This window comes from Novosphingobium sp. 32-60-15 (assembly GCF_002280675.1).
In the GTDB taxonomy this organism is placed as follows: domain Bacteria; phylum Pseudomonadota; class Alphaproteobacteria; order Sphingomonadales; family Sphingomonadaceae; genus Novosphingobium.
Map to the genome: position 1 here is coordinate 9,119 of NZ_NCEN01000031.1, position 48,034 is coordinate 57,152.

Sequence of the window (48,034 nt, forward strand, 5' to 3'; positions counted from 1 at the left end):
GTGCTATTGGCGCTGATGGCGCTCCAGTTTCGCCGCTATGCCCGGTCGCAGATCTTTGCCTTCGACTTCGGCGGCTCAATCCGGGCAGCCGCGCTGGCGATGAGTGGTGACTGGCACGACCTTGGCGGCTCACTCGCCGAAGACGCGAGCGAACCGGTCGCCTTGCAGCCGCTGGCCGGGATCGATGCCGAAGAGGAACGCGCATGGGCGGCCGAATGGGTTGCCGCCATCCTGGCCCGCGAGAAGGTCGAGATCACGCCCGACGTAAAGGAGCATGTCTGGTCGGCGCTCAACAATCTGGCGTCGGCCCCCAAGTCCGAACGCACCCTCACGGGCCTATCGGTCTTGCTCCAGAGCCAAGCGCTCAAACAAGCGCTCAAGCCCTATTGCGTCGGCGGGCCTTGGGGTCGTCTGCTCGATGCCGAGACCGAGCGTGTCGCGTCAGCCGACGTGCTCGCCTTCGAAACCGAAGGCCTGATCGGCACGGGCGCCGCCGCAGCCGTGCTTGCCTACCTCTTTCACCGGATCGAACATCGTCTGGATGGTCGTCCGACGCTGTTGATCGTCGACGAAGGCTGGCTTGCCCTCGATGACGAAGGCTTTGCCAGCCAGCTCCGCGAATGGCTGAAGACGCTGCGGAAAAAGAACGCGAGCGTGATTTTCGCCACCCAATCGCTCGCCGACATCGACGGTTCGGCGATTGCGCCGGCCATTATCGAAAGCTGCCCGACGCGGCTCTTCCTGCCTAACGAGCGCGCGCTCGAGCCCCAGATCGCGACAATCTACGAACGCTTCGGACTCAACGATCGTCAGATCGAGATCCTCAGCCGCGCCACCCCGAAGCGTGACTATTACTGCCAGTCACGCCGCGGAAATCGTCTGTTCGAGCTGGGTCTGGGCGAGGTGGCGCTCGCCTTCACAGCGGCGTCCAGCAAGGGCGATCAAATCCTCATTGCTCGGCTGATGGCCGAACATGGTCCGACCGGCTTTGCCAAGGCCTGGCTTGAGGCCCGCGGCGTCGCTTGGGCGACCGACCTCATTATCACCCCGCAAAAGGAGAAACTGCCATGAAGCTTCGATTTCGTCCGGCATGGACTGCCGGTCTCGCCGCCCTGACATTGGCCACGTTGCCGATGCCATCTCAGGCCCAGATCACGGTCTGGGACCCGACCAACTATACCCAAAACGTCCTGCAGGCCGCGCGCTCGCTCCAGCAGGTCACCAACCAGATCACCTCGCTGCAAAACGAGGCGCAAAGCCTCATCAATCAGGCCCGCAATCTGGCGAGCCTGCCCTACTCCTCGTTGCAAGAACTCCAGCAGTCGGTCGCTAGGACCCAGCAACTGCTGGGGCAGGCGCAGAGCATTGCCTATGACGTGCAGCAGATCGATCGCGCTTTCCAGACCAGCTACGCGCCAGCCAGCGCCTCCAGTTCCGATCAGGCGCTCTTCGCATCGGCCCGCCAGCGTTGGCAGACATCGGTCGGCGCGCTTCAGGATGCGATGCGTGTGCAGGCCGGCGTCGTCGGCAATATCGAAACCAACCGCACGCAGATGGCGGCATTAGTGGGCTCCAGCCAGTCCGCCACCGGCGCGCTGCAGGCGACCCAAGCCGGCAATCAGCTTCTGGCGCTCCAGGCCCAGCAACTGTCCGATCTGACTGCCGCCGTCGCGGCGCAGGGGCGTGCGCAAAACCTTGAAGCGGCGCAGCGCGCGGCGGCTGCGGACCAAGGTCGCGAGCAGCTTCGCCGTTTTCTGACTCCAGGTCAGGGCTACCAGCCCACCGAGGTCACCATGTTCCACGATCGCTGAGCGGGCCGATGCGCTGGCCTGGATTGCTCGCCGACAGGCTCCAGCGACCAAAGCCTGGTCGGATCCTCGTCGTCGGCACTGTCGCGGCGGTGATCGTCGCGATCGCGGTGTGGTTCACGACGGCGGCACGCTCCGACAGGCCGGCCGAAAGAAGCCCCGCCACGACGATCGCGCGCGATCCGCTCGAAGCCGAACTGGTCCGCTGCAACGACCTGGGTTCGCCCGCGATCGATGACCCAGGCTGCAAACGGGCGTGGTCTGAAAATCGCCGCCGGTTTCTCGGCGCCCCCAACACGCAGGCGCCAGCCGTCAACGAACATGCCGGCGCTCCGATTAGCCGACAGGAGCAACGCTGATGCAGGGCACCGGGGTCATCGACCGCTTCATCGACCGCTTCCTGGAAGTCTTTACCCGCTACATCGACAGCGGCTTTGGCTTGCTACAGGGCGAAGTCGCGTGGTTGGCCTCGACGCTGATCGTCATCGACATCACGCTCGCCGCGCTGTTTTGGGCCTGGGGTGCGGACGACGATATCCTCGCCCGCTTGGTCAAGAAGACCCTCTTCGTTGGTGCGTTCGCCTTCATCATCGGCAACTGGAACACGCTGGCCCGCATCGTCTTTGAGAGCTTTGCCGGGCTCGGGCTGAAGGCATCGGGCACAGGGCTGACGGCTGCGGAATTTCTTCGCCCCGGTCGCGTTGCCCAAGTTGGCTTCGATGCCGGCAGGCCCATCCTGGAGTCCATCTCCGGGCTGATGGGCTACATCAGCTTCTTCGAGAATTTCATCCAGATCGTCGTCCTGCTGCTGGCCTGGGCAATCGTGCTGCTGTCTTTCTTCATCCTCGCCATCCAGCTCTTCATCAGCTTGATCGAGTTCAAGCTCGCGACCTTATGCGGCTTCGTGCTCGTGCCCTTTGGCCTGTTCATTCACGCAAGGTTTTCAGGCCCAGCCCACAATCGAAGACGCGATGGCGCTGGTGCTTGCTGCGCTGTCGCTGCTCGGCCTTGGCATTTTTGGCCCCTCGATCGCCAATGGCATCGTCTCGGGCGGACCGCAGCTTGGCGCCGGGGCAGCCGTTGGCACTGGACTGGCTGCCGGCGGCGCGCTCCTTGCTGGCGCAGCCGGCGCGCGCATGGCGGGCGGTGCGGCGATGGCGGCCGTGCGGGGCGGAGCCAGTGTCGCTGGCGGCGCTTCGACGGCCTATCAACTTGGAAGCGCCGCCAAAGGGGGCAGCGTTGCGGGCGGACTATCCGGCGTCGCGCAAGCCGGGGCTTCCGCAGCGGCCTCGCCGCTCCGCAGAGCAGCCGCTGAGATGGGGCAGCGCTACCAAGCCGGTGGCCGGGCGGCGTTCGAAGCCATGGGCGGCAAAGTCACCGGAGGGACCGACGCCAGCCCGGCCAACGATGCGGGCTCCGCCTCCGGGGAGCCCGCCTGGGCCAAATCGATGCGTCGACGCCAATCAGCCGCGCACGGCATCCAGACCGCCATCCATGCCGTCCGTGCCGGCGATGGAGGCGGCGCAGGCTCTTCTGTCAGCATTCGAGAGGGTGAATGATGTTCTTCAAACGACCGTCCAGCCGTTACGGCCGGACGCCCGAACCCGAGACCCCTTATCAACGTGCCGCTCAGGCTTGGGATGACCGCATCGGGTCTGCGCGCATCCAGGCTCGCAACTGGCGACTGATGGCGTTCGGCTCGCTATTCCTGTCTGCCGGCCTGTCCGCTGCCGTCGTTTGGCAAGCCATGTCTGGAACGGTCGTGCCGTGGGTCGTGCAGGTTGACCGGCTCGGGCAAGCCCAAGCGATCTCGCCAGCAGAGACCGGCTATCGGCCGACCGATCCTCAGATCGCTTGGCATCTCGCCCGCTTTATCGAGGAAACCCGCTCAATCCCGGCGGACCCGATCGTGCTGCGCCAGAACTGGCTACGCGCCTACGACTATACGACCGACCAAGGCGCGCTGGCGCTTAACGACTATGCCCGGGTCAACGACCCGTTTGCCAAGGTCGGCCGGGAACAGGTCGCGGTCGATGTCTCCAGTGTCATCCGAGCGTCACCGGGGAGCTTTCGCGTTGCTTGGGTCGAGCGGCGATACGTCGATGGGGCGCTCGCGGCCACCGAGCGCTGGACGGCCATCCTGACCATCACAATCCAAACCCCTCGTGACGTCGAGCGCCTGCGCAAGAATCCGCTCGGTGTGTACGTCCATGCCCTCAATTGGTCGAAGGAGCTCGGCTGATGCGACTGATCCCCGTTACAACCATCATGCTTGCGTCGGTATCGCTCGCGGCCTGTTCGCATACCTGGAAGCCGCCGGAGATCACCTATGATCCTATCGCGGCCCCGCAGCCGGCGACGCCCGAGGTCGAGCCGCCCAAGTCGGTCGAAATCGTGCAGATTCCGACGCCCTTGCCTCTGCCAGGCCAACTCCAACGCATTCCACCGCCCCCCTCGCAGACACCGGAGCCGGCCGACCCGCGCGCACGGGTGGAAGCCGCCAATGGCGCGGCCCGCATTCAGCCAAGCCGGTCCGGCTATTTCAACGCGGTTCAGGTCTATCCCTATTCGGATGGCGCGCTGTACCAAGTGTACACAGCGCCGGGGCAGGTGACCGACATCGCCCTCGAAGCGGGTGAGCAACTGGTCGGCACAGGACCTGTGGCCGCCGGCGACACGGTGCGCTGGATCATCGGTGATACGGAAAGCGGCAGCGGTCCGACCCGAAGGATCCATATCCTCGTCAAGCCGACGCGCGCCGATCTTCAGACCAACTTGGTGATCAATACCGATCGCCGGACGTATCATCTCGAACTGCGGGCGGCCGAGCGCACCTACATGGCCAGTGTTTCCTGGTCTTATCCGCAAGACCAGCTCATCGCCCTACGCCGCCAGAACTCACAAGCGCAGGCCGCGGAGACGGCAGCGACCTCGCCGTTGCCGGCGCTGGAGTTGCTGAACTTTCGCTACCGGATCGAAGGCGACAACCCGGCTTGGCGACCGGTTAGGGCCTTCGACGACGGGCGGCAGGTCTTCATCGAGTTTCCAACTGGCATTGCGCAGGGAGAGATGCCCCCGCTCTGGATCATCGGCGCACAGGGCAATGCCGAACTGGTGAACTACCGTGTGCGCGGCCGCTACATGGTCGTTGACCGTCTCTTTGGCGGCGCTGAGCTTCGCCTGGGCGGAGACCGCCAACGGCGCGTCCGTATCGTTCGCATTGACGCGAGGCCGGCATCGTGACCGGCCCCGTTCCTGAGCAAACGCCGGACGATCCTCCTCGGCCGGAGCGCGAAATCGCCGCTGAGCTGCGTCTTCGGCCCGACCGGCCCAAGGTCGTCCGCCTGTCGCGAAAAGTGCTCGGCCTCATCGCGGGCGTTTCCGCCGTCGCCATCGGCGGATCATTGATATGGGCGCTGCAATCCAGCCGACCGACAACGACCGCCGAACTTTATAACACCGACAACAGGACCACGGCCGACGGCCTGTCGCGGCTGCCTACATCCTATGCCGGGGTGCCTCGTGAAGTGCCGCCGCTCGGGCCGCCGCTCCCCGGCGATCTCGGACGCCCCATGCTCAACAACGGCATCCAGCCCGGTCCTATCCCGGGCGCTCCGGCACCCGCGACCGCGCCGGATCCGGAAGCCCAGCGCGTTGCGCAGGAGCGTCAGCGCATCGCTCAAGAACGCGAGGCCGCTCGCGCCAGTCGACTGTTCGCGGGGGAATCCCGCACGCCCGGCAGCGGTCCCTCAGCCGCTGGGCTCGAGATGCCGGGAGCGGCGTCGCCCCAACTCGGCGCCCTCGCGGCCGGAACCGGTCAACCGACACCGCCGCCAAGCGAAGGCGATCGGAGGTCGGCATTCTTGGGCGGTCCCGCTGACAGGCGCACGATCAGTACCGAAACGCTTCAGGCCCCGGCGAGTCCCTATACCGTGCAAGCGGGCGCTGTGATTGCCGCAGCGATGGTGACGGGCCTGCGCTCGGACCTGCCCGGCCAGATCACCGCACAAGTCACCGAGAATGTCTATGATGGCCCCACCGGGCGCATCTTGACATCGGCCAGATAGTCGCTGACGGTCTGGGAGCCGCCGGAACGCTCAAAGCTGGCGATGGCGTCCAGCGTCCGGGTGATGTTGCCACTCAGCGCGCGAAGCGTTAGCCGAAACGCTTCGACCGAACTTTCAAGCCGCTTCAGCAGATTTGTCGTCATGAGCGCCTGCAAGCTGCGCTCGCGATCGGCCTGACGCAGCTTACCCCGCCCACCTTCCACCTGGGTGTCGTAGATCTCTTCGTATTTCCGCAAGCGGCTCGGCAGGATGTAGCCGATGGGTGCGTACACCGCGAGCTTCAGCACCGAGAGGCGACCGAAAATGTCGTTGAGCCCCAGCACGTCGGGACGATGGGTAATCGGGCATTGATATGACAGCGGTTTACGCCGCTGCGGGAACTTGCCGATGTCCTTGGTGTCGTAAAAAGTCTCGATATGCTTGCGCGACCGGGCAATCGTCACTGCATCGAGCAGCTCGAAGAAATCAAAATCCAGCGCCTTGAGGATTGTAGCCGCCGTGCGTTCTTCGGCCGGCAGATCGGTCCAGGCATTGAACGCCTTCTGGGCACGGCGGAAAATCTCCTCGACCCCCGTCTTCGCCTTCAAATTTCGGCTCAGGCTCTCGGACTCCCCCTCATAAGCAAGGGCGAGCTGGTTGCGCAAATCATTGAAGCGATTGTTGACCGGCGTTGCCGACAGCATGAGAACCTTGGTCTTCACGCCATCGCGGATCACCTTGTTCATCAACTTCTGATAGCGGGTCTCCCGGTCCTTATAGACGTCGTTGTTCCGGAAATTATGCGACTCGTCGATGACGACCAGATCATAATTGCCCCAGTTGACCCGGTTCAGTGGAATGCCGAACGATTCTCCTGACGTGCGCGACAGGTCGGTATGGCAAAGGACGTCGTAGTTGAGCCGGTCCTTGGCAAAAATGTTAGTCTTGAGGTTGGTGTTGTAGTTACGCCAGTTGTCCGCCAGCTTCTTGGGGCACAGCACCAGGACGGATCTATTGCGCAGCTCGTAGTATTTTATGACCGCCAATGCGGTGAAGGTTTTGCCCAGACCGACACTATCGGCAAGAATGCAGCCATTGTGCGTTTCCAGCTTGTTGATGATGCCCGTTACCGCATCCCGCTGGTAGTTGAACAGCTTGTTCCAGACCTGGCTGTCCTTGTAACCCGTCAGATCATTGGGCAACGCATCTTGATCGAGGTCCTCCAGAAAATCCTGAAAGATGTTGTACAGGATCTGAAAATACAGGCGTTCCGGCGAGTTTTCCTGGTAGACGGACTCGATATGGTCGCAGATCGCCGCCGTGACATCCTTCACCTTTTCGGCGTCATTCCATATTTGGTTGAAGAGCTGGAGGTAGACATCCGTGTGGCTGGGATCGTCGACACGAGTCACCAGATTCGATACCGCGCTGCCCTTCTGGTAGCCGAGATCAACGGCAGTAAAGCCACTGATCGGCATGTATGCGGCCCCACCAGCATCAGCCGCAACATGCACGAACTGCTGCATGGCTGCATTAGTCGAATTCGACTTGAAGCGAGCCTTCTTGCGTATCCAGTCCGCGCATTCCCGCGCGACGGCGCGCTGCGTCAGCTTGTTGCGCAACTGGATCTCGAATTCCGTCCCGTAGAGGCCGCTCTCGCCACCGGACTTCGGGATGAAAAATTCACGCCGTTCCTTGCGAAGGCGGTCGGTCACATCGGTCGGGACGAATGTCGGAGACGTGAAAATGAATTGCAGGCTTTCCACCTTGGCAAGCTCTGACTTCAGGGCTTCGAACGCATAAATCGAGAAGCAGGATGCGGCGATTTTTAACCGCGCTCCCCGACTAATAGTGCTCTTCAGATCATCTCCGAGGAGCTGTGATGTGTTATCAATAATTTTCATCTCAGCCCCGCTCCTCAAACGAACGTTTCGCTGGATGTTGCGCAAGCTCGTTTGCCCGCTCCCCCGCACTGGAATCCGTACTGCCGGTGTTCGCAAGAGCCGCACAGCGACCAGCGACCAGCGCGATCACCTTATCCTGCGTTGATCGCGCCACTTCGGTTTCGACAGCGAATGCAGGTAGCCTCAAGGTCCTGGTGAAATCTGCGACGCGGCGCGTCAGATCGGCAATCGCCGCTTCCGCCTCACCGACCGTCAAACCGATCGTGCGGGCCAGGGATATGAAGTCCTGACGCGTTAACCGGTCATCCTTGCCGTTGAGCTTGAGCGCCATGCGATCGCCGCTCAAACCCGGGAAGACACGCGTCGTGACCGCATCGTACAGCGGCGCAAAGCGGACCGAGGTAAAGCCCTTCGCGCCAGCGTCTGCGATCTTGAGCATAGCGAGGTTTTTGAGGTGCATATCGCCATCGGCGATGAGCCAGGCGAACACGGCCCGGCGGAACAGGATATCGAGATCGCTGGCCGGATCGGTCGAAAGCGGCCTCAGCCCGCGGGCCATCCGCTCGATCGTTCCGTCGTACTTAGCGGAAGCGGGAACGTCCAGAATGGAGCAGAAATCCTCCATCACCAGACGCCGCTGATCCGCAGGTCCGCGTCGAATATCGAACCGCTCGACGACCAGTGCGGGCGACATGCCATCGGGCATTTCCAGCAGCGCGGCATCAGGCACAGCAAACCCGGCAGAGCGCCCCAGCTCTAAGCAGATCCATTCGACTATCGGCAACATTTCGAAGCCCGCCGCGCCGGCAGGTTTGAGAATATGAGTGAACGGCTCGTCAATGGCTGGGACCAGAGTGCCGTCAGACATCAGGCTCATCGGTGCCTTGATCTGGACGCCCGACAAGCGAGGGGTTTCGGCCCGAGCGAACATGCGCGCCAGATTGTGCTCGAAGGTCTCCTCAATCTCGCCCCGGGCCGGACCGGCGTAGCGGCCCGTGAAGCGGCCGTGGTCGACGAACGCGGCGAGCGGAGTGGTTAGACAGTCGGCGGCCAAAGCCGCCAGTTCAACTCTGTTCTCGACGATAACGATGTTGGACATGTAGCGCCGCCCACGCCGGAGGGCCTCTCGGTCGTCGCGCTCATGGAGCACCTGGGCCAACCAGCCTTCGGGCAACAACGACTCGATAAAGGCCGGCAGCTTACCCGGTGTGGTTTCCCGCACGATGGTCGGCCCGGTGCGCTTTTGCGGCCTCCATCGCCATTCGAAACCATCATGGGTCAGGCGACCGAGTGGATCGCCATGCCAGGCAACAAGTAGGTTGAGCGCGGCTTTGTTAACGGGTGCCTTGCCAGCACCGGGCTGCGCCAACAGAAAACGTTCTGCACCTTCCCCCTCGCGATACCATTCATTTTCACGGGCCAGCGCCCAAACTGCATCTGCGGCCGCCTGAGCATTGCCATATTCATCAATCAGGCGCGCGGCCATTTGGGTACGCATCTCCGCAGTCACAGCACTGGCGTGTTCGCTGCGTAGGCGAAAAGCTTCCAGAAAGCGCTGGCGCGGTGACGAGGCATCGACGCGCAGCTCGCCCAGATCGTCGCCGATTACGGCAATCGCGATCGAAGGATTTGCAGGTGCCTCGTTTTGAATGATTTCAAGCGTCCGTAGTCTGGTGCGCTGGTTACGGCGGCCACTGATAAACAGTCGGCCGTCTGGAGTTGGAGCGAGCAAAACTGCGCTCGCCGACGACAAATAGGCAGTTGGATAAAGATAGTGCGCAATCCGCACAGCATGATCTAGAATCGCTTCTTCGATGTCCGCGTCTTGGTCGACATATACGCCACGCACGACCTGGATCAGCTCGCCACCCTGAGCGCGCTGGTGGGCGCGTCGAGCGTCGATCGTCTCCCCCACAAGCTGGATCGCCATTGGATTTTCCCGCATCTCAGATGCGCGTTAATCCCATCACCCAAACCGTTTTGCAAGCATTATCGCGCATCTGAGATGCGCGATAATCCGGCGCACTCAACCTCTGCGTCCTGGTTTCATGCGACCAAGCCATCCGACGCGTAAGGTCCGAGAGGATTTCTTAGCCGGGCAGAATGCGATCAGAATGCCGATTGAATGCCGTGATTTTTGCAGTTGGTAGGGGCAGTACGCGCTTATAGATCTCTGAACACAAAAACGCCTTTTCCGCCTCAATTTCAGCTTCACGGACGTCGATCCACCATGCTCGCGGTTGCGCGTTGTCGTCGCCGTTCCATCGATACCCGCGCAGCTTCAGCACATCTTTCGATTCGAACGGGGAGTTCTCAGCCCAGCACCTGAGCGTGGTGCCGCGCGCCGAGGCAAGGAGTGCAGCCAGCGCGCGCATCCCGGTAACCGGCAGTGGGCGGGAGAGAAGTTCAATGGCCGCATGACAATCGTTCAGGGCGCGGTGTCGATCGTAGTAGAAGCCGCTGCTCAACGCGAGGTACGCCAGCTTGCTACTTTCAAAGCCCTCGCCGGCCCAACCCACCTCGCTCATCGAACACGCCCACGGGTTTTCCGCCAGTGCCGGACAGAACCGCTCCAGGAATCGGCGATCGAAAGGTGCGTTGTGTGCGATTACCAAGTTGCCGTCGGCGAACGCGGCAACGTCTGCCGGAACGATCGACTTTCCAGCAACCATCGCGCTATCGATGCCGGTCAGCTTCGTCACCTCGGCGGAGATGGGCCGAGATGGCTGCCTTAGCGCGCTAAAGGAATCGCCGATGCCAACAATCTCGTCATTGGCCGAATAGAAGAAAGGAACCATCGCCAACTCGATGATCTCGTCCTTGCTGGGATCCAGACCGGTCGTCTCGACGTCCACAAGCACCGCGCGGCGCGCGCCAGTGGGCACCTCCCGCATGGGCTCAATCGGATGCAATCGGCGCAGCACCCGGAAATTCCCCTGCGCTTCGAGCGCGGCGATCATCTCGTCCGGGGTCGGGCTAGTCATCTTCGATCGCCGGGTCGACAACCGGCATAAGCGGCAGAACCGAAGGCCGTCCCGCTTCATGAAACCACAGATCGACGATCTTCGCGTCGTCGCTTGCCGGAAGCGGGTCGGCACGCCGCACTCTGAAGGTGGTAGGCAAGTTGACCGAGTTTCCGAACACCAAGGCGTGCTGTTTCGGCAGCGACGGAAGTCGACGGAGTACGCTGTCGGAGATGAAGGGGGTCATCTGCCTTATCTGGGAAAGGTCGTCCGGGTTTTGAATCCGATGGACGACGAAATTCGAGCATTGCGACAGTACGGTTTTCGACAGTTCGCTGGGGCGCTGCGAAGCGACCAGCAGGAACAACCCATATTTGCGGCCTTCCTTCGAGATGCGCTCGAAGATCCGGCTAGCATCGACAGCGTGGCGGGAGGGCGTGGATGCGACGTAGCGATGCGCCTCCTCGAGCAAAAGGTGCACGGGAAAGCGGTTGCGGGGATCGGCTTGCCGGAGAAGCCGGAAGATCATACGCGCGATCACCGCGCTGACCAGCTCGACAACCTCATCCTCGACCGCGTTCATGTCGAGAATGATAATCTGTGCGCGTTTGGTATGGCCTCCCTCAATCGCGCCCAAGCCCAATAGACTCGCGAGAAAGGTCTGGCGGTCACCCGCCGCCGCGGCCTCGTGCCGCAGAAATCGGTAGTCTCCACGCTCCTCCAGGGCCTTGAACCGCGTCACCATCTGCGCGCAGTAGTCGCGTATCTGGCGATTTCCGTGCGCTTCCTCATACAACAGGGCGAGATCAATAGCGTCGCCTAGGGCGGAGAAGTCGAACGGCGATCCATCATAATCGGGGAGCTTCAGGTCGGGAATGATGAAGCCGGCGTGTTGGTTGCCTCCCGCCAGATATTGGTAGGCCCCCTCGATCCCCGGCATGTTGCCGAAGTTGACGGCGATCATGGCACCGATCTGGGCGGTGTTGATCTCGGCTGTGTTGAACCGCTGGAGAATGCCGCGAATGCGCGTCTGCTTGGCCCCTGGCTGGGTATCATCACTGAGGATTTGCGTGATGCAAGTGGCCAGCATGTGGTTGCGGATGTCGTTCAACTGACCAGCGGCTGCACCCCCGAACAGCGTCGCGAGTCCCAGCGCCATGCGGAGGATAGGCACCTGGGTGCGCTCGCTGGCCTGGAGCAGGAGCTCCCATTCCGACAAATCCAGGAACCAGTGCGGCAGGCGGAATCGCTCCGCGGCCGCCGAACCGTCGAGGATAAGGCGCTCAACGCCAATATCGGCGCTCTCCGGGAGTTTCTCGAACGCCCGGCTGTACTCGCCGTTAACGTCGAGGACGACGAACGTCGCTCCGCGCGCGTGGTGTTCATCGGGCTTTTCGAACAGCGCCTGGAGGATAGAGGCTACCGTGCACGATTTTCCGCTGCCGGTGTTGCCGAGAACGGCGACATGGCCACCGAAGAAGTCGTCGATCCGGACCTTGACCTCATAGTCCTCGAAGATGACCGACTGGCCAATCCCCAGGTTGCGATAGCGCGTCGCGCCCGCCGGCACGCAATCTGCGCCGTCGTGTCCAAGCGCGGGTACCGCATCAGTCTCGGTGTCGAAGATGCGGTCGAGCTCGCTGTCGAGGGCATACAGCGCGTCCGCGTAAAGCGATGGGAAGATCGAGACGCCGAACCGGAATTTCTTGTCATCCTCGGCTGGCAGCATTCCCACGGGAACGACGTCGAGGTATTTGGCCGAGTTCGCTTTATCGAGTTGCCCATCGCCCGCGCCACTACCGGACACGTCCCGCTCGCGCAGGCCCACGACCTCGGCAACCACGTACTCGGACTGCGCGGGGATCATGAGGAACGAGCCAAGTCGGGCGACGTAGTGAAGGTCATCGAAACCGACCACGGTAAAATTGTCGGTCCCGCCAAGCATCTCGATGACGAAACGGTCTGCCGCCACCGATGTGACCTTGCCGATCGCCCGACGGCGATCGTCAGAGCTCATCCTCGCCCCCGGTCTTCGTCCGGCCGAGGTTCTCGAGCACAAGCTTCACGGCATCGTCGATCCGCTCCGCGGGCCTCTGGGGCAGGAAGTGCTCGACCACGGTGTCGAAGTAGTGCGCCCGCGTGCCGTCGGTCGGTCCGTCTCCCCCGATGATCCAGATGCGCGGATCGTTTAGCTTACGGAGCTTCGCGATCTCCCCTCCCGAGTCAGGATCGGCAAAGATGATCAGGCGGAAGGTCGGGATCGTGAGGGCCTGATAAATGATGTTGTTGAGATGTTCGTCACCGAAGGCGAAGCCGGCTGTGATGAGGACGCTCTGCTCCCGAACGACCCTCGACTGGAATTCGCGGAACAGGTCGGCATAGGGCGACCCGAGACTCGAATTTTGCTTGGCAGGAGTGGGGTAGATCATAACCTTCCTGGGCGCATCTTGCGGCCAAAGCTCTCGCACCGGGAAGAGACCGTGGTCGTCCTCCGTCCAACTGATCGAGCCATGGAGTTTGCACAAATAGACGAAGCCATCGACGGCGGACCACTTCCGGTTCGACAGGTCCAGCTGTTCCGCGAGGGCGTAGCGGAAGGTTGCCGGGTTGAAGCGGCGCTCCACCACCCCCGAGAAGCCGTTGGCATACGGAAGGCCGAGGCGGTCCATCGCGCGCTCGTTGAAGAGGTCGTAGTTGGTCGTGAACACCCAGGGTCGCGGCAGCGACCGGTCGCGCAGCACGAGTTTGCGGTAGAACGACTCGTACAGCTCGAGCACGGCGCCGTCGCCATGTGCAAAAGCGCCGCCAGTGCAACGCTCCCACAAGAAGTCCTGGACCTTCTTTATGATGGCTTCAACCTTCGTTCTGCTGACTTCGTGCTCGGGCTTGTCGCTGCGCGAGAACACGAACCGAAGGCTGTGCAGCAGCTCCATCAGGCGTTCCAGGTTGCGCGCGTATTCCGTGCCAGCGAGCTTCGCGCCCAGCTTGGCCAGGTAGTCCAAGTCGTCCTTGTCGAGAGCCCAAGCGGGCGGGACGATGAGGTTTAGGTCGTCATCGAGTTCGCCGGTCGGATGACTGCAGAACTCCTTCGCCAGCGGTGCCATCGTCGAAATGCCGCGTTCCTTGCCATCGGCCATAAGCGATGAGCAGCCAGCGCCCAGCAAGAATGCGACGTTGCGGGCGTTGAGCGCCTCGCCTACCGCCTTTCGAACCTGTTCCTGACCCTGACCCCATACCAACGGCGGCGTCGGATTATCGCCGGAGCGGATGAAGTTGAACTGGCGGACGGGCTCCCCGTCACCCTCAACCGGCACAGGTAACACCAATCCACCGACGCCCTATAACATTGAACAAAAATGCCATTACCGATGCCCCCACAGCAGCATCTTAGTCGAGTGCGCTCGCGAATCCAGCGCGCTGAATGCCGATCTTCTTCGGGTGATCAGTTGTTCAATGGCGACTATGACGTGCCGGGAATGGTCATAAGAGCTGTGCTTGAACCATCCGATTTGTACGCCAGGGCCGCCGCGAGCCCTACGCCGGTGCGTTCGCTCTTTTCATGTCGGGTCTATCGGCTCCAATCGGCATCAGACGCCAATCTCGTTGGAGTAGAGTTATGTCGATGAAATCTGAGGCCCTCAAAAAGCGGATGATCCGCCGCCATGAGCTTCGGCAGATCGTACCGCTGGCCGACACCACCATCTATGAGATGGAACAGCGCGGGGAATTTCCTCGTCGCTTCGCGCTCACTCCGCGCTGTGTGGTGTGGGATCTGGCCGAGGTCGAAGCTTGGCTGACCGAGCGCCTGGCGACAGCCCGGCGATCGCCAATCGACCGGGCGCCGCATCCCGATGTACGCAAGCGCAAGGCGCGTCCCGTCAAAGCGCCGGATCAGGCGCGAGCATAGGCATCGAGGGCGGAATCAGGACCGGTACGCGCTTCTGCCCCGCCACCCAGGCATCGATGATATCAGACCATTCCTGCATCATATGCCGCCGCTGATGCTCGTACTCCGCCTTGTTGTAGACGCCGCGCGAGGACCGCCCATCTTCATGGGCCAGGCACTTTTCGATCCAGTCACTATTGAACCCCAATTCGTTGAGCAGGGTCGATCCAGTCCGGCGCAAGTCATGTACCGTGAACGGCTCCAGCGGTAAGCCTTCCTTCTGCGCGCGCTCCACGACGGCGTAGGTGACGCGATTGAAGGTCGCCCGGGACATCGGCGCATCCGCATCATACCGAGACGGCAGAAGGTAGCGCGAGTTGCCCGCGCAAGTCTTCAACGCGATCATGATGTCGAGGCATTGCTGCGAGAGATAGACGTTATGCGCCTTGGATCGCTTCATGCGCTCCTTGGGGATCGTCCACACGGCGTTCTCGAAGTCCACCTCGTCCCAGACCGCATCCTGCAGCTCGCTCTTGCGCACCATTGTCAGCAGGAAGAGGCGCATCCCGAGTCGGATCGTTGGCAGCGTCGCCACATGGTCGAGCTGCTTGAGCATCACGCGAATTTCCGTCGGCGACAGCGACCGGTCCTTTGGAACGAACGTCGCGATCGAGGAGGGGCCGACATCGTCGGCCGGATTGGCGACCTTCTCGCCGTGCAAGATCGCAAACCCGTAGATCTGCTTGAGTATGTCGCGGACATGGATCGCAGTCGCCGGAGCGCCGCGATCAACGATCTTGCCGCAGTGGGCGCGCAGGTCATCCGGCGTGATCTCTGTCAGCAGCCGATTCTTCCAGACTGGCAGAAGCTCTCGTTCGAAGATCGAACGCCGCATCGCGCGGGTGCTGTCGGCCATCGGCGCCTTCACCAACCAGCGCTCACCAAACTCACCGAAGCTCTTGGCCTCCTTGATCCGGCGTTTGTCGCGTTGCTTTTCCTGGGCCGGGGACCTGCCTTCGAAGACTGCACGTTTAGCATCGATCGTTGCTTCACGGGCTCGAGCCAGGGACAAACCGGAGGGACCGTACTTCCCCAGCGTCAGCGTCTCGCGTCGCCCATGCAGCCGGTAGTCCAGCCGAAACGTCAGCGTCCCGGAGGTTGAGACCTGAACATAAAGGCCGTCACGGTCAGTGACCTTGTATGCTTTTTCGCGTGGTTTCAGGTTCTTAAGGGCAACATCGGTGAGCATACCGACCTCCTCTACGCAAAATACCGTCAGGCGATTTTCGGCTATTTTCGCCGACATTATCGCTTGATTTACAATGGCTTAGTGCGGCAAAAATACCGTCACTGGCTTCAATACCTCTGACGGTATCGCTGGATTGGGCCAAGTGCAAGTTTGCCGGATACCGTCACGCATGACGCTAGGGCCAACCGCTGCTCCGCGATTGACCTCGATAGATAACGTGAGATAATCTTTTTATTTCAATGCTTTGACGGAGCATTGCCGATTGATCGCGATAGCGCATCGAACGGGTAAATGTCAGCCGTCATGCCATCGGTGCTGGTGACGGCGCGCAGGGCGCAGACGCAGTCATAAGTGCGGAAATCGCCCATCACGCCCACGGTTTTGACCGGTAGCAGCACAGCGAAGGCCTGCCAGATCGCATCATAAAGGCCTGCGTTGCGGATTTCTTCAAGGTAGATTGCGTCGGCCTTGCGCAGGATGTCGCAGCGTTCCTTGGTCACTTCGCCGGGGATGCGGATGGCAAGGCCGGGGCCGGGGAAGGGGTGGCGGCCCACGAACACATCGGGCAGGCCCAGTTCGCGGCCCAGTGCGCGCACTTCATCCTTGAACAGTTCGCGCAAGGGTTCAACCAGCTTCATGTTCATGCGTTCGGGCAGGCCGCCCACATTGTGGTGGCTCTTGATCGTCACCGATGGCCCGCCGGTGAAGCTGACCGATTCGATAACGTCGGGATAAAGCGTGCCTTGCGCGAGGAAGTCCGCGCCGCCCACCTGACGGGCTTCAGCCTCGAACACATCGATAAACGTCTTGCCGATGAACTTGCGCTTGGCTTCGGGATCGGTCACCCCGGCCAGCCCGCCAAGGAACAGGGGCGAGACGTCCTTGTGCACCAGCGGGATGTTGTAATGGTTGCGGAAAAGGCTGACGACCTGCTCGGCCTCGCCCATGCGCATCAATCCGTGATCGACGAACACGCACGTCAACTGGTCACCGATCGCTTCATGGATCAGCACGGCGGCCACCGCCGAATCAACCCCGCCCGAAAGCCCGCAGATCACGCGGCTGGAACCCACCTGTTCGCGGATTTCGGCGATCTTGGTTTTGCGGAATTCCGCCATCGTCCATCCGCCGGTGCAGCCGCAGACGTGGCGCACGAAATTGGCGATCAGCTTGCCGCCATCGGGCGTGTGGACCACTTCGGGATGGAACTGGGTGCCGTAATACTTCTTTTCATCGTTTGCGATGACTGCAAACGGCGCGCCGTCCGAGACGGCAACGATGCGGAAGCCGGGTGCAAATTGCGTCACCTTGTCGCCATGGCTCATCCACACCTGATGGCGTTCACCCACTGACCACAGCCCGTCAAACAGCACGCACGGTTCGGTGACGGTGAGGAAAGCGCGGCCAAATTCGCCCGAATCGCCCGGCTCCACTTTGCCGCCAAGCTGCTCGCTCATCACTTGCTGGCCATAACAGATGCCCAGAATCGGCAATCCGCTGTCAAACAGCACTTGCGGTGCACGCGGGGAACCGTCGGCTGGCACGCTGGCGGGCGATCCGGAAAGGATGATACCGGTCGGCTTCATCCGGTGGAACGCGGCCTCGGCCTGCGTATAAGGCGCGATTTCGGAATAGACCCCCGCTTCGCGTACGCGCCGCGCGATCAGCTGGGTAACCTGGCTGCCGAAGTCGACAATAAGGATCGATTCTGAAGGTTGAATGCTCATGGCGTGCCGATACGGACTAGGGCGGTTTCTGTCCAGACAGGTGCGCAAATGTGACAATTGCGTTACATGCAACTGCATGTGCCTCGTTCGCACTTGCAGCATACGTCATTCGGCGTATTTGCGCTCTCAGTTCTGATGCTTCCAGCCCACCCTGCCGGACAAACGAACTGGGAGGATGCTTGCAAAGGTGAACCCGAACAGGAGGAACACCATGCGTAGTTTTATCACTGCCGCGCTTCCGATCATTCTTGCTGCTGGTCTCAGCGGCATGATGTTCTCCGCCACGCTCGCCTGAGCTGACGGGAATACCGCGACAAATCAACAAAAGCGGCCACCCCTCGCGGGTGGCCGTTTTGTGTTTTTGCGCTGTTTGGTTTGTGGCTCAACCGCGCTAATCTGTGGCGCAAATGACCATCACCCGCTTTGCTCCCAGCCCCAACGGCCCGCTCCATCTGGGCCACGCGTTTTCTGCAATCGCTGCCCATGACCGGGCCAAACGTGATGATGGCGATTTCCTGCTGCGGATCGAAGATATCGATGGCGCACGTTCGCGGCCCGAACTCGCCGATGAATTTCGCGCCGATCTTGCATGGCTCGGCCTTGAATACCGCGAAGTCACCCCGCAATCACAACGTATTCCAAGCTATCGCGCCGCTGCTGATGATCTGCGCGCCATGGGCCTGCTTTATCCCTGCACTTGCACCCGCGCCGAAGTGGCTGCCGCTGCGCATACCCATGGCCCGGACGGTCCGCTTTACCCCGGCACCTGCCTGCGCCGTGGCCCGCGTCCCGGCGCCGATGCAGCGTGGCGGTTGGATATGGAGCAGGCGGCAATGCTGACAGGCCCGCTGGAATGGACAGATGAACGACGCGGGGCGCAACAGGCCAAGCCTGACATGTTCGGCGATGTCGTGCTGTGGCGCAAGGATGCGCCCGCCAGCTATCATCTCGCCGCCACGATTGATGATGCCGCCGATGGCGTGACGCATGTGACGCGCGGGGTGGACTTGTTCCACGCCAGCCACGTCCACCGATTGCTGCAGCATCTGCTCGGCCTGCCTGTGCCGGTCTGGCACCATCATCCGGTGCTGGTAGAAGCGGACGGGCGCAAACTGGCGAAGCGCCGTGATGCCCCCGCCATTGCCGATCGCCGCCGCGCTGGCGAAGATGGCCGCGCGGTTGCTGCCGAAGTGCGCTCTGCCCTCTTTGACACTGGCATTTCCCTGTCAGACGCTTTAACTCTCGGTCCATGAGCTATTTTGTATTGGTCCCGCTGATTATCTTCCTCGTCGCCATGACTGTTATCTCGCTCGTGCGCGGGATTGTCGCGTTTTTGAAAACGACCGAGGCTGATCTGAAAAGCGATCCGGCCAACGGCGCGACTGATATGCAGATTCTGCAAAACAAGATGATGTTCAACCGCATCAAGTATCAGGGTATGGCCGTTGTCGCGGTTGCTGTGCTGATGGCAGTGTCACGCTGAACGGCGCGTCTGCAAACCCATGGTAAAGCTCAACAAAATCTACACCCGCACAGGCGATGAAGGCACCACAGGCCTTGTCGATGGATCGCGCCGCGCCAAACATGATGCGCGCATGCAGGCCATTGGCGAAGTGGATGAGGCCAACAGCGTCATCGGCCTTGCCGTGATTGCTGCGTCATCGGAAACTGGGCGCGATCTTCAGCGCATCCAGAACGACCTGTTCGATCTGGGCGCCGATCTTGCCACCCCCGGGGATGATTTTGCGCCGTCGGAAATGGTCCTGCGCGTTGTGCAAAGCCAGGTCGATTGGCTTGAAAACGCGATTGATACGCTGAACGAAACGCTGCCCGCGCTCACCAGCTTCATCCTGCCGGGTGGCTCAGAGGCTGCTGCCCGTATCCACGTCGCCCGCGCCACAGTCCGCCGGGCAGAACGCGCAGCGGTTGAACTCGACAATGTCGAAGCCGTGAACCCGCTGGTTCTGGCCTATCTCAATCGCTTGTCCGATTACCTGTTCGTACTGGCGCGCGCCACCAACGCCGGCAACGATCCGTTGTGGGTGCCCGGCGCATCGCGATAAGCTTGGGCCAGTCTTTTGATTGGTTCGGCCTCTTGATTGGGGCAGGTAGACTTCGCATCCTCCCCCCGCTAGTCAGCGCGCATTGCTATGCATGACGGGGATTTTCAGATGATCAGAACGGTTGCAGTCATCGGCGCAGGCCAGATGGGTTCGGGCATTGCGCAAGTATCGGCGCAAGCGGGCATGAAGGTGCTGCTGGGCGATGTCACCATCGAACTGGCTGACAAAGCCCGCGACAAGATCGCCAAAGGCCTCGCCAAACTGGTCGAGAAGGGCAAAGTAGACGCAGCACTTGCCGCGTCTACCGTGGCCAACCTGCACAGCTTCTCCGATCACGCCGCGCTGGCCGAAGCCGATCTGGTGATCGAAGCTGCGACCGAGCGCGAGGATATCAAGCACAAGATTTTCGAGTCAGCGGGCAAACACCTTGCCGCGCATGCGGTGATGGCATCCAACACATCGTCCATCCCGATCACGCGGATGGCGGTGTCCTCGCCCGATCCGGAACGGTTCATCGGCATCCACTTCTTCAATCCGGTGCCCTTGATGAAACTGGTGGAGGTGATCCCCGGCCTTGCCACATCGGTTGGTACGATTGATCTCGTGCGCGGCTATGTTGGCAATATCGGCAAGGAAATCGTGCTTTCGCAGGATGAACCCGGCTTCATCGTCAACCGCATTTTCGTGCCGTTCATCAACGAAGCCGCCTTTGTGCTCGGCAGCGGCACAGGATCGGTCGTTGACATTGATAAGGGCGTGAAACTCGGCCTTAATCACCCGATGGGGCCGCTCGAACTGGCCGATTTCATCGGGCTTGATACCCTGCTTGAAATCATGAAGATCTATCTCGCCTCAACCGGCGATCCCAAGTATCGCCCAGCGCCGTTGCTGCAAAAATATGTCGAAGCGGGCTGGCTGGGCCGCAAATCCGGTCGCGGCTTCTATGATTACTCGGGCGAAACGCCGGTCCCCACCCGTTAATCGCGGAACAGGCGGTCGATCAGGGCGTAGTCTCCTTAACCAAGGAGAGACGCCGTGATCGACCATGAAACACCCAAGCCAGACAATACTGCCCCCGAAACCGTCAATTCCGAACAGGAAGATGGTGGCGCACAGGCTCAAACGGTGGCCGACGAGGCCATTGCGCGTAGAACCAGCGTGCTGGGCGAACACGGCGAAACCGAACGTGCGGCGGGCAACAGCGATGATTCCGGCATGCCCGATCTGGTCGATCACATGAACCAGATGGTCAGCAGCGGCGTGATCGATATGAGCGCCTATCGCGGCGAACGCAGCGATGATGACGAAGAAGGCATGCTGGGCGATGGCGGCATCGACGACGACAACCCGCCCGGAAGCTGATCGTCGAAGTTATTCCTTGTCCAAAGCCCAAGGGTCTGTTTGCACCGGCTTGGCTTTGGTCGCTTGTGTTTCTTCCGCCGATGGCACCACGCGCCATGCAAACAGCAGAATGGATATGGCCCAGAACAGGGCCTTCCATCGGCTGGCGAAAACAGTGGTAAGGCGCGGCCCGATCATGCTTGGATGCTTACCCCAAAAATCTTAGCCAGCCGTTACTCTGCGCGATTGCCCTAAGGGCAAACCCTCTCCGTACGAACACTGGGGCGCAAAGGGAGCCAGCCCGCCGCATTGCTTTGCAATGACCGGAAAATTTATACTGCTGGCGTCTGCACTTCTGCTCTCGCCCGCCACCACCGCTTGCGCCCAACCCGCTGATACCGAACAGGCGCGCTTTGTACCCTGCGGTTCGGCCAAGCGTGTCACTTGCGTCGTTGATGGCGACACATTCTGGTACGCGGGCACCAAAATCCGCATGGCGGATATCAACACGCCCGAAACCGCAAATCCCTCGTGCGCTTATGAAGCCGCGCTTGGCGCACGGGCCAAACAGCGCCTTGAACAATTGCTCAACGCCGGACCGTTCACGCTGGAAGTGCGCGGGCGCGAGGTTGACCGCTATGGCCGTGCGCTGCGTGTGGTGACGCGCAATGGCAAAAGCCTTGGTGCAAAGCTGGCCGACGAAGGCCTTGCCGAACATTGGCAGGGCAAGCGCGGCAACTGGTGTGGCGGTTCAGGCAGCGCGTAATCCGGTAACCGCGCGCGCGCCACGATCTTGCGCGGACAGGCCATCGAACATGGCATCAATGATGCGCGCCAGCTTCTCCTCGCTCAATCGATCCATCACCATCACCATCGTGTTCAGCGCGCAATAGGGTGATACCATCTGGTTGATAAGGCTGATCGTCTCATCAACGCCCAGTCCGGCAAAGGCCCCTTCGCTCATCGCCTCGCCAATGATTTCGCCCAGATAATGGTCGGCAAGGTCGATATAGCTGCGCACTTGTTCGAAGTGGTCGTTGCCGGTTTCGATGTGCGATTGCAGCTTTACCGGATCGGCCTGCCACTTCACCCGCATGGCCAAAAACCTGCGGGCAAAAAATTCATACATCTTGCGCCGGGGCGGCAGGTCGCTGGCCAGCACCTCCTCCATGATCGCCACCATTGGCTGAAACCACTGGTCCGCAATCGCCTCAAGCAATTCGTCACGCGTTGCAAAATAGCGCGAAAGGTTGGCCGTCGACATATTGGCCCGCGCGGCCAGTTCAGCCATCGTCAGCCCTGCGCCGCCGCGTTCTTCGGCAATCGTTTGTGCCAGATCCACCAACCGTTCACGGATTGCGGCCCTATCGCTTCCAAGTGATGCCATGACGCGGGGATTCCTGCCGGTTGAATGCGCCGCTATTGTAGTGGGCCATGCTGTTTTGCACAATCACCACGGCACTAACAAAGAAACGGGGCCAAGGCCTTCAAGCTGAAATGCCAATCGGCTAAGCGGCTTTGCAACACGTTACACTTGTTACGAAAAGGCCGCACTGTCCATGCTATTCCGCTCGCGTCATCTGCTCACCCTCGGCCTGCCTGCCCTGCTTGCTGCCTGCGCGGGGCCGATGGCAGAAAGGCAATCCGCAGCACCTGTCGAAGTGGGCATTGTCGCCATCAACGATTTCCACGGCAGCCTTGAACCGCCGCGCCAATCGGTCAACGCGCCTGATGGCAAGGGCGGCATCGTCCCCGTCCCCGCAGGCGGCGCGGCATGGCTGGCCTCAGCCATTGATTCGGTGCGCGGCAAATATGCCCATGCGCTGACGGTATCGGCAGGCGACATGATCAGCGCCTCGCAACTGGCGTCCTCGCTCTATCTGGATGAACCCGCCATCGGCGTGATGAACCGCATCGGGGTTGATTTCAACGCGGTGGGCAATCACGAATTTGACCGTGGCCAACGCGAACTTCTGCGCATGCAGAACGGCGGCTGTGAAAAACTGACCGCCAAACAGCCATGCGCGCTGGAACCCTTCACCGGCGCAAAGTTCCGCTATCTTTCAGCCAGTACGGTAAAGGCCGATGGCACCACGCTGTTCCCCGGCACGGCCTTGCGCACATTCGGCGCGGGCAAGGGCGCGGTCACGGTGGGCCTGATCGGCCTGACGCTGAAAGGCACGCCCAACCTTGTAATGCCCGACGGGATCGCCGGGCTTACGTTCGCGGACGAGGCTGACACCATCAACGCCGCAGTGCCAAAGCTCAAGGAGCAGGGCGCCGATGCCATCGTGGTGATGATCCACGAAGGCGCGCGCACCCAAGGCGTGCCCGATCCCAACGGCTGCGAAAACCTCGGCGGCGACATCCGCCCCATCCTTGACCGGCTTGATCCGCGCGTCGATGTGGTTGTTTCGGGCCACACGCACTGGTCCTACGTCTGCGATTACGCCACGATAAACCCCGCCAAGCCGATCCTGCTGACCAGTGCGGGCGTCTATGGCGAACTGGTTACAGACATTACGCTGAAGATCGATCCGGTCGCGGGCCGCGTCATTTCCAAAGCGGCGAAAAACGTGATCGTGCAGTCTGTGCCCTACACATCATCGCGCGGACCGCTGGCCAATACGTCGCTCTATCCCCAATTCCAGCCCCGCGCCGATGTGGCCGAATACGTCGCCAGGTATGTCGATGCATCAAAGGCTTTCACCCAGCGCCCCATCGGCAAGATTGATCGGCCCGCGCCCAAGAATGAAGGCGCTCAAGGTGGCGCAGGCGGACCGCTCGGCAATCTGATCGCCGATGCGCAACTGGCCGCATCACGCAGCGCGGGCGCGCAAATCGCGTTCATGAACCCGTTCGGTATCCGCGCGCCGCTGGTGCCCGGTGCGGACGGCACCCTGACCTTTGGTGACATTTATCTGTGCCAGCCGTTCGGCAACAACGTCGTCACCGCCACGATGACCGGCGCGCAGATCAAGGCCACGCTGGAGCAGGGCCTTGATGCGACCGGCCCAATCCAGGCACTTGCCCCGTCGGCGGGCTTTGCCTTCACTTATGATCTTGCGCGCTCCTCGGGTGACCGGATTGTGGCGATCACGTTCGATGGCCAGCCGCTGGCGATGGACAAGCCCTACCGCGTCACGGTCAACGGCTTCCTCGCGCTGGGCGGCGATGGCTTTACCGGTTTTGCCAATATGCCTGAAAGCGTGACCGGCCCGACTGATATCGATGCGCTGGAAAGCTGGATCAAGGCAGCGCCGGTGCGCGAGGTTCCGCAAGAACGGCGGGCTGGCGCGCAACCAATCAGCTCGCCAGCCGCAATCCTGCGCTAACGCTGGCAACATCGGGCTGGTCCGGCCAGATCCCGCGCGTGTCATAAACCGCTTTACCCGCACGTTCAGCCAGCGGAACCACCTTGAACACATCGTGGTCCACCAGCACGATCAGCACGCCGCATTCCTCCAGCGCCGTGTCGATGTCGATCTGCACCGCGCCGGTGCCTTCAAATTCCTTGGGCAGTTCACCGGCATAAGGTTCAACCACGTTGATCCGGCTGCCGAATTGGCGCGCAAGGCTGGCGGCGACATAGCGCGCGGGGCTTTCGCGGAAATCATCGATGTTCGCTTTGAACGCAAGGCCAAGGCAGGCCACCTTTTCGCCCGGATGCGCTTCCACCAGTTCGGCGGCGCGCTTTACAACGTGATGCATCTTGCCATCGTTCACGTTGCGCGCGGTGCGGATCAGCGGCGTTTCATCCGGCGCGCTGGCCACGATGAACCACGGGTCCACGGCGATGCAATGCCCGCCAACGCCGGGGCCGGGTTGCAGGATGTTCACGCGCGGGTGGCGGTTGGCAAGGCGGATCACCTCCCACACGTCCAGCCCCATGCGGTCTGCCACCATCGACAATTCGTTGGCAAAGGCGATGTTCACATCACGATAGGCGTTCTCGACCAGCTTGGTCATTTCGGCTGACCGCGCATCGGTGGTCACGCACGTGCCACGCACGAAGCGCTTGTAAAACGCCAGCGCCTTGCGCGCGCAACGCGGCGTAATCCCGCCGATCGACCGGTCGTTGTTGGTCAGTTCTTCCAGAATGCGGCCCGGCAAAACGCGCTCGGGGCAGTAGGAAATCGAAACATCGGGCGTTTCGCGGGTCTTTCCGGGGAACTTCAGGTCAGGCCGCAATCCCGCCATCAGATCGCGCATCTGCTCGGTCGTGCCAACCGGCGATGTTGATTCAAGAATAACGCAATCGCCTGCCTTCAGCACAGCCGAAACTTGCGTCGCGGCGGCCAGCACATACGAAATATCCGGCGTGTGGTGCCCGTCCTTTTCAAACGGCGTCGGCACCGCGATCACGAAAACGTCCGCCGGTTCGATCTGCGTCGATGCGCGCAAAAGCCCACGCTGCACCACGCCATGCACCAGCCCGTCAAGGTCCACTTCCTCGATGTGGATCTCGCCGCGATTGATCGTATCGACCACGCGTTGCGACACATCAAGGCCCAGCACGCGGCAGCCCGCGCGGGCAATTATCGCAGCAGTCGGAAGCCCGATATAGCCAAGGCCGACAACACAGACGTCCGGCTTCACATCACCCATCATTCGCCAGCAACTCCACAATCCGGCGCGCTGTCTGGCCATCCCCGAACGGGTTATGCGCGCGCGCCATAGCTGAATAAGCAGCCTTATCGTCGAGTAGGGTGAAGATTTCGGAAACGATGGTCTGCACAGCCGTGCCCACCAGCTTTGCCGTGCCCGCAGTGACGCCTTCAGGCCGTTCGGTCGTCTCGCGCATCACCAGCACCGGCTTGCCCAGCGCAGGCGCTTCTTCCTGCACCCCGCCCGAATCGGTCAGCATGATGTCGGCAATCGCCAGCAATCGCGCAAAGTGCGGATAATCCAGCGGCTCGATCATTGCCACGTTGGGCAATCCGGCAAGCGCCGCATCCATTACCTTGCGCACGTTGGGATTGGGATGGACCGGAAAGATCAGCGCCACATCATCGCGCGCGGCAATCTGGCGGATCGCCTCGGCAATATTCTCAAGCCCCCCGCCAAAGTTCTCGCGGCGGTGGCTGGTCACCCCGATGATCCGCTTGCCCGCAAACCGCGCCTCTATCTCGGCCAGTCCTTGCGCCAATGCAGGCTCGGCCTCGATCTTCGCAGTCACCCATTGCAGCGCATCGATCACCGTGTTGCCGGTAATATGCACGCCTGCCGGATCGACATTCTCGGCCAGCAGTGCGCTTGCCGAAACATCGGTCGGCGCAAAGTGCAGCTTGGCAATCGTGCCGATGATCTTGCGGTTCACCTCTTCGGGCCAGGGGTGATAGATATTGTGGCTGCGCAATCCGGCTTCCACATGGGCCACCGGCAGCTTGCGGTAATAGGCCGCCAGCGCGCCCGCCATCGCCGTGGCCGTATCGCCCTGAACCACAACCCAATCGGGCTGCACTGCGTCCATCACTTTGCCAAGGCCCGTCAGCAGCGCGGCCGTCAATCCGTCCAGCGTCTGGTCAGGGCGCATCAGATCCAGGTCATGATCGGGCACGATGCCCGCAATTTCCAGCACCTGATCCAGAATGCCGCGATGCTGCGCCGAAACGCACGTCACCACTTTGCACCGTGGGTCTGCCTGAAGGGCGTGGACCACCGGGAACATTTTGATCGCTTCCGGGCGCGTGCCGAACACTACAAGAATCGTCTTTTCCATGCCCGCACCAATAATCGGCAAAGCGTTAACCGTGAAATAAGAGCCTCACTTTAAGCACGTGGCTTGTGACGCGTGATGTGCGTCACCCATGAAAGGCCGCCCTTCACGTGACCGTCCAGTTTTCTTCGATTGCCGCCGCTACGCCCAAGAGCCTCGATCCGCTGGTTTCATCGACCACGCGCGTCACCGTGCTCGGCCTTGGCTACGTCGGCCTGCCATTGGCGGTGGCGCTGGCCAAAAAGTTCTACGTCACCGGCTTTGACGTTGATACCAAGCGCATCGGTGAATTGTCCGAAGGGCATGACCGCACGCGCGAAATCGACGCAGACCGGCTCGCCAAATCCAGCCTTGGCCTGACGTGCGATGCCGCCGTATGCCCGCCCAGCGATTTCTATATCGTCACCGTGCCCACCCCCATCGATGCCGATAACAACCCCGATCTGCGCATCGTCGAATCGGCATCGCGCACGGTGGGTTCGATGTTGCCTGATGCCGTGGCCGAAGCAAACCCGTGGTCGTGTTTGAAAGCACAGTCTATCCCGGCGTCACCGAAGACATCTGCGGCCCCATTCTCGAACAAGTTTCAGGCCTCAAATGCGGCGAAGATTTCTTCCTGGGTTACAGCCCCGAACGCATCAATCCCGGCGACCGCGAACACACGATCGATCGCATCACCAAAGTCGTCTCCGGCCAGACGCCCGAAGTGCTTGATCGCGTTGCCGATCTATATGGCGCCATCACCACCGGCGGGGTTTTCCGCGCCAGTTCCATCAAGGCTGCCGAAGCTGCCAAAGTCATCGAAAACGCCCAGCGCGATATCAACATCGCCTTCATGAACGAAATAACGCAGATTTTCTCGAAGATGGACCTTTCTGTGTGGGACGTGCTGGCCGCGTCCAACACCAAATGGAACTTCCTGCCTTTCACTCCCGGCCTTGTCGGCGGGCACTGCATCGGGGTTGATCCCTATTACCTGTCGGCCCGTGCCGAAGCGCTGGGCCATGATCCGCAAGTCATCCTTGCCGGGCGCGGCGTCAACGATGGCATGGCGCAATGGGTGGCAGGCCAGCTCCACGCCAAACGCGGCCACAAACCCGGCTCGGTCCTTGTCCTTGGCCTGACGTTCAAGGAAAACGTGCCCGATCTGCGCAATTCCAAAGTCGCCGATGTGATTGCGGGACTGCAAACGCTGGGCCACACGGTCACTGTCCACGATCCCCACGCCGATGCTGCCGAAGCGCACCACGAATACGGGTTAACCTTGTCGGACGATGCATTCGAACAGACCTATGATCTCGTTTTCCTGGCCGTGCCGCATCAATATTACCTTGCTGCAGGCGCAGACCGGATTGCCGCGCTGGTTGCAGACGGCGGTACACTGGCGGATCTGAAAGGCGTACTCGGGCATCAGGCTGACTGGAAACTTTAACGTAACCCGCTTAAAGCCCTCCCGGCACAACATATTGGAATCACTATGCGCGTCCTCGTCACCGGAGCCGCCGGCTTCATCGGTTACTCCCTGATTACCCGCCTGCTCGCCCGTGGCGATGAAGTCATCGGCGTCGATGTGATGAACGCCTATTATGACCCTGCGCTAAAAGAGGCGCGGCTTGCCCGTCTGGTTGAACAGGGCAAGGGCCAGTTCACATTCCTGCACACCGATTTTGCCGATTACGCAGGCCTCACCGCCGCGCTTGAAGGCAAGAAGTTTGAACGCATCGTCCATCTGGGCGCACAAGCCGGCGTGCGCTATTCCATCGAAAACCCCCACGCCTATGTGCAGTCCAACCTTGTCGGGCACCTCAACCTGCTCGAAGTTGCGCGCCATCGCGGGGCCGAACACATGGTCTATGCCTCGTCTTCGTCGGTCTATGGCGGCAACACCAAACTGCCGTTCTCTGTCGAAGATCGCGTCGATCACCCGATGTCGCTCTATGCCGCCACCAAAAAGGCGGACGAATTGATGAGCGAAACTTACGCCCATCTCTATCGCCTGCCGCAAACCGGCCTGCGTTTCTTCACCGTCTATGGCCCGTGGGGCCGTCCTGACATGATGATGTGGCTGTTCACCAAGGCCATTCTGGCGGGCGAGCCGATCCAGGTGTTCAATCACGGCGATATGTACCGCGATTTCACCTACATCGATGACATCATCGCAGGCGTTATCGCGTGCCTCGACAATCCCCCGCCAGACGATGGCGCGGTAAAGGCCGGCGGCAGCCTCAAACCGCACCGCCTGTACAACATCGGCAATCACAAATCCGAACCGTTGATGAAAGTCATCGGCATTCTGGAAACCGAACTTGGCCGCAAGGCCGAAATGAACCTTCTGCCCATGCAACCGGGCGATGTGCGCCAATCCTTTGCCGATATCGACGCCATTTCAGGCGATCTGGGCTATCAACCCACCACCAGCATCGAAGTCGGCGTCCCCAACTTCATCCGCTGGTACAAAGAGTTCCACGGGCTGTAACCACCAAGTTCCTCCCCGAGCTCGCTCGGGGAGGGGGACCATCCGCAGGATGGTGGAGGGGTGGGGTACATAGTTACCACCCCGCTGTAACCGGTGTAATGGAACTGAAGCGCAATATATCATCGTCATCCCGGGCTTGACCCGGGATCGGGCTGATTCTTTTGCCAAGTCGCAAAAGCAGCGGGACCCCGGGTCAAGCCCGGGGCGACGGAAAAATGTGGCGAACTGCAGTTCCAGGTGACTGGAACCAGATGACGTTTATCTGATTCAAATGCCCGTTTGTGTCGAGCAAAGTCCAGCACGTCTTTCGCAAGTGATCGGACAAAGGAAGCACCTTCTTCTTCCCCCCTCCCGCTTGCGGGAGGGGCCGGCGGAGGGCCTGTTATCCAGAGGCAGGCCTGTTATTCAGCCCCTCTCATCCCGAGCCTGTCGAAGGATGATCCCCAAACGCCGCCAGAAACCCATCCCCTGCCACAACCAGCCGCGCCGGACATTCCAGTTCGGCCAGGATCGCGCGCGTCGTCTCGCGGTTGGTCACGATGCTCCACGGCAAAGCCTCTACCACACAACCCCGCTCCACCGCATCCAGCGCCGCAACCAGAGCATCGGGCGCAATTTCCCGCACCGCCAACCCTTCACCTGCCATCGCCATTTCGGCCCAGCCGATCGCGCGGACCAGCCGCTCCTTCACCGCCACATCGGCAATCATCGCCGCGCGGTGCGCCTCGACAATTGCCGCAGCCCCGGCATCGGCGGGCACGCCATCGCGTTCCAGCACCGGCAAGCCTGCGTCCCACGCCTCGGGCGGGCACAACCTGCGCGCTGGCTCCATCGCTTCAAACGGGCGGCTTTCCAGCGGATAAATCCCGCAAATCCTTGGCCGCGCCTCATAATTGCCGCAGCGCATATCAGGCAACAGGTGCGGACAGGCACCATCATGCCGCGCCACCAGCCGCAGGTTCACGCGGAACGGCACATCGCCAACGGTAACCGGAAAGCTTGTCGCCAATCGCCACTGCGCCACAGCATCGTCAGGATGGATTTCTGCGTCCGGCCAGGGCCACCCTTCGGCCAGCAAATCCACCTGATGCCCGCGCGCAGCCCACACCCGCGCTTCTGCTACAGACAGCGTCAGCCGCAAATTGTGGCAACACCGTCCGCACTGCGTACAGTCAAATGCAATCTCCATTGTCCCAGCTTTAAGCCGAGGGAAGGGAAGCATGACAGCCCAACCACTCCGGTTTCGGACTATTTCGCCCGCTTTCCGTCACGCCGGAAACAAAAGCCGCGCATCCCCGTCCTGCCAAGGCGCAAACTTGCCCATCACCGCGCCAAACAGCGCCGATTCCACGTGCCCCGCCAGCCAGCGTTGCACATTGGGCAGTTCCAGCCTCGCAAACCAATCGGCGTCCACGCTGGCAAACTGGCGCACGAACGGCATCACCGCCATATCCGCCAGCCCGCGCTGCGCCCCGCAAAGCTGGCCCTGCGCAGCCAGCCGCGCCTCCAGATCGCGCAAGAAGGCCAGCCCGCTCTCGCGGTGAGCCAAGGCATCACTGCCATGGCGTTCGGGATATTTGTAGCGGTCAAGGTCATGCTTGAATGCGCCGTCATTGCGCGCCACCAGCGCCGGATCATTGCGGTGCAGCCAGCCTTCGGGATCGTTTTGCGCCAATGCCCAGTGCATTACCTCAAGGCTCTGCTCGATCACCGTTCCGTCTGCCAGCACCAGCACCGGCACGGTCCCTTTGGGCGAAGCCTCAAGCATGGCGGCGGGCTTGGCCGCCAGCTTCACCTCACGCAATTCGCACACCGTTCCGCTTGCCGCCAGCGCCAGCCGCGCCCGCATGGCATAAGGGCAGCGGCGGAAGCTGTAGAGGACGGGCAGGGCGGTCAAACCGCGCCAAGCCCGATCAGCGAGATCTGCCGCCCGTAGCCTGTCTCATGGCGGTGCGTGGCACGGCGGAACGAATAGAACCGCGCTTCTTGCGCATAAGTGTCCTCGCCCAGCATCCCCACTTTGCTTACCCCCGCATCGCGCAGCCGCGATGCGACATAGCCTTCCAGATCAAACCACGCGTGGCCCTCGCGCCCTGCCCGGAAAAAGCGCTCGTTCTCAGCGGCCTGCTCCAGAAACCGCGCCTCGAACCCCGCATCCACCTCATAGCTTTTCTGCGAAATGCACGGCCCCACCACGGCGGCAATGTTGGCGCGGGTCGCCCCCAACGCCTCCATCGCCTCCAGCGTCGCCTCGCAAACCCCAGTAAACGCGCCCTTCCACCCCGCATGGGCAGCACCGACAATGCCCGCCGTCGCATCAACGAAAAGCACCGGCGCGCAATCGGCGGTCAATACGCCCAGCACAATGCCGGGACGGTCAGTCACCAGCGCATCAGCCTTCGGACGATCCGCATCGGCCCAGGCTTCCGTCACCGTCACCACATCGGCTGAATGGATCTGGTAGCACGTCTGCAACGTGCCACCGGCCAGCACCGCATCCACCGCCAAGGCACGGTTTTGCGCCGTCAGCGCCGGGTCATCCTCGCTATAGCTGACGTTCAGCCCCGCCAGTTCACCCGTGCTTACCCCGCCACGACGGCCCAGAAAGCCGTGCGCTGCGCCTGCCAGCAACGGATGGGTCAGCGCCTCGACGCTCACCCTTCCAGGCTCTTCGTCACCTGTTCACGCACATCGCGTGACAAGTTTGGTGCAGCCGCAATCCGCTCAAGCTCGGCGCGCATCAAAGCGGCGCGGCCCTCGTCCACCTTTTTCCAGCGGCCCAGCGGCGGCACGAACCGCGCTGCCACGTTGCCGTTGATCGGATCAAGCGCAAGGATCAGGTCGGCGATCAGGCGATAGCCTTCGCCGCCTGACTTGTGGAAGGCCTGCGCATTCACTGCATAGGCCATCCACAGCGCGCGCACGCGGTTGGGGTTGGTCAGGGTGAAATCACGGTGTTGTGCCAATGCCTTGACGTGTTCGGTCGCATCGGGGTTCAACGATCCGGCCTGAAGCGAAAACCACTTGTCGATTACCAGCATGTTGCCATCGAACCGCGCATGGAAATCGGCCAGCGCCGCTTCGCGCTGCGCACAATCAAGGCTGCACAGCACCATCAGCGCCGATTGGCGGTCGGTCATGTTGGTGGCGGCATCATATTGCGCCTTGGCCCGCCGCGCTGCCTCTGCCGGATTTGCCGCCGCAAGGTACACCAGCGCCTGCGTCTTCAGCTTGCGCGCACCCCGCGCCGCAGCCTCAAGACTATAGGGCACCGCGCTGCACCGGTCATGCAGGGCCAGCCACTTGTCCTGCAACGTCTCGCCCAGCCAGCGCTTCAATCCCTCACGCTCGGCAAAGATGCGCGTCGGATCGGCGCGGTCCAGCTGTTCGGCCAGATAAGCCTCGCCCGGCAGGATCAGCAATTCCCCGCGCATCAGATCATCCAGCGCCGCATCATCAAGAATCGCGCCCATCGCATTGCCAATCGCCGCGCGTCCGGCAGCACGTTCGGCATCGGGCAGATTGCCCGCAACGGCCGCCACCAGATGCCGCACGATCAATTGCTGCATCGCTTCATAACGCGCGAACGGATCATCATCATGCGCGGCCAGAAACACCAGATCATCCACGCTGACCGGCGCGGTCACTTCCACCGGAGCCGAAAAACCACGGTTGATCGAAAGCACCGGCGGCGCAGTAAAGCCCTCGAACGTGAAAGTCTCCTCCGGCCCGGTCAGCACCAGCAAATGCTCGCCGTCATGCTTGCCCGTGGCGCGATCGAACAGAGCGGTGCGCAACGGGATCACCATCGGCTGCTTGACTGGCAGCCCTGGGGTGGGATTCAGCGTTTGCGACAGCGTGAGGGTGACCTTACCCCCCTCATACCCCATGCTGACCCCCACTTTCGGGGTGCCTGCCTGTTCGTACCAGCGGCGGAACTGCGTCAGGTCAATTTCTGCTCCATCTTCAATGGCTTTGACAAAATCTTCGCACGTCGCCGCCTCGCCATCGTGGCGGTCGAAGTACAGCGTCGTGCCCTTCAGAAACCGCTCCATGCCGGTCAGCACGGTCATCATGCGGATCACTTCTGCGCCCTTGTTATAGACCGTGGCGGTATAGAAGTTGCTGATTTCCTGATAGGAATCCGGCCGGATCGGATGCGCCAGCGGCCCTGAATCTTCCGGAAACTGCGCCGCGCGCAAAATCCGCACGTCTTCGATCCGCTTTACCGGCGCAGACCCGCGATCAGCGCTAAACTGTTGATCTCTAAGGACAGTAAAGCCCTCTTTCAGGCTCAACTGGAACCAGTCGCGGCAGGTGACGCGGTTGCCCGACCAGTTGTGGAAATATTCATGCGCCACCACGCCCTCAACCGCGTCATAATCGCCATCGGTCGCGGTTTCAGGGTCGGCCAGAATATAGCGCGTATTGAAGACGTTAAGCCCTTTGTTCTCCATCGCGCCGGCGTTGAAATCGCTCACCGCCACGATGTTGAAATCATCCAGATCGTATTCGCGGCCATAGACGTCCTCGTCCCACTTCATCGAAGCGATCAGCGAATGCATGGCGTGGGTCGTGCGGCTTTCATCGCCCGCACGGACATAGATCGCAAGGTTCACCTTACGCCCTGAAATCGTTGTGAATTCATCGCGATGGGCGACCAGATCCCCTGCCACCAGCGCGAACAGATACGAAGGCTTGGGCCACGGGTCGTTCCATTGCGCCCAATGCGTACCGTCGTCATTATCGCCCGCAGCCACGGGGTTGCCATTGGACAAAAGCACCGGAAACGCGGCCTTTTCCCCGCTCATCCGCACTGAATAGACCGAAAGCACATCAGGCCGGTCAGGGAAAAATGTGATGCGGCGGAAACCCTCGGCCTCGCACTGGGTACACAACAAGCCGTTTGATGCATAAAGCCCTGAAAGCTGGGTGTTTGCCACAGGATCGATCACGGTTTCGATGGCCACATCATGGGCGTCGCCGGAAAGGTCGATCACCAGATCGTCGCCGTCCATTTTCCACGCATTGTGCGCCACGCCGTCTACAGAAACCGCTTTGGCTTCAAGCCCTTCGCCATTCAGCCGCAATTGCGCCGACCCTGCGCCAGCAGGGTTCTTGCGCACCTTCAGCATGGAAGTGACGCGTGTGGCGTTCAGCGAAAGCACAAAGTCCAGAGCGATTTCTGGCACCAGCCATTCGGGCGGGCGATAATCCGCGCGGTGAATGACGGGCGGCGGGGCGAATGGAGCGCTGGACAGATCGTTCATGCCTGCAACTTAAGAAGCGATGGCCCCAGCGGCAATCACCGTTATAGTCCTTTGCATGAATAGCATGCTGATTTTCGGAATGGGCTACACCGCGCAAGTGCTGGCAGGGCGTTTGCGCAATGCCGGTTGGCACGTCTCGGGCACCGGAAGCGCGGGCGACATTGCCTTTGCCGATGGCGCTGCGGTGCACGCGGCCTTGGCCACCGCAACCCATGTCCTGTCATCGGTTCCGCCAGCGCGCGAAGGCGGCGATCCGGTGCTGGACACCTATGGCACAGATATTGCGGCAAGCGGCGCAAAGTGGATTGGCTACCTTTCCTCCACCGGCGTCTATGGCGATGCAGGCGGGGCCTGGGTTGATGAAAGCGCACCGGTAGGCCGCGGACGTCGCACGGCGCGGGCCGATGCCGATCTGGCGTGGCAGGCGCTGGATGTGCGGGTTCGCGTGTTCCGGCTGCCGGGAATCTACGGTCCGGGTCGCAGCGCGCTTGACCGCGTTGGTGAAGGCCGCGCGCACCGCATTGCCATTCCCGATCAGGTGTTCAGCCGGGTGCATGTGGACGATATCGCCAGCGGCGTGATCGCTTCGTTTGCAGGGCCGGCGGGCGCCTACAACCTCGCCGATGATCTGCCGTGCAGCCAGAACACTGTGATCGAAGAAGCCGCGCGTATGCTCGGCGTTGCGCCCCCGCCCATGCAATCGCTGGAAGAGGCCAACTTGTCGCCAATGGCACTGGCTTTTTACGCCGAAAACCGTCGCGTCGCCAATGGCAAGGCCAAGCGCGTCCTGAACTGGAAACCGGCGTTTGCAACTTACCGCGAAGGTTTGCGCGCGTTGAGCGCAACGACAAGACCGATCATCACCAAGGCCGATCCCGATGCTGCCAGAACAGACCAGCGATAGCCTTCGAACACGGTGGACAGGATCATGGCGATCACCGGCACCAGCACGCCGTTATAGGCCCCACGCCCTGCGCCAAGCCTTTGCAAAAGCCGGAAATACAGCGGAAACGTAACGACCGATCCGATCAGGCCAAGATAAATCACGCCGAATATATACCCGGGCCGCGTATCGAATTGGGGCGGCCCTTCGACGCCAAGCGCAAATGCGCCATCCATCAGCGCGCCCAGCAGCATGCCCCACGCGAGCAGCGGGATCATCGGCTGTTTGCGCGCGGCACTGCTAGCCTGCAATACGTTGGCGGTGGATGCGCTCAACAGGGCTGCCCCTGTCAACGCAATGCCCACCAGCACTTTGCCTTCGGGCGGGGCCATGCGGTATTCATGCAGCAGCAGCAGCGCAATGCCCGCCCCCGCCACAGCCGATCCGGCCAGAAACCGGCGGGTGACGGGCTGTTTCAACCACAGCCAGCCCAGCAGCGCATTGGGCACCAGCAGCAGCGCAAACAGCACCGCAACAATGCCTGACGTCAGATGCTGTTCGGCGCGATAGACGAACTGGAAGTTCATCACGAACTGGGTCAGCCCCAGCAGCGCCGCAATGCGCAGGCCGGTGGCATCAATGCGCAAAGACTCGCGCCGGACCAGCGCCAAAGTCGCCATGCCGATGGCCGCAACCGTGAACCGCCAGGTGACCGACCAACTGGGCGGAACGCTGCCGATCTGGTCCTTGATCACCAGCCAGGTTGATCCCCAGATCAGCGCTACGATGAAAAACGGCCCCGCCACGCTCCATTGCCAGAAGCGCGCCTGTCCCGGTAATTCAGGCCCCGGTAATTCAGGCACCGGTAATTCAGGCACCGGCAATTCCTGATCTGTTTGATGGCTCATAAAGATGCGATGGCGCGGGCCAGCGCGGAAACGTGCACCGGATCGCTGTTCCATGCAGTAACCAGCCGCGCCGCACCGGGGGCACCGGCAGGCGCGGTCCAGTCATAAAAATCAAACCCTTGTACACGCAGGGCGGCCTGTTCGGCAGGGGACAGGATCACGAAAATCTCGTTCGCCTCAACCGGATGGAACACGCGGGTGCCGCATGCCTGTGCCAGTTCTTGCGCAGCGGCATTGGCCGCGCGGGCGTTCTCCAGCCACAAGTCGCCCTCGATCATCGCCAGCACTTGCGCGGCAAGATAGCGCCCCTTGGATTGCAGATGCCCTGCGCGCTTGCGCCGATACCGCACGACATCGGCCAGTTCCATGTCGAAGAACACCAGCGCTTCGGCGTTCATGCCGCCGTTTTTGACAAATCCGAAGCTTAGCACATCGACGCCAGCTTGCGCCGTGATCTCGGCGGGATGGCAGCCAAGATGCGCCACGGCATTGGCAAAACGCGCGCCATCCATGTGCAGACCCAGCGCGCGGCCCTGGGCCAGCGATCCGATTTCGGCAACCTGCGACGGGGTATAGACCCGGCCATATTCAGTCGTCTGCGTGATCGATATGGCATGCGGCTGCACCTGATGGACATCGTTGCGCAGCGGATCAATCACGGCGCGGATGGTATCGGGGGTCAACATCGCGCCTTCGCCATCGGCCAGCATCAACTTGGCGCCATGCGTGTAAAATCCCGGCGCGCCGCCTTCGTCCATCTCGATATGCGCCTCACGGTGGCACACCACTCCGCCGTGGGGCGGGACCATCGCTGCCAGCGCCAGACAATTTGCCGCCGTGCCCGTGGCAACCCAAAGCGCTGCGCATTCCGTGCCGAACAGGTTAGAAAAGGCATCGTCCATCCGGCGCGAAAGGGCATCACCATCATAGCCCGAATCGGTGCTGTCGGCGGCGTGCATGGCTTCCCAGATGCGCGGGTGGACAGCGGCGGTGTTGTCAGAAAAGAATTTCATCGGAAACCGCATTGTCGCTCGCGGCGTTTCCGGTCAAGCAACGAGCCGGAACTATGGCAGAAAAGGTGGATGTAATGGCGGCAGAAGTAACGATCACGCAATTCGATCAGGGTGCGCGCGGGGAATATCACGCAAAAGTCGAAGGCAGCGATGTGATCGGCCGCCTGACCTACAGCCAGAAGGGCGATATCCTCACTGCCGATCACACGCTGGTTCCTCCGGAAATTGGCGGGCGCGGCGTCGCGGCGAAGCTGGTCGAGGCGCTGATCGCTGATGCGCGCAAGATGGGTTACAAGATCGTGCCGCAGTGCAGCTACGTTGAAGCCGCGTTCCGGCGCAATCCGGACTGGGCCGATCTGCGCGCCTGACCGTCCCGGCGGGGGGCGGTCAGTTTCAATACCGGTCCAGTTTCAATGCTGGTCCGATTTGGGCCAGACACCCCCTTCGGGCTATGTTGTCATGCCAAATTTTCAGGTATTTACTCATGTTTGATAAGCCAGAAACGGCGGAGAGAGCATGGTGCGGGAGCAGCTTTTGGCATTGGCGCGCGCGTTAAGCGAACTGGCCAACGTCACCACTGACGAAAGTGACGAAAGCCATCCCCGGCATAAGCCAACCAAGGCTGATTTGCTGCAAGAAGCCAGGCATCAATTCAAGGCACAACTGCTGCGCGAAGCCCATTTCGAAGGCCTGCCATTTCATGAAACCGGCTGGGAAATTCTGCTGGAACTTTACATTGCCGAGGCAGAGGGGCGAAAGCTCAATGTTACGGCAATCGGCCTCGACGGGCACATACCCAACGCCACGCTGGTCCGGTGGATTGCCCTGCTCGAACATCGCCAGCTGGTCTTTCGCCAACCCGATACCATCGATCGCCGCAGAACGTGGATAGGGTTGACGTCGCTGGGCAGTGAAAAGCTGGATCTGTGTTTGCGGGAATGCGTGCGTTAAAAAGGGCGCGCTTCAATTTGTCGGGTGGAAATGGTGCTGCTGGGGAGGATTGAACTCCCGACCTCAGCCTTACCAAGGATGCGCTCTACCACTGAGCTACAGCAGCACACCATTTCCAAAGCTGCCATGCACCCGTTGATCCGCGAACGGACGGGGTGGGCAGGGGCGGGCTAATGACGGTGGGGGGATGCTTTGTCAAGCAGCGGGTTCTGCAGAACTTGCGCGATAGGGGCAGGACGGGCACTAAAGCCTGCAATGACTGACACCAAATCCCCTGTAACCCGCGAAGAACGTCTGGCCGCACGGCTCCGCGAAAATCTCAAGCGGCGCAAAGCACAGGCCCGCGCGCTGGGTGATCCCGGACAAAACGAAGCCGAATCACAGGAAACTGGCCTTCCCAAAACAGCAGGGTAACGCTAGGGCGCTGCTCAATTCTTTCACAGTAACAGGATGCCTTGATGCCCCGCCTGATCCTGATCCGCCACGGTCAATCGCAGTGGAACCTTGAAAACCGCTTCACCGGCTGGTGGGATGTGGACGTAACCGAAAAGGGCGCGGCTGAAGCCTTCGCTGCGGGCAAGCTGCTGAAAGACAAAGGCATGCTGCCAACGCTGGCGTTCACATCGCTGCAAAGCCGCGCGATCAAGACGCTGCATCTGGCGCTTGAAGCCGCAGGCCGCCTGTGGGTGCAAGAAGACAAGGACTGGCGCCTGAACGAACGCCACTACGGCGGGCTGACGGGCCTCGACAAGGCCGAAACTGCAGCCAAGCATGGCGATGAACAGGTGAAAGTCTGGCGCCGCAGCTTCGATATTCCGCCGCCACCGCTTGAGGCTGGCAGCGAATTCGATCTGGCGTCCGACCCGCGCTATGCCGGGATCGCGGTGCCTGCTACCGAAAGCCTGAAAGACACCATCGCCCGCGTCCTGCCCTGCTGGGAAGAAAAGATCGCGCCTGCCCTGAAGGCCGGTGAAACGGTAGTCGTTTCGGCCCACGGCAACAGCCTGCGCGCGCTGGTAAAGCACTTGTCAGGCATCTCTGACGAGGACATCACCGGCCTTGAAATCCCGACCGGCCAGCCGATCATCTATGAACTGGATGACAATCTGGCTGAAATCGAACGCTATTACCTGTCAGAGCGTTGATCGCTTGAGGCACGTTTTCAAGGGGCGGGGATAATGCACAAGCCGACAGTTGCTATCGTCATGGGCAGCCAGTCTGACTGGGAAACGATGAAGAACGCCGCCGCCGTGCTGGAAAAGCTGGGCGTCGCGCACGATTGCCGCATCGTTTCGGCGCACCGCACGCCGGACCGGCTGGTGGCCTTCGCCAAAGGTGCCCACCTCGAAGGCTTCCGCGTAATCATCGCGGGCGCAGGCGGCGCGGCGCATCTGCCGGGCATGGTCGCAGCGATGACGCACTTGCCGGTGCTGGGTGTGCCGGTGGAATCCAAGGCGCTCAAAGGCATGGATTCGCTCCTGTCCATCGTGCAGATGCCTGGCGGCATCCCTGTGGCCACGCTGGCCATCGGCGTTCCGGGCGCCACCAACGCTGGGCTTCTGGCCGCCTCGATCCTCGCCACATCGGACGAGGCATTGGCGCAACGCCTGATCGCCTTCCGCACCGCGCAGACCGATTCGGTTGCGGAAAAGCCCGTCGGATGATTGCTCCGGGCGAGACTATCGGCATTCTGGGCGGCGGTCAGCTTGGCCGCATGATCGCGCTGGCCGCAGCCAACCTCGGCTATCGCTGCCACGTCTACGCGCCCGAAGCCGATCCCATCGCCGCCGATGTCTGCGCCGCCTTCACCCGGGGCACGTTCGATGATGAAGCCGCGCTCTCGGCCTTTGCCGAACAGTGCGCCGTCGTCACTTACGAGTTCGAGAACGTCGCCGCAGGCCCATTGGGCGCAATTGCCCCCCACGCCCGCCTGCACCCGCCCGCCCGCGCGCTCGAAGTGGCGCAAGACCGGGTGAACGAGAAGACCTTTGTCGAAGCCCTCGGCGGCCGTCCAGCACCGTGGGCACAGGTCGATTCGCTGGGTGACCTGAAAGCCGCCGTCGCCAAAATCGGCACGCCCGGCATCCTCAAGACCCGCCGCGATGGCTATGACGGCAAAGGCCAGTGGCGCATCATGTCCCCCGCCGATGCCGACGCGCTCGAACTGGCTGATGTCCCGCTGATTTACGAAGGCTTCGTCACCTTCGCGGCGGAGTTCTCGGTCATCCTCGTGCGCACCTCTGCGGGCGAAGTGCGGTTCTGGGACAGCGCGGAAAACGTCCACAAGAACGGCATTCTTGATCGCTCCACCGTGCCCGCCTCCCAAGTGATCCTGGGGCAAGTGGACGAAGCCCGCGCACTGGCAGCAAAAGTCGCCGATGCGCTTGAATACGTTGGCGTCCTCACGCTCGAATTCTTCGCCACGGCGCAAGGCCCGGTGTTCAATGAAATGGCCCCCCGCGTCCACAATTCGGGCCACTGGAGCATTGAAGGCGCGCTTACCAGCCAGTTTGAAAACCACGTTCGCGCCATTTGCGGGCTGCCCTTGGGATCAACCCAACTGGCCGCCAAAGGCGTTGTCATGGACAACCTGATCGGCGATGATGCACACGATTGGCCCGCCATTTTATCCGACAGCGCCAATCACTTGCACTTGTATGGCAAGGCCGCCGTCCGTCCGGGGCGCAAGATGGGCCACGTCACCCGGCTGGTGCTGTGACGGCCAAGTCACGGGTCAGTCAGGGCTTGTTCCTGATTTATGCCCGCGCCACCAACGGCGTGATCGGGCGCGACAATGCGCTGCCCTGGCGTCTCCCGGCAGACCTCAAACGGTTCAAGGCGCTCACCATCGGCAAGCCCATGATCATGGGCCGCAAAACCTTCGAAAGCCTGCCCGGATTGCTGCCCGGCCGCCGCCATATTGTGCTCACCCGCGATGCAAGCTGGGCAGCAGACGGCGCAGAAGTTGCCGCCAGCGTTGACGAAGCGCTTGCTCTGGCTGGCTCTGGCGAAGTGGCCGTCGTCGGCGGCGCGGAAATCTACCGCCTGTTCCTGCCGCTGGCGGCGCGGGTGGAATTGACCGAAGTCCAAGGTGACTTCGCAGGCGATACCGTGATGCCTCCGCTCGGCCCCGAATGGCGCGAATCCATGCGCGAAGAACATGCTGCGCAGGACAACCGCCCCGCCCATGCCTTTGTCACGCTGGTGCGCCATGAACCAAAGCCATGACCAGCGTCCGGCTTGACGTTGCCGACCTGTGCGACGACATACGCGGCGTGATGCACTGTAACGCAATTAAAACAACACACGCCGCGCAGCTTGCGAAAGAGGCCGCGCTGTGATTCGCCTGCACACTCTTGAGCCCGTGCCCGCACATTTTCGCGGCGGGATCGTTGCACTCGGCAATTTTGACGGGTTCCATCGGGGTCATCAGGCCGTAGTGGGCGAGGCCATCCGCTGGGCCAAGGCTGAGGGCCGCCCCGCCATCGTCGCCACGTTTGATCCGCATCCTGTGCGCTATTTCGCGCCCGATACACCGCCGTTCCGGCTCACCACACTGGACCAGCGGGAAGAATTGTTCGCCGCCGCAGGCGCGGATGCCATGCTGGTTATCCAGTTCGGTGCCGCAGTTGCAGAATTAACCGCGCAAGAATGGATCAAAGGTGGTCTGGTTGATCACCTGGGCGCGGTGGGCGTTGTCACTGGTGACGATTTCACCTTCGGCAAGGGCCGCACCGGCAATCCGCAAGTGCTGGTCGATCACGGCGCGAGACTTGGCCTGCGCGCCAAGGCCGTCAGCGCGGTGGCGTTCGGTGGCGAGGTCGTCTCGTCCAGCCGCATCCGCCATGCCTTGAAAACGGGTGATTGCGAAACGGCAACACAGCTTTTGACGCGGCCCTTCGCCATGCGCGGACCGGTGCAGCACGGCGATAAAGTGGGCCGCACCATCAACTTCCCCACCGCCAACCTCGATATCGGCGCGTATCTGCGCCCACGCTATGGCATCTATGCGGTAACCGGACGCCTGCCAGATGGCCGCGTGTTGAAAGGCGCCGCCAACATCGGCATCCGCCCCACATTCGATCCACCCAGAGAATTGCTCGAACCGCACTTCTTCGATTTTTCGGGCGATCTTTACGGGCAGGAAATCGAAGTCGCCTTCCACCACTTCCTCCGCCCCGAAGCCAAGTTCGACGGCCTTGATGCACTTGTCGCACAAATCGCACTGGACTGTGATGAGGCGCGGCGCTTGTTGGCATAAGCTACAAGGGGTTAGTGATGATCCCGTCTGCATCCGTTACCCCCGCTTCGTCACCCCGGACTTGATCCGGGGTCCATCTCTCCACCCGCAGGCGGTTTGCGTGCTCTGCACTGACCGCCAAAGGGTTTCGCGCAGAGACGCAAAGATCCGCAGAGACCGTCGCGCAGCGCCGCAGGGATGGTGATCTGAACCACGGCCAGCTTCACAAAAACGGCTTCGCCGGATTGTTCGGCGTCTCTGCGCCGTCTGCTTCCTCAGCGCCTCTGCGCGAAACCCCTTTCTTCAAGCGCGGATGGATGTGACGCCACTTCCCCAAACCGCGCATTTGTTCTAACGCGCGCGCTGTATGACCGAACCTCGCGATTTCCGCCCGACTGTCTTCCTGCCGAAGACCGATTTCCCGATGAAAGCCGGGCTCCCCCAGAAGGAGCCGGGCATTCTGGCGCGCTGGCAGGCAGAAGACATTTACCGCAAGGTGCGTGAGGCGCGGAAGGGCCGCGAAAAGTTCATCCTGCATGATGGCCCGCCCTATGCGAACGGCGATATGCACATCGGCCACGCGCTGAACCATATCCTGAAAGACATGGTCTGCCGCACGCAAAACCTGCTCGGCAAAGATGCGCCTTACGTTCCCGGCTGGGACTGCCACGGCCTGCCGATCGAATGGAAGGTTGAGGAAGAATACCGCAAGAAAAAGAAGAACAAGGACGAGGTTCCGCCAAAGGAATTTCGCGCCGAATGCCGCGCCTATGCCCAGAAGTGGGTCGATGTGCAGCGCGAGCAATTGAAGCGCCTCGGCATCAATGGCGATTGGGACAACCCCTACCTGACGATGGACTCTGAGGCCGAGGGCACCATCGTGCGCGAACTGCTGAAGTTTGCCGAAAGCGGCCAGCTTTATCGCGGAGCCAAGCCGGTGATGTGGTCGCCGGTCGAAAAGACCGCGCTGGCCGAAGCCGAGGTTGAATACGAGGACATCACCTCGACGCAGATCGACGTGGCGTTCGAAATTGTTGAATCGCCGATTGCCGAACTGGTCGGCGCCTATGCGGTGATCTGGACGACGACGCCTTGGACGATCCCGGTGAACCAGGCTTTGGCTTATGGGCCAGAGGTTGATTATGTCGTTGTAACTTCTAATGGCAAGCGTTGTTTGGTTGCCAAGGAGCTACATCAAGCTTTTCAACTTCGGTCAGGTCAACTCACATCGCTGGCTGAGATTCTCGACGAAGAACCAACCAAGGAACGTAGCTGGGAAGTTGACGGACCAACAAGCGAACTTGGCGTTATCAAAGGCTCCGACCTCGCCGGAACTATCTGCCAGCACCCGATGGCTAACCTCTTCCGTCACCCCGTGCTTGACACGGGGCTTGGCTCTTCTTCAAGCGCGGCGCCGGAAGGGGAAAGCCAAGCCCCGGATCAAGTCCGGGGCGACGGGACTGTGGATGTAAACTCACCACTCGCCGAATTCTTCCTCCGCCCACGCCCCCTCCTCGCAGGCGATTTCGTCACCACCGACAGCGGCACCGGCCTTGTCCACATGGCCCCCGATCACGGCGAGGACGACTTCGCGCTGTGCAAAGCCAACGGCATCGAACCCGTGTTCGCGGTCCTCGGCGATGGCAAGTACCGCGAAGACTGGGCATGGCTCGGCGGCCAAGGCTCGGTCATCAACCCCAAGTTCAACGCGCCCGATGGCCCGATCTGCACCGCCTTGCGCGAAGCGGGCGGGCTGCTCGCGGCGTCTGCCGATTACAAGCACTCCTACCCGCATTCGTGGCGTTCAAAGGCCAAGGTGATCTATCGCTGCACGCCGCAATGGTTCGTGCCGATGGACAAAGGCGGCGCAGCGTCCGGCGGCACGGTGCTGCCGGTAATCACCGCAGCGCCCGAAGATTCCGATCTGGTCGGCTGGCGGCTGGTCATGGACGGCGCGCCTGCCGGAACCATCGGCTATCACCGCAGCCTTGATTACATCGTGATCCCCGTCGGCGATGAAATGCACGTCGTGCGTGAAGCCCACGCCGAGGCCTATTGCGTCCAGGCGGGCGTCAAGTTCCGCATGGCCGCGTTGATCAAGGGTGCGCTGCTGGCAGGGGCGACTGCCGAGTTGGACGGCGTAAGCTACGCGCTGGTTCAGGATGATGACGTGCTGCCCGAAGGCAACACCGGCTTTTCCGGCATCACAGCCACGGCCACGCTGCGCGAAAAGGCGATCAAGGCCATCGCCGAAACACGCTGGGTGCCTGAAAAGGGCCGCAACCGCATCGGCGCGATGGTCGAAGGGCGGCCCGATTGGGTGCTTTCGCGCCAGCGCGCATGGGGCGTGCCGATCACGCTGTTCGTGGATCGCAAGACCGGCCAATACCTCAACGATCCGGACGTGAACGCGCGCATCGTCGCCGCTGTCATGGCAGGCGGCGTGGATGCGTGGGACGAGGAACACGCGCAGGAATATCTGGGCGATGCCTACAAGCTCGAAGATTACGAGCGCGTTACCGACATTCTCGATGTGTGGTTCGATTCCGGCTCCACTCACGCTTTCGTGCTGGAATCAGGCCGCTGGCCCGATCTGCTGCGGCCTGAAGGCTACACCGGCCCGCACGCTGACCTGTATCTTGAAGGATCAGACCAGCATCGCGGCTGGTTCCAGTCCTCGCTGCTTGAAGCTTGTGCCACGCGCGGCCATGCGCCCTACAAGGCGGTGCTGACCCACGGCTTCACCATGGACCAGAAGGGCATGAAAATGTCCAAGTCCTTGGGCAACACGATCAGCCCGATTGATCTGATGCGCGATTATGGCGCGGATATCCTGCGGCTCTGGGCGCTCTCGGTTGATTTCACCGAAGACCACCGCATCGGCAAGGAAATCCTCCAAGGCGTCGCGGATCAATACCGCAAGCTGCGCAACACCTATCGCTACCTGCTCGGCGCGCTCGAAGGCTTCACCGAGGCCGAGCGCTTGCCGGTAGAAGACATGCCCGAGCTTGAGCGTTATATGCTCGGCCTCTTGGGCAAGCTGGATGCCACGTTGCGGCAGGCTGTCGATGACTTCGATTTCAACACTTATGTCCGCGCGCTGACCGAGTTCTGCAACGAAGACCTCTCGGCGTTCTTCTTCGATATCCGCAAAGACAGCCTCTATTGCGATGCGCCAACCGACCTGAAGCGCCGCGCCTATCGCACCGTGCTCGATACGCTGTTCCACGCCCTCGTCCGCTATGGCGCGCCGGTGCTGGTGTTCACTTCGGAAGAAGTGTGGTCCTCGCGCTATCCGGACGCTGACAGCGTACATCTGCTCGAATGGCCGCAAGTGCCCGCGATTTCGGTCGATGAAGCCCATTGGACCGAACTGCGCGCCCTGCGTCAGACAGTGAACGAGGCGATCGAGCCGTTGCGCCGCGAAAAGGTGCTGGGATCAGGGCTTGAGGCCATCGTCACCGTACCAGAAGGCGCACCGCAAGCCGATCTTGCCGAGTTGTTCATCACCGCGACAGTAACGCGCGGGCAGGGCAGGGAAGTGACTGTCGAACGCTCCTCCGATCACAAATGCGGCCGCTGCTGGCGCTTGTTGCCCGAAGTGTCGGAAGACGGCGCGCTGTGTGGCCGGTGCGAGGACGTCGTTGCGCAAATCGATGCAGGCGTTGAGGCGTGAACGTAAAGCGTTTGCGGATTGAAGGCATGGCCCTTGCGCTGGCGATTTTCGTGATCGACCGCGCAGTGAAGGCGCTGATGGTCGGCCCGCTCGCCCTGCGCGAACGCGGGTTGATTGATCTGCTGCCGATGTTCGATCTGCGCTATGCCGAGAACTATGGCGTTTCGTTCGGGATGTTTTCGGCCACGTCGCTGGAAATGCGTTGGGGCCTGATTGCGGTGACGGCGCTCATCGCCACCGGCGTGTTCATCTGGATGCTGCGCGAAACCTTGCGCGGCGATATCCTCGGCCTTGGCCTCGTGCTGGGCGGAGCTATCGGAAATATCTATGATCGCCTGACGTTTGGCTATGTCATCGACTATGCCGATCTGCACTTTGGTGAATGGCGACCGTTCCAGATATTCAACCTGGCCGACGTGGCGATCACGTTTGGCGTTCTGATACTGCTTGCCCGCTCGTTCAAATCGCGCGAAAAGCCCCATGATAGCGGCGATGATACCGCCACGGAGAATGCATGATGCGTAAAGTTGCCGCCCTTGCCCTCGTCGTTTCGGCTGCGGCATTGCTGTCTGCTTGTGGTGGTGGCGGCAATTCGCTGCTCAATCGTGACCGGCCTGATGAAATGGCCGTCACCCGCGCCGCGCCACTGGTGGTTCCGCCTGACTTTTCGCTCACCCCGCCAAACCCCGGTTCGCCGCGCCCGCAGGATACCGATACCGGACGCCAAGCGCTTGATGCGCTGTTCGGCGGCCCATCGGCGCGTTCGGGGATCGAAACCGATTCGCTGAACCGTGCCGGCACCGCCGCCACCTCGATTCGCTCCACCGTGGGTGATCCTGAAACGCAAACCGTGGCCAAGGGACAGATCGTGCGCGATATCCTCGCCGCGCCCGAAGGCGATGGTCAAGCTGCATCCGCTGCGATTCCGGGCTAATCCATCCGGCTAGCGCTATGGCAAAGCCCTGCTTCGGCAGGGCTTTTTCGTTTCACACGCGCCAATCGATTGCGCCGCGCCCGCAGCTTTCCAGAAACGCATTGGCCTGGCTGAAATGGCGGCACCCGAAAAAGCCGGTATAGGCCGAAAGCGGGCTGGGGTGCGGGGCCTGCAAAACCAGATGTTTGCCAGTTTGAAGCGCCGCAATGCGCGCGGCTTTCTTCTGCGCATGGCTGCCCCACAGCATGAACACGCACGGGGCATCTTGCTGCGCCACGGCGGCAATCACGGCATCGGTAAATTGCTCCCAGCCGCGCTTCTGGTGTGATCCCGCCTTACCTGCTTCAACCGTCAGCGCATTGTTCAACAAAAGCACGCCCTGCTTAGCCCAATGCGCAAGATTGCCGTGTTTGGGCCGCGCAATGCCAAGGTCGCTTTCCAGTTCCTTGTAAATATTGACCAGGCTCGGCGGCACTTTAACCCCCGTCTGCACCGAAAAAGCAAGGCCGTGGGCCTGTCCGGGACCATGATAGGGGTCCTGCCCCAATATCACCACGCGCACCTGATCGGGCGGGGTCATGTCCAGCGCCGCCAGCCATTGGTCACGCGGTGGAAAGATCACTTTGCCGCTGCGTTCTTCGGCTTCCAGAAAATCGCCTAATGCAGACGGTATCGGATCTGCGTGATCTATACCCAATACTTGCTGCCACGGGGCGGGAGGAACGATTGTCATAATCGCCGTTTATGGCTGCAAAGTACGCCCGGCAAGTGCGCTGCGCAGTGTCTTGCATTGCAGCATTGGTATTAGTCCCGATGCGGCTAGTGCGAAATCATGCTCGGGCGCGTAGTACGATTAGCGAAGTCTTGAATAAGTGGTGTTGATCTATGAAAATTGCGATGGTGGGTTCGGGGTATGTTGGGCTCGTGTCCGGTGCCTGCTTTGCTGATTTCGGGCACGATGTGGTGTGCATCGACAA

General features: G+C 61.4%; 45 protein-coding genes, 1 tRNA gene and 4 pseudogenes. 31 read left to right on the forward strand and 19 right to left on the reverse strand.

The annotated features are described in order from the left end of the window. The 7 genes and pseudogenes from B7Y89_RS16285 to B7Y89_RS16315 form a co-directional block, all read left to right on the forward strand. A pseudogene (locus B7Y89_RS16285) lies at positions 1–1,071 on the forward strand (conjugal transfer protein TrbE); the annotation flags it as partial. Continuing rightward, positions 1,068–1,811 carry a P-type conjugative transfer protein TrbJ gene (trbJ, locus tag B7Y89_RS16290; RefSeq protein WP_292939983.1) on the forward strand — a complete coding sequence of 248 codons (744 nt, stop codon included), beginning with the start codon at positions 1,068–1,070 and terminating at the stop codon, positions 1,809–1,811. The pseudogene B7Y89_RS16285 and the gene trbJ, both read left to right, overlap by 4 nt. Before the next feature lie 8 nt (positions 1,812–1,819). Then, positions 1,820–2,167, forward strand: coding sequence for a putative entry exclusion protein TrbK-alt (trbK-alt, locus tag B7Y89_RS16295; protein ID WP_011157781.1), 348 nt, complete (start codon positions 1,820–1,822; stop codon positions 2,165–2,167). Continuing rightward, positions 2,167–3,367: pseudogene (trbL, locus tag B7Y89_RS16300) on the forward strand (P-type conjugative transfer protein TrbL). Before trbK-alt ends, trbL begins: the two are co-directional and overlap by 1 nt. After that, positions 3,364–4,050, forward strand: a complete 687-nt coding sequence (gene trbF / locus B7Y89_RS16305; RefSeq protein ID WP_011157779.1) for a conjugal transfer protein TrbF — start codon at positions 3,364–3,366, stop codon at positions 4,048–4,050. The pseudogene trbL and the gene trbF overlap by 4 nt, the downstream one beginning before the upstream one ends. Further along, positions 4,050–5,051: a P-type conjugative transfer protein TrbG gene (trbG, locus tag B7Y89_RS16310; protein WP_292939990.1), complete on the forward strand. Its 1,002-nt coding sequence runs from the start codon at positions 4,050–4,052 to the stop codon at positions 5,049–5,051. The genes trbF and trbG overlap by 1 nt, the downstream gene beginning before the upstream one ends. Continuing rightward, positions 5,048–5,875 carry a TrbI/VirB10 family protein gene (locus B7Y89_RS16315; RefSeq protein ID WP_292939993.1) on the forward strand — a complete coding sequence of 276 codons (828 nt, stop codon included), beginning with the start codon at positions 5,048–5,050 and terminating at the stop codon, positions 5,873–5,875. The genes trbG and B7Y89_RS16315 overlap by 4 nt, the downstream gene beginning before the upstream one ends. Here B7Y89_RS16315 and B7Y89_RS16320 read toward each other — a convergent pair. The 5 genes from B7Y89_RS16320 to B7Y89_RS16340 form a co-directional block, all read right to left on the reverse strand. After that, positions 5,833–7,758: an SNF2-related protein gene (locus tag B7Y89_RS16320; protein ID WP_292939996.1), complete on the reverse strand. Its 1,926-nt coding sequence runs from the start codon at positions 7,756–7,758 to the stop codon at positions 5,833–5,835. The genes B7Y89_RS16315 and B7Y89_RS16320 overlap by 43 nt on opposite strands. Before the next feature lies 1 nt (position 7,759). Next, positions 7,760–9,688, reverse strand: a complete 1,929-nt coding sequence (locus B7Y89_RS16325) for a HipA domain-containing protein (protein ID WP_292939999.1) — start codon at positions 9,686–9,688, stop codon at positions 7,760–7,762. A 160-nt stretch (positions 9,689–9,848) separates the two neighbouring features. Then, on the reverse strand, positions 9,849–10,742 hold the full coding sequence (locus tag B7Y89_RS16330) for a 3'-5' exonuclease (RefSeq protein WP_292940002.1): 894 nt from the start codon (positions 10,740–10,742) through the stop codon (positions 9,849–9,851). Continuing rightward, a complete protein-coding gene (locus B7Y89_RS16335; protein ID WP_292940005.1) occupies positions 10,735–12,738 on the reverse strand; it encodes an ATP-binding protein in 2,004 nt (667 codons plus the stop codon). The genes B7Y89_RS16330 and B7Y89_RS16335 overlap by 8 nt, the downstream gene beginning before the upstream one ends. Beyond that, positions 12,728–14,044, reverse strand: a complete 1,317-nt coding sequence (locus B7Y89_RS16340; RefSeq protein ID WP_292940101.1) for an SIR2 family protein — start codon at positions 14,042–14,044, stop codon at positions 12,728–12,730. Before B7Y89_RS16340 ends, B7Y89_RS16335 begins: the two co-directional genes overlap by 11 nt. Before the next feature lie 293 nt (positions 14,045–14,337). Between B7Y89_RS16340 and B7Y89_RS16345 the strand changes: the two genes are divergently transcribed. Then, entirely contained in the window at positions 14,338–14,628 is a 291-nt protein-coding gene (locus tag B7Y89_RS16345; RefSeq protein ID WP_292940008.1) for an AlpA family phage regulatory protein, read from the forward strand. On the opposite strand, the gene B7Y89_RS16350 is transcribed toward B7Y89_RS16345, so the two are convergent. Beyond that, positions 14,600–15,856 (reverse strand): tyrosine-type recombinase/integrase, encoded by a 1,257-nt coding sequence (locus B7Y89_RS16350; protein ID WP_292940104.1) that lies wholly within the window; start codon positions 15,854–15,856, stop codon positions 14,600–14,602. The two genes, B7Y89_RS16345 and B7Y89_RS16350, sit on opposite strands and share 29 nt — an antisense overlap. Positions 15,857–16,122: 266 nt before the next feature. Then, positions 16,123–17,583: pseudogene (gene guaA, locus B7Y89_RS16355) on the reverse strand (glutamine-hydrolyzing GMP synthase); the annotation flags it as partial. A 407-nt stretch (positions 17,584–17,990) separates the two neighbouring features. Between guaA and gluQRS the strand changes: the two are divergent. The 5 genes from gluQRS to B7Y89_RS16380 all read left to right on the forward strand — a co-directional run bounded on the left by gluQRS (position 17,991) and on the right by B7Y89_RS16380 (position 21,008). After that, a complete protein-coding gene (gene gluQRS, locus B7Y89_RS16360) occupies positions 17,991–18,836 on the forward strand; it encodes a tRNA glutamyl-Q(34) synthetase GluQRS (protein ID WP_292940014.1) in 846 nt (281 codons plus the stop codon). Next, on the forward strand, positions 18,833–19,066 hold the full coding sequence (locus B7Y89_RS16365) for an HIG1 domain-containing protein (protein ID WP_292940017.1): 234 nt from the start codon (positions 18,833–18,835) through the stop codon (positions 19,064–19,066). The genes gluQRS and B7Y89_RS16365 overlap by 4 nt, the downstream gene beginning before the upstream one ends. 19 nt (positions 19,067–19,085) lie before the next feature. Beyond that, complete coding sequence (locus B7Y89_RS16370) at positions 19,086–19,646, forward strand: cob(I)yrinic acid a,c-diamide adenosyltransferase (protein ID WP_292940020.1); 561 nt, start codon at positions 19,086–19,088, stop codon at positions 19,644–19,646. 108 nt (positions 19,647–19,754) lie between these two features. Continuing rightward, positions 19,755–20,627, forward strand: a complete 873-nt coding sequence (locus B7Y89_RS16375) for a 3-hydroxyacyl-CoA dehydrogenase NAD-binding domain-containing protein (protein WP_292940023.1) — start codon at positions 19,755–19,757, stop codon at positions 20,625–20,627. A 54-nt stretch (positions 20,628–20,681) separates the two neighbouring features. Beyond that, positions 20,682–21,008 (forward strand): hypothetical protein, encoded by a 327-nt coding sequence (locus B7Y89_RS16380; RefSeq protein ID WP_292940026.1) that lies wholly within the window; start codon positions 20,682–20,684, stop codon positions 21,006–21,008. Positions 21,009–21,017: 9 nt separating this feature from the next. Here B7Y89_RS16380 and B7Y89_RS16385 read toward each other — a convergent pair whose 3' ends face one another. Continuing rightward, entirely contained in the window at positions 21,018–21,185 is a 168-nt protein-coding gene (locus B7Y89_RS16385; protein ID WP_292940029.1) for a hypothetical protein, read from the reverse strand. 121 nt (positions 21,186–21,306) lie between these two features. Between B7Y89_RS16385 and B7Y89_RS16390 the strand changes: the two genes are divergently transcribed. After that, positions 21,307–21,753, forward strand: coding sequence for a thermonuclease family protein (locus B7Y89_RS16390; protein ID WP_366416382.1), 447 nt, complete (start codon positions 21,307–21,309; stop codon positions 21,751–21,753). Here the strand turns inward: B7Y89_RS16390 and B7Y89_RS16395 are convergent. Continuing rightward, complete coding sequence (locus B7Y89_RS16395) at positions 21,739–22,374, reverse strand: TetR/AcrR family transcriptional regulator (protein ID WP_292940032.1); 636 nt, start codon at positions 22,372–22,374, stop codon at positions 21,739–21,741. The genes B7Y89_RS16390 and B7Y89_RS16395 overlap by 15 nt on opposite strands. A 172-nt stretch (positions 22,375–22,546) precedes the next feature. On the opposite strand from B7Y89_RS16395, the gene B7Y89_RS16400 reads away from it, so the two are divergent. After that, on the forward strand, positions 22,547–24,322 hold the full coding sequence (locus B7Y89_RS16400) for a bifunctional metallophosphatase/5'-nucleotidase (protein ID WP_292940035.1): 1,776 nt from the start codon (positions 22,547–22,549) through the stop codon (positions 24,320–24,322). Here B7Y89_RS16400 and wecC read toward each other — a convergent pair. Continuing rightward, positions 24,294–25,598: a UDP-N-acetyl-D-mannosamine dehydrogenase gene (gene wecC, locus B7Y89_RS16405; protein ID WP_292940107.1), complete on the reverse strand. Its 1,305-nt coding sequence runs from the start codon at positions 25,596–25,598 to the stop codon at positions 24,294–24,296. The genes B7Y89_RS16400 and wecC overlap by 29 nt on opposite strands. Continuing rightward, entirely contained in the window at positions 25,588–26,709 is a 1,122-nt protein-coding gene (wecB, locus tag B7Y89_RS16410) for a UDP-N-acetylglucosamine 2-epimerase (non-hydrolyzing) (protein WP_292940038.1), read from the reverse strand. Before wecB ends, wecC begins: the two co-directional genes overlap by 11 nt. Before the next feature lie 224 nt (positions 26,710–26,933). Here wecB and B7Y89_RS18330 point away from each other — a divergent pair. The 3 genes and pseudogenes from B7Y89_RS18330 to B7Y89_RS16420 form a co-directional block, all read left to right on the forward strand. Further along, positions 26,934–27,134, forward strand: a pseudogene (locus B7Y89_RS18330) (nucleotide sugar dehydrogenase); the annotation flags it as partial. A 92-nt stretch (positions 27,135–27,226) separates the two neighbouring features. Next, positions 27,227–28,138: a nucleotide sugar dehydrogenase gene (locus tag B7Y89_RS16415; RefSeq protein ID WP_366416384.1), complete on the forward strand. Its 912-nt coding sequence runs from the start codon at positions 27,227–27,229 to the stop codon at positions 28,136–28,138. Between the two features lie 45 nt (positions 28,139–28,183). Beyond that, positions 28,184–29,182, forward strand: a complete 999-nt coding sequence (locus B7Y89_RS16420) for a GDP-mannose 4,6-dehydratase (RefSeq protein WP_292940041.1) — start codon at positions 28,184–28,186, stop codon at positions 29,180–29,182. Between the two features lie 415 nt (positions 29,183–29,597). Here B7Y89_RS16420 and B7Y89_RS16425 read toward each other — a convergent pair whose 3' ends face one another. The 4 genes from B7Y89_RS16425 to pepN are packed head-to-tail and all read right to left on the reverse strand — an operon-like array spanning position 29,598 to position 34,452. Beyond that, on the reverse strand, positions 29,598–30,404 hold the full coding sequence (locus B7Y89_RS16425) for a YkgJ family cysteine cluster protein (RefSeq protein ID WP_366416386.1): 807 nt from the start codon (positions 30,402–30,404) through the stop codon (positions 29,598–29,600). A 45-nt stretch (positions 30,405–30,449) separates the two neighbouring features. Then, a complete protein-coding gene (locus B7Y89_RS16430) occupies positions 30,450–31,079 on the reverse strand; it encodes a glutathione S-transferase (protein ID WP_292940047.1) in 630 nt (209 codons plus the stop codon). Beyond that, on the reverse strand, positions 31,076–31,840 hold the full coding sequence (gene pgeF, locus B7Y89_RS16435) for a peptidoglycan editing factor PgeF (RefSeq protein ID WP_292940050.1): 765 nt from the start codon (positions 31,838–31,840) through the stop codon (positions 31,076–31,078). Before pgeF ends, B7Y89_RS16430 begins: the two co-directional genes overlap by 4 nt. Beyond that, positions 31,837–34,452 carry an aminopeptidase N gene (pepN, locus tag B7Y89_RS16440; protein WP_292940053.1) on the reverse strand — a complete coding sequence of 872 codons (2,616 nt, stop codon included), beginning with the start codon at positions 34,450–34,452 and terminating at the stop codon, positions 31,837–31,839. Before pepN ends, pgeF begins: the two co-directional genes overlap by 4 nt. Positions 34,453–34,507: 55 nt before the next feature. On the opposite strand from pepN, the gene B7Y89_RS16445 reads away from it, so the two are divergent. After that, the gene (locus B7Y89_RS16445; RefSeq protein WP_292940056.1) at positions 34,508–35,356 is read left to right on the forward strand and encodes an SDR family NAD(P)-dependent oxidoreductase; all 849 of its coding nucleotides are present in this window, start codon (positions 34,508–34,510) and stop codon (positions 35,354–35,356) included. On the opposite strand, the gene B7Y89_RS16450 is transcribed toward B7Y89_RS16445, so the two are convergent. Further along, positions 35,266–36,243: a DMT family transporter gene (locus tag B7Y89_RS16450; protein ID WP_292940059.1), complete on the reverse strand. Its 978-nt coding sequence runs from the start codon at positions 36,241–36,243 to the stop codon at positions 35,266–35,268. The two genes, B7Y89_RS16445 and B7Y89_RS16450, sit on opposite strands and share 91 nt — an antisense overlap. Next, positions 36,240–37,256, reverse strand: a complete 1,017-nt coding sequence (locus B7Y89_RS16455; RefSeq protein ID WP_292940062.1) for a beta-eliminating lyase-related protein — start codon at positions 37,254–37,256, stop codon at positions 36,240–36,242. The genes B7Y89_RS16450 and B7Y89_RS16455 overlap by 4 nt, the downstream gene beginning before the upstream one ends. A 53-nt stretch (positions 37,257–37,309) precedes the next feature. Here B7Y89_RS16455 and B7Y89_RS16460 point away from each other — a divergent pair, with 53 nt between their 5' ends. Further along, entirely contained in the window at positions 37,310–37,624 is a 315-nt protein-coding gene (locus B7Y89_RS16460) for a GNAT family N-acetyltransferase (protein ID WP_292940065.1), read from the forward strand. A 148-nt stretch (positions 37,625–37,772) separates the two neighbouring features. Continuing rightward, positions 37,773–38,207 (forward strand): hypothetical protein, encoded by a 435-nt coding sequence (locus B7Y89_RS16465; protein WP_292940068.1) that lies wholly within the window; start codon positions 37,773–37,775, stop codon positions 38,205–38,207. 31 nt (positions 38,208–38,238) lie between these two features. Here the strand turns inward: B7Y89_RS16465 and B7Y89_RS16470 are convergent. Then, positions 38,239–38,313, reverse strand: a tRNA-Thr gene (locus B7Y89_RS16470). Positions 38,314–38,462: 149 nt separating this feature from the next. Between B7Y89_RS16470 and B7Y89_RS16475 the strand changes: the two genes are divergently transcribed. The 9 genes from B7Y89_RS16475 (at position 38,463) to B7Y89_RS16515 (ending at position 47,057) form a co-directional block, all read left to right on the forward strand. After that, positions 38,463–38,621 carry a hypothetical protein gene (locus B7Y89_RS16475; RefSeq protein WP_292940071.1) on the forward strand — a complete coding sequence of 53 codons (159 nt, stop codon included), beginning with the start codon at positions 38,463–38,465 and terminating at the stop codon, positions 38,619–38,621. A 44-nt stretch (positions 38,622–38,665) separates the two neighbouring features. Continuing rightward, entirely contained in the window at positions 38,666–39,352 is a 687-nt protein-coding gene (gpmA, locus tag B7Y89_RS16480) for a 2,3-diphosphoglycerate-dependent phosphoglycerate mutase (RefSeq protein ID WP_292940074.1), read from the forward strand. Between the two features lie 33 nt (positions 39,353–39,385). After that, positions 39,386–39,871, forward strand: a complete 486-nt coding sequence (purE, locus tag B7Y89_RS16485; protein ID WP_292940077.1) for a 5-(carboxyamino)imidazole ribonucleotide mutase — start codon at positions 39,386–39,388, stop codon at positions 39,869–39,871. Continuing rightward, positions 39,868–40,926, forward strand: a complete 1,059-nt coding sequence (locus tag B7Y89_RS16490) for a 5-(carboxyamino)imidazole ribonucleotide synthase (protein WP_292940080.1) — start codon at positions 39,868–39,870, stop codon at positions 40,924–40,926. The genes purE and B7Y89_RS16490 overlap by 4 nt, the downstream gene beginning before the upstream one ends. Further along, positions 40,923–41,435 (forward strand): dihydrofolate reductase, encoded by a 513-nt coding sequence (locus B7Y89_RS16495; RefSeq protein WP_292940083.1) that lies wholly within the window; start codon positions 40,923–40,925, stop codon positions 41,433–41,435. The genes B7Y89_RS16490 and B7Y89_RS16495 overlap by 4 nt, the downstream gene beginning before the upstream one ends. A 109-nt stretch (positions 41,436–41,544) precedes the next feature. Further along, positions 41,545–42,468 carry a bifunctional riboflavin kinase/FAD synthetase gene (locus B7Y89_RS16500; RefSeq protein WP_292940086.1) on the forward strand — a complete coding sequence of 308 codons (924 nt, stop codon included), beginning with the start codon at positions 41,545–41,547 and terminating at the stop codon, positions 42,466–42,468. Between the two features lie 346 nt (positions 42,469–42,814). Then, the gene (locus B7Y89_RS16505; RefSeq protein ID WP_292940089.1) at positions 42,815–46,123 is read left to right on the forward strand and encodes an isoleucine--tRNA ligase; all 3,309 of its coding nucleotides are present in this window, start codon (positions 42,815–42,817) and stop codon (positions 46,121–46,123) included. A 26-nt stretch (positions 46,124–46,149) separates the two neighbouring features. Beyond that, the gene (gene lspA / locus B7Y89_RS16510; protein ID WP_292940110.1) at positions 46,150–46,641 is read left to right on the forward strand and encodes a signal peptidase II; all 492 of its coding nucleotides are present in this window, start codon (positions 46,150–46,152) and stop codon (positions 46,639–46,641) included. Then, on the forward strand, positions 46,641–47,057 hold the full coding sequence (locus tag B7Y89_RS16515; RefSeq protein WP_292940113.1) for a DUF3035 domain-containing protein: 417 nt from the start codon (positions 46,641–46,643) through the stop codon (positions 47,055–47,057). The genes lspA and B7Y89_RS16515 overlap by 1 nt, the downstream gene beginning before the upstream one ends. 52 nt (positions 47,058–47,109) lie before the next feature. Here the strand turns inward: B7Y89_RS16515 and ung are convergent, their stop codons facing one another. Beyond that, positions 47,110–47,790 carry a uracil-DNA glycosylase gene (gene ung, locus B7Y89_RS16520; protein WP_292940092.1) on the reverse strand — a complete coding sequence of 227 codons (681 nt, stop codon included), beginning with the start codon at positions 47,788–47,790 and terminating at the stop codon, positions 47,110–47,112. Between the two features lie 152 nt (positions 47,791–47,942). On the opposite strand from ung, the gene B7Y89_RS16525 reads away from it, so the two are divergent. Continuing rightward, the coding region (locus tag B7Y89_RS16525; RefSeq protein ID WP_292939513.1) for a hypothetical protein at positions 47,943–48,034 on the forward strand (92 nt) is incomplete at its 3' end.

Excerpts from the sequence above, each read along its gene's own strand:
- trbJ (WP_292939983.1), top strand. The coding sequence starts at position 1,068 with ATGAAGCTTCGATTTCGTCCGGCATGGACTGCCGGTCTCGCCGCCCTG.
- trbK-alt (WP_011157781.1), top strand. The coding sequence starts at position 1,820 with ATGCGCTGGCCTGGATTGCTCGCCGACAGGCTCCAGCGACCAAAGCCT.
- trbF (WP_011157779.1), top strand. The coding sequence starts at position 3,364 with ATGATGTTCTTCAAACGACCGTCCAGCCGTTACGGCCGGACGCCCGAA.
- trbG (WP_292939990.1), top strand. The coding sequence starts at position 4,050 with ATGCGACTGATCCCCGTTACAACCATCATGCTTGCGTCGGTATCGCTC.
- B7Y89_RS16320 (WP_292939996.1), bottom strand. The coding sequence starts at position 7,758 with ATGAAAATTATTGATAACACATCACAGCTCCTCGGAGATGATCTGAAG.
- B7Y89_RS16325 (WP_292939999.1), bottom strand. The coding sequence starts at position 9,688 with ATGGCGATCCAGCTTGTGGGGGAGACGATCGACGCTCGACGCGCCCAC.
- B7Y89_RS16330 (WP_292940002.1), bottom strand. The coding sequence starts at position 10,742 with ATGACTAGCCCGACCCCGGACGAGATGATCGCCGCGCTCGAAGCGCAG.
- B7Y89_RS16335 (WP_292940005.1), bottom strand. The coding sequence starts at position 12,738 with ATGAGCTCTGACGATCGCCGTCGGGCGATCGGCAAGGTCACATCGGTG.
- B7Y89_RS16345 (WP_292940008.1), top strand. The coding sequence starts at position 14,338 with ATGTCGATGAAATCTGAGGCCCTCAAAAAGCGGATGATCCGCCGCCAT.
- B7Y89_RS16350 (WP_292940104.1), bottom strand. The coding sequence starts at position 15,856 with ATGCTCACCGATGTTGCCCTTAAGAACCTGAAACCACGCGAAAAAGCA.
- gluQRS (WP_292940014.1), top strand. The coding sequence starts at position 17,991 with ATGACCATCACCCGCTTTGCTCCCAGCCCCAACGGCCCGCTCCATCTG.
- B7Y89_RS16365 (WP_292940017.1), top strand. The coding sequence starts at position 18,833 with ATGAGCTATTTTGTATTGGTCCCGCTGATTATCTTCCTCGTCGCCATG.
- B7Y89_RS16370 (WP_292940020.1), top strand. The coding sequence starts at position 19,086 with ATGGTAAAGCTCAACAAAATCTACACCCGCACAGGCGATGAAGGCACC.
- B7Y89_RS16375 (WP_292940023.1), top strand. The coding sequence starts at position 19,755 with ATGATCAGAACGGTTGCAGTCATCGGCGCAGGCCAGATGGGTTCGGGC.
- B7Y89_RS16385 (WP_292940029.1), bottom strand. The coding sequence starts at position 21,185 with ATGATCGGGCCGCGCCTTACCACTGTTTTCGCCAGCCGATGGAAGGCC.
- B7Y89_RS16390 (WP_366416382.1), top strand. The coding sequence starts at position 21,307 with ATGACCGGAAAATTTATACTGCTGGCGTCTGCACTTCTGCTCTCGCCC.
- B7Y89_RS16395 (WP_292940032.1), bottom strand. The coding sequence starts at position 22,374 with ATGGCATCACTTGGAAGCGATAGGGCCGCAATCCGTGAACGGTTGGTG.
- B7Y89_RS16400 (WP_292940035.1), top strand. The coding sequence starts at position 22,547 with ATGCTATTCCGCTCGCGTCATCTGCTCACCCTCGGCCTGCCTGCCCTG.
- wecC (WP_292940107.1), bottom strand. The coding sequence starts at position 25,598 with ATGATGGGTGATGTGAAGCCGGACGTCTGTGTTGTCGGCCTTGGCTAT.
- wecB (WP_292940038.1), bottom strand. The coding sequence starts at position 26,709 with ATGGAAAAGACGATTCTTGTAGTGTTCGGCACGCGCCCGGAAGCGATC.
- B7Y89_RS16420 (WP_292940041.1), top strand. The coding sequence starts at position 28,184 with ATGCGCGTCCTCGTCACCGGAGCCGCCGGCTTCATCGGTTACTCCCTG.
- B7Y89_RS16425 (WP_366416386.1), bottom strand. The coding sequence starts at position 30,404 with ATGCTTCCCTTCCCTCGGCTTAAAGCTGGGACAATGGAGATTGCATTT.
- pepN (WP_292940053.1), bottom strand. The coding sequence starts at position 34,452 with ATGAACGATCTGTCCAGCGCTCCATTCGCCCCGCCGCCCGTCATTCAC.
- B7Y89_RS16445 (WP_292940056.1), top strand. The coding sequence starts at position 34,508 with ATGAATAGCATGCTGATTTTCGGAATGGGCTACACCGCGCAAGTGCTG.
- B7Y89_RS16450 (WP_292940059.1), bottom strand. The coding sequence starts at position 36,243 with ATGAGCCATCAAACAGATCAGGAATTGCCGGTGCCTGAATTACCGGTG.
- B7Y89_RS16455 (WP_292940062.1), bottom strand. The coding sequence starts at position 37,256 with ATGAAATTCTTTTCTGACAACACCGCCGCTGTCCACCCGCGCATCTGG.
- B7Y89_RS16460 (WP_292940065.1), top strand. The coding sequence starts at position 37,310 with ATGGCAGAAAAGGTGGATGTAATGGCGGCAGAAGTAACGATCACGCAA.
- B7Y89_RS16465 (WP_292940068.1), top strand. The coding sequence starts at position 37,773 with ATGGTGCGGGAGCAGCTTTTGGCATTGGCGCGCGCGTTAAGCGAACTG.
- B7Y89_RS16475 (WP_292940071.1), top strand. The coding sequence starts at position 38,463 with ATGACTGACACCAAATCCCCTGTAACCCGCGAAGAACGTCTGGCCGCA.
- gpmA (WP_292940074.1), top strand. The coding sequence starts at position 38,666 with ATGCCCCGCCTGATCCTGATCCGCCACGGTCAATCGCAGTGGAACCTT.
- purE (WP_292940077.1), top strand. The coding sequence starts at position 39,386 with ATGCACAAGCCGACAGTTGCTATCGTCATGGGCAGCCAGTCTGACTGG.
- B7Y89_RS16490 (WP_292940080.1), top strand. The coding sequence starts at position 39,868 with ATGATTGCTCCGGGCGAGACTATCGGCATTCTGGGCGGCGGTCAGCTT.
- B7Y89_RS16505 (WP_292940089.1), top strand. The coding sequence starts at position 42,815 with ATGACCGAACCTCGCGATTTCCGCCCGACTGTCTTCCTGCCGAAGACC.
- lspA (WP_292940110.1), top strand. The coding sequence starts at position 46,150 with ATGGCCCTTGCGCTGGCGATTTTCGTGATCGACCGCGCAGTGAAGGCG.
- B7Y89_RS16515 (WP_292940113.1), top strand. The coding sequence starts at position 46,641 with ATGCGTAAAGTTGCCGCCCTTGCCCTCGTCGTTTCGGCTGCGGCATTG.
- ung (WP_292940092.1), bottom strand. The coding sequence starts at position 47,790 with ATGACAATCGTTCCTCCCGCCCCGTGGCAGCAAGTATTGGGTATAGAT.